Raw genomic sequence first — 50,241 nt, 5'->3', positions numbered from 1 at the left:
AGACCCCAGACTGAAGAGGGGATGCAGTACCACATAGCCTGCAAGCCGGGCGATGTTGCTCGCTACGTCCTCCTTCCAGGAGACCCTGAGAGAGTGCCCAAGATAAGCTCGCTCTGGGACGAAGCGAGGGAGATAGCCTTCCACAGGGAGTACAGGACGCACACCGGGAAGTACAGAGGCGTGCCGATAAGTGTGACCTCTACGGGGATAGGGGGTCCATCAACAGCCATCGCCGTCGAGGAATTGGCCGCGATTGGGGCGGATACATTCATCCGCGTTGGTTCTACGGGCGCAATACAGCCCGGAATTGAGATAGGAGACCTCATCATAGCAAAAGCTGCTGTGAGACTCGATGGTACTTCAAAGCAGTACGTCAGGGTCGAATATCCAGCCGTTGCAGACCTTGAGGTCACCCTCGCCCTTATAGAGGCCGCCGAGAGCCTCGATGTAAGATACCACGTAGGGATAACAGCCTCGACCGACAGCTTCTACCTTGGACAGGGGAGGCCTGGCCTGAACGGGTACTTCCCGAGCTTCGCGAGGAACATCGTTGACGACCTCAGACAGGCCCGCGTGACGAACTTCGAAATGGAAGCTGCAACTCTTTACACGCTTGCCAACATCTACGGGCTCAGAGCAGGGTGTGTATGCGCAGTCTTTGCCAACAGGGTGACCAACGAGTTTGGTAAGGCAGGAGAGAAGGAAGCGGCTTTGGTCGCGAGTGAGGCCGTCAAGATACTCGCAGAGTGGGACGAGGAGAAAGAAAAGGCCGGGAAGAAGGTGTGGCACCCAAGTCTGAGGGGTTGAAATGGACGAGAGGCTCTTCCTGATCAAAACCCTCCTGAGGGATGGAAAAAGGGAAGAGGCATTCAAAGAGGCCCAGAAAATTAGGGATTCCTACTGGCGCTCCTACGCGCTCCGGTGGGTTGCCGAGAGCTATGAACGTGAACCCGAGAAAGCCCTTGAGATAGCGAGTAAGATAGAAGAGCAGTCGATCAGGGACGAGACTCTCGCTTCCCTTTCTTACCTTTTTTCAAAAAATGGAGAGTTCAAGAAGGCAATCGAGGCAGCGAGGCTTATCAAAAACCAGTTCACAAGAAAAAAGGCCTTCAGGTCGGTAAGCAATCTTCTGGCAATAGCGGTTGCACGCGGAGGGACTGAGATAAGGCTCAGCGACCTGAAGCTGGACGAAAGGGATCTTAAAGAGCTGAAGCCGCTTCCGCATGGGATTGTCTACAAGGACGGAAAGCTCATGCCCGGCGCCACGCTACACAGGATAAAGGGGGAGGTTCAGACCGGAGTGATAGAACGCTTCGAAAAGGGGCCCAAATGGCGGCCTCTCGAGCCAGAGTTTGAAGGGAAAGGGCAGACCAATGAATATGTACTAAGCTACATAAACAGGCTCTTGGATGAGGGCAAACTCGAGGATGCCGAAAAACTTGCCAAAGGGCTTCCCGAGCCCATGAGGAGTGCATACCTTGAGAGAGTTGGTATCAAGTACCTAGAAAGAGGTCACACAGAAAGAGTCGAAAGAATATTCTCCCAGTTGGAAGTTGCCAACCTTCTGGGATATGCTCTTATACACCATTACGGTTATACTGCTGAAAAGGCTCTGAAGTACATCCAAAAGGTATTTGATCCCCTCCCAAGACTGCTGGTAGCATACGAACTTGCAAAGAAAAACGGTGTGAACGAAAGTGCCATTCTTGAAGTTCTTTCATGGAGAGGAACTCCCCCAAAGATAGCCAGAGTTCTCAAGTTCTTAGCCTTTGAGATGCTCAAAGAAGCCAAGAAGTCAAAGGATGAAGAGCTAAGAAAAACTTCTAAGGAGCTTTTTGAGCTGGGTAGGAAAATTGAAACTGGAGAACACGCTCTTTAGCCCCTTTTAGCCCCGTAGTTTTAAACTAGATGGAAACTAAATTAACTGAGTGTTCAAAAGGGCCACCCAAAATAAAATCGTCATGAGAAGAAGGCTTTGAGTGCTTGGAAAGCTCAGAAAATTGTGGTGCGGTGGCCGGGATTTGAACCCGGGCCAGCGGCGTGGCAGGCCGCTGTCCTAGCCAGGCTAGACTACCACCGCAGTTCCAGCCCGTAGGATACTCATTTGGGACTCGTTTATAAATCTTTCGGTCTGTTCCGAAGGTTAAATTTATAAAGAGTCTTCAAGAAGGGTTAGCGGGGTGCCCCGGTGGCCTAGTCTGGATAGGGCGCGAGGCTGCGGACCTCGAGGTCCGGGGTTCAAATCCCCGCCGGGGCGCCATAGAAACTTTGCTGGGCAAAGTTTCATCAAGGTTTGTAGCTCTTTTCCAGAATGCCAATTTCACGTGATTTTTCTCATCGAGTAGTTGTGCTTGAAAGTGAGAACTTCCAAACTCATCCTGCTAACACGTGTTTAACTCAAAATCAACGCCTTCGGGCGTCAAAGAGAAGAAAACACCTTTCTAAGAAGCCCCCTAAACATATTCTCACTACAAAAACAAGCACGCTAGCAGTGAAAAATCCCGAATAAAAGCCACCTCGAAGAAGAGCTACAAACTTTTGGTGAAGCTTTTTTCAAAAGCTTCAGCGCCGCTCTCACTAGCGTTCAAGCGTCCTCAAAGGATTGCTGAAAGTTAGTATACAATTCTAACAAGCTAGCTTTTGAGTAGGTTTATTTATCGAATTGCTAGACTTACAGGATTTTCCCACCAGTATAGCGCTCTTTGAGCAATAAAAAGAAAGCTGAAATCACAATTAACGAGATTTTGAGAGTAAACCCACGCAAAGTTGCTTTTTGAGTGTGCATAAGCCCACCAACGGACAAGTTCAAAAAAGAAGAGAACATTTTTGGTCAAGCTTTTTCAAAAGCTTGCTAGAAAATGGAAGGGGAATTCAGGCCCCCGCCCTCAGCTTCGCAAGGGCGTCCTCAGCCGCCTGGAGTATCTGGTATCCGACTGGCGAGGCGGTGAGGAGCGGGTGAGTCGCTATCTGGAGGGTGTAGAGCTCGCTGGCCGTAAGCCTCTTCTGTATTGCCAAGGCAAGAACATTGATCATCTCGCCAACGCTCTTTCCGCCGGCTAACTGAGCGCCCAGAATGGCACCCCTGTCCCTAGAGAATATCAGCTTGGCGGTTAGCATAGAGGTATCCTCGAACTTTGCTGGATGCCTGTCGGGGCCAGTAGCTCGTCCAACAATGACCTCAAAGCCCTCTTTTCTAGCGGCTTCCTCAGTCAATCCTGCCGCCGCAAGAGTTAAGCCGGCGACGTGGGTGGAGTAAGCGCCTATTGTCCTCCTGTTCTCCCTGACTATCTGGAGCTTGAAGAGGTTCGCTCCGGCTATCCTCGCTTCGAAGGTTGCCGTTGAGGCCAGCATCAGTGGGAAGGGTTTTCCGGTGAAGAAGTCCCTGTGCTCAACGCAGTCGCCGACGGCGAAGATGTCCAGACAGGAGGTTCTCATGTACTCGTCAGTCCAAATGCCGTATCTTGTAACTTTTAGACCGGCTTTTACTGCCAGCTCAACGTTTGGACGGTAGCCCGTTGAGAGAATTACTAGATCGGCAGGGATCTCCCTACCTTCGACGAGCTTGACACCTTCAACGCTCTCCCTGCCGACGAGCCCCTCCACGTGCCCATAAACAACGTTTATCCCGACTTCTCTGAGCCTGTTCTCGATCATCTCACTGAATTCGGGGTCGAAAGAGTTTCTCAACAGCCTGCTTCTGACAACGATCGTAACGTCCTTCCCGAGCTTCCTGATCTCATCCCCAACTTCGAGGGCTATGAAACCGCCGCCGATGATGACAACACTCTCGGCCTCTTCAACACTCTCACGGAGTTCTTTGAGGTAGTGGTAGTCCTTGGAGACGGTGTACACACCCTCAAGCTCAACGCCGGGGATGTCAGGAATCTGAGGTCTTGACCCCGTCGCCAGAACGAGCTTCTCCCAGCTTATTCCCCTTCCCGATTTTGTCAGGAGTGTCTTGGACTTGGGATTTATTTCCGTGACCTCATCGACCAGAACATCGATGCCTAGGGGTTTGAGAAACCTCTCCGTTGGAAGAACATCATCCTCAACGCTCCTCAGGGTACCGAAGATGTACGGAATCCCGCAGGGAATCATGGAAACGTCCTCTTTCTTGATCACGAGGACGCTTTTGTCGGGATAAAACCTCTTGGCCGAGATCGCGGCCGTTAGACCGCCGGCACTCCCACCTATAACAACCACATCGTACTTCATTCGGTTCACCTAATAGCAGTATTATGGTTAGGGTTTTTAAACACTTTCTTTAACTTGAAGTTCAAAACGTAAGCACATCTAAGAAGAAGGGAGAACGGAGAAGGACACTACTCGCCGGTCGCGCCCTTCAGTGCATCCTTACAGGGGCACCTTCTTTCCTTTGGAATGTACTTGATAGTGTTCATGAGCAGGAGCTTTATCTCGTTGGACTTCTGGGCCATAAGCTCGACCACTTCCGTGTGGGTGAGCTTGTTGGGGCTTATGCCAGCGGCGTAGTTGGTGACTATGGCAACGCTCGCGTAGCACATCTCAAGCTCCCTCGCAAGTGCTGCCTCCGGACACTGGGTCATGCCAACGACGTCGGCCCCGAGGATCTTTAGCGCCCTTATCTCAGCCCTCGTCTCAAAGCGGGGCCCTTCCATGCAGGCGTAAGTTCCCGTGGGGTGGTATGTAAAGCCCAGCTCCCTGGCGGCGTTCATCAGGGCTTTCCTCAGCTCGGGGCAGTAAGGCTCCGTAAAGTCCACGTGGGCCACGAACTTCCTGTCGTGCGGGCTTTCTTCACCGTCGTAGAAGGTGTAGTGTCTGGTCTTGGTAAAGTCCATGAGCTGGTCGAGGATAACGAAGTCCCCTGGCTTCATGTCGAGGTTGAGGGAGCCGACAGCGGAAGTTGAGAGTATCCTCTCGACGCCAAGCTCATAGAGCGCCCATATGTTTGCGCGGTAGTTTATCTTGTGCGGTGGAACGCTGTGTCCCTCACCGTGCCTCGCCAGAAAGGCTATCTCCTCACCGTTGTACTCGCCGATCTTAACCCTAACCGAGCCGTAGGGTGTCTTAACGGTTTCTTCCCTGATGTTGGTCAGAAGTGCCGGGTCGTAAACTCCAGAACCGCCTATTATCGCTATCCTTGGCATCCACATCACCCGGAAAGATAAAAGAAACGTGCCTTAAAACGTTATTCATCAGCCCACAGGCGCTTTTGTTTCTCTGCCCTCTCCTCGATGTCTTCAACTACCTGTCCGCTGGCCTGAAGTTCTGCTATTTTCGCTAAAATCTCGCTGAGCAACCATGAACCCCACCTCGGATCCTTGACCTCGAGGGCCGCATCTATGGCTCCATCTATGTCCCCCTCTTTTAGCTTCTCGATTGCTATACTCCCAAAGGCAAGGGAACGAAGGTGGGGGTCACTTATAGAGGAAGCAAGATTCCAAGCCCCCTCGTAGTCGTGGAGTTTTGAGAGATAACGAACTGCCTTGACCTTAATGCGCTCTGAAGAAGCAAAAGAGCCGATTTTTCTGACGAGTTCTAGGTACTCTGAACTTGGAGGCCTTTCAAGAAGGATGTCTAGTACATAACCTACTGCGAGTATTTTAGCGTCCTCGGGCAGCGAATCGAGGAACTCTGTAACAAGCTCACCCCTATCGATGATCGAGGACACAATTGCAGAGATTATTTCATCCCATTGCTCGCGGGGAATTCTCTTAAGGGACTCTGAAACAAACTTGATTTCACCCTGAACTGCCAGACCAACGAGGAAGGATTTAAGTACATCATTACTTACGTCCGACGAAAGGCTGGCCATAAACTGGAAAACCTTCTCATAAACCGCAGAATCCAAGTTGTCCGATTTTTTGAGATAAACGGCAACAGACTTCACTGCCTCACCAAGCCAGTAATCGCTTCTGAACTGGGAAAGCAGGCCCAGAGCCGTGCCAAGCTCTCCCCTCTTGAGATGCTCCTTGAGAATGCTGAAAAGAGCCAGAGAACGCCAAGGTTCATTTTGAATGTATTCCACAACCCTGTGGGCATTTCTGAGATTTCCCTCATTGACGTAGCTGTTCAGCACCAAGATTAGAGAGTCGTTTCGTTTAACCTCGTTTTCAAGCTCTAAAGAATACTCAAACGCCTTTTCTATAAGGTTTACCTGGACAAGCTTTTTCACCAAGCGCTGCAGGAAATCATCCTTAAGCGGCTGTGGCATTTCACTGATGGCCTCATGGGCACTTTCAAAAACGCGGCTGGCACTCTGTGGGTTTATACCGCTCAGAAGAGTTCCAACTTCGAGCAAGGCATTGACCATAAGGGGTGCGCTTTCAATTGAGGCTATCGCCCTGAGAGCCGAGGAAAACGCATCTTTATACTTAGGGTGTTTGGCTTGGCACATATAGTAGCCGATTCTAGCATAGGTAAGCGCCCTCAAGTAAGGATCGACAATGTTACGTGCGATTGATAGTAGCTCGGAATATATATCCCGCGACAGAACCCATCACCCACCATGGAGTTTTAGAATCAGGGAGTATTTATAGATTGCCAAAAGTAGTACTAAGGATAATCAAAAAGGACAGTCACAAATCAGCTGATGTCGTCGTACACAACTCCAACAACTTCCCCATCGTCGAGGGAGACAAAGCTGACCTTCGTCTTCTTTCCAGTCCGTGGGTCAACAACAACAAAATCAGGACTGGTCAAATACTGGCTTGATGGCATCTTCCAGACATCGCCGTAATGGATGCGAAGCTCCTTCAAAAACTTCTTGGGGTCACGCTTGATAACCGTTGGCATAGGTATCACCAATAATATGTACAACTTCAATGTATAAAAAGCTTTCCTAAAGACACTCGTTAAAAAATAGTTCGACAATCAACGAACAATTCGAACAACACACAATCCCTACAGACAAAACCCCAAACTGATAAGAACAGTCAAAAAGAAAAACAACCTATATCCGACTCAGTTGCGGAGCATCTCAACGTACTCAAGCTCCTCAGGAATTGGCCTTCTCTTTCTCCTCTCGTTCTCCTTGGTGAACATGTACTCGTAAACGAGCATCCACGGAAGCATTCTCTCACCCCCTATTTTTCTCTCCGTTAACTAATAGCATTTTCAGGTTTAAAAACTTTTGTAGATTGTTTTTTCGCAGAAATGAACCGAAAAGAACTCCGAACTCAATAAAAGAGACCATAGAATTGGATTTAGCTTTAATGTGCAAAAAATTACATCTCAAGCGGCCTTAAAACGGCGGATCAAATAAAATGGATACATTTTACAAGAACTCAAAGACCCAACCGTTTATAAGGCTATGATTCATCTCTAAACAAGGTGAGAAAAATGGCACTTGAGAAGCTCGGCCAAGCACTGAACAGCGCTCTCAAAAAACTCGCCCGTTCGAGCACCGTTGATGAAGCCACGATCAAAGAGATAGTGAGGGATATCCAGAGGGCACTACTCCAGGCAGACGTTAACGTTAAGCTCGTCCTTCAACTAACAAAGCAGATACAAAAGCGTGCGCTCGAAGAAGAACCTCCCGCAGGTGTCAGCAAGAAGGAGCACATAATAAAGATCGTGTACGAAGAACTAACCAAGTTTCTCGGAACCGAGGCAAAGCCCCTTGAGATAAAGCACAAGCCGACCGTTATCCTCACGGTTGGAATCCAGGGTTCCGGAAAGACGACGAGCGTCGCAAAGCTCGCCCGCTACCTTCAGAAGAGGGGGTACAAAGTCGGCGTTGTCTGTTCCGACACCTGGAGACCTGGAGCTTACTACCAGCTCAGACAGCTTCTCGACCCGTTTGGCATAGAGGTTTTTGGTGATCCCGAGGAGAAGGACGCAGTCAAGCTCGCGAGGGAAGGCGTTGAGCACTTCCGTGAGAAGGGTGTTGACGTCATAATAGTCGACTCCGCGGGAAGGCACAAGGAAGAGAAGGGCCTCATCGAGGAGATGAGGCAGATAAGCGAGGCCATTAAGCCCCATGAAGTTATACTTGTAATAGATGGTACCATAGGTCAGCAGGCGTACAACCAGGCAGTGGCCTTCAAGGAGGCAACCCCAATAGGATCAATAATCGTGACGAAGCTCGATGGAAGCGCCAAGGGTGGTGGAGCTCTCTCGGCAGTCGCGGCGACGGGTGCTCCGATAAAGTTCATCGGAACCGGCGAGAGGATAGACGACCTTGAGCCCTTTGATCCAAAGCGCTTCGTTTCAAGGTTGCTCGGTCTCGGCGACATACAGGGCCTCCTAGAGAAGATAGAGGAGCTCCAGAAGGAGCAGGAGTTTAAAGAAGAGGACATGGAGAAGTTCCTGCGCGGAAAGTTCAACCTCAAGGACATGTACGCCCAGCTTGAAGCGATGCAGAAGATGGGCCCACTGAAGCAGATACTCCAGATGATACCGGGACTTGGCTATTCCCTCCCAGAAGAAGCCGTTAGAGTGGGGGAAGAAAAGCTAAAGAGGTATAAAGTCATAATGGACTCAATGACAGAAGAAGAGCTTGAAAACCCAGAGATCATCAACTATTCGAGGATAAAGCGCATAGCCAGAGGATCCGGGGCAACCACTGCAGAAGTAAGGGAGCTTCTCAACCAGTACAATCAGATGAAGAAGATGTTCAAGAGCTTGAATAAGAGAAAGCTCGCGAAGATGGCCAAGAAGTTCAATTTCGGGGGGCTGGGAATATGATAGAGGCAATCGTTCTGATAGTTGTGAAACCCGGAAACGAAGAAAAGGTCTATCAGGAGATAATAAAAGACCCCCGTGTCAAAGAGGCCTACAGGGTATACGGGGAGTACGATATCATAGCCCGTGTCGAAGTCCCCAGCATTGAGAAGCTAGACAGGTTCCACGATGAAGTTCTCAGGAAAATAAAGGACATTGAACTAACAGAGACCCTCATAGCAAGCGCCTACAGGGGGTGAAGGAATTGAAAAAGTGGGTCGCGACCATCGACCTCGTCACCTTGAAGGTCGAGGCCGACCCAGCCTTCAAATTTAAGTGCCTCGAAAACTGCGGACTTTGCTGTGAGAGGCTTGAAATCCCGCTCAGGGATGAGGACATAGAGAGAATCGAAGAACTTGGCTACAATGCCTGGGAGTTCGTTGATTATGAAAAGCTCTTCTACAGGGGAGACAAGTTTCTCGGGTATGCGATAAAGAAAAACCCTGTTACCGATGCATGCGTCTTTCTTGATCCCGAAACAAAGAAGTGCAAAATTTACAACCACAGGCCGCTCGCATGCAGGCTTTATCCGTTCGTCTTTGTGAAACATGGAGAGAAAATGGAGATTTACGTGAAGGAAGACTCATTCTGCCCGGGCATTAATCATCCCGAAGGTAAACCCATAACCAAAGAGTTCCTCATGAAAGAATATGGAGACATCATCGAGGAATATCGACGAAGAGTGATTCACGAGACTCAGAAAACCCAAGTTAATGCGAGCGTTTAGACCGAAACATATTTATACATTTTCTTGTTAATTCATGGCCACCCGGAGGTGAGAGAGTGAGCCAGTTAAAGGCAGTCCAGGAAAAGCTGAGACTGATAAGAATCCTGAGGCTGTTAAAGAAGTCGTACACGTATGAAGAACTGTCCCGCATAACGGGATTGCCAATAACAGTCCTCAACCGGTACGTTAGGGGAAAAGTACTGCCAAGCTCAGAGAGGACTAAAGAGCTTATGGAACTGCTTGCACCTTACATTAACATCGAAGAAGAGGTGCGCAAGAGGATAAAGTTTGATGAAAGAGGATTCTTCGACAACATGCCCGTCCTAAGTGATACTGCACTGATGAGTTTGATAGCGGAGGAAGTTGCCAGCAAGTACATGGACAAAGACATTGACAAAGTCCTCACCGCTGAAACCGACGGCATTGTTCTGGGGACACACATAGCAAGGGAGCTGGGAGCAGACTTGATATACGCAAAGAAGAAGAAGGAAGTCGGCGTCGAGAAGTTCTACGAAGTAAACTACGTACCCAGTGCATCGGGAAGCGTTATGACGCTCTACCTTCCCCACTGGGCTCTGAAGAAGGGAGAGACTGTGCTCATTGTGGACGACGTCATAAGGAGCGGGGAGACGCAGAGGGCACTCGTGGAGCTGGTGCACCAAGCCGGCGCAAAGCCAGTGGGGATGTTCTTTCTGATAAGTGTTGGCGACGAAGTTGAAAAGCTCAAAGGGGAGCACCCATTCCCCGTTGAGAGCCTCATAAAGCTCTGAGGGATTTCCATGAAGGGATTCGTTTACAACGCCGCCGGGCTTAGCGTCCCAGTCGAGTTTACGCCCGGCGTTCCTTTTAGATTTGAATGCTCCGAAGAAGACTGCGGAAAGATCGTGGTTATAGAGGGTGTGATAGAAGAGGTCGACGAAGTTGAATTCACAAAGGTTCTCGAGGAAACAATAAAGGAAAATCCTTCCTTCAGCAAGCTTAGAGAGATAACCTCCAGAAGGTTTGTTTTCAGGGGGAAAGTCAATGAAAGAGAAGTGACTCTCCCCGTGGAAAGCTTCCAAGACTTTACCGAAAGATTTCTCAGGGAAGTTCTAATCCTCAAGGGATAATCTAGGTTCCTCTTTAACAACCTGCATGACCACGCTTGTGTTCGTTTTTTCAACGCCGTCCAGCGACAGCAGCCATTTTACAAACCTGTTCATATCTGCCCTGTCCTTGAACTTTGCGATTACGAATATATCGAACTCACCGGTGATGTCGTAGACCATCATAGCCCTACCGCTCTCTGCGATTTTCCGCTCAATCTCAATTATTTTCTTTCCCCGAGCCTTAACCCCTATTAAGGCCGTCAAACCAAAGCCGAGCTTTTCATAGTCAATAATCGGGGCGTATCCCTTGATAATCCCGCTCTCTTCAAGACGCTTAATGCGGTTGTATACGGTACCAACAGCCACCCCAAGCTCCTTCGCTATCTCCCTGTAGGAAAGCCTAGCGTTTTTCTGGAGCAATGACAGTATCTTCATGTCAAGCTCATCGACCACAATCACCACCGGAGAGAATACACCGTAAACTTTAAATACCCTTCTCTAAGAGGGATTAGCGGGCAGTGGACCGGTAGCCTAGCCAGGATAGGGCGGCGGCCTCCTAAGCCGCAGGTCCGGGGTTCGAAGCCCCGCCGGTCCGCCACAAAACTTCTCCAGTGATACCTCGAAAGATAATCCGCCGTTCTAGGCCCTTGATGTGTCTTCAGTCATCAGGACCATTAGTAAACGTTTAGTAGCGTCGTTTATACTCGTATACTTCGCACCCTCAGTTAGCGATTAAAAACTTCAGAGTGCCTATTCACTAGTTGCTCCCATGTGCATTTCCCAGTACTTCCCGAATCATTCCTCCACCGCGCGAGATAACCAATAACATGGAGGGGAGGTGAGAGAGATGATAGAGGACGCAGTGCTCACGTACCTCATTGCAATTGCCGGCGAGAAAAAGAGAAAGAAGAAACGAAAGGCTTAAATACTCTAACATTTTTATTTTCTTTAGGTAAGAAAAACGGAGGTGGTGGGCTATGGTGTATGTGGCTGTTCTCGCAAACATCAACGGCAACCTTCCAGCACTGGCAAAGGCCCTCGAAAAGATAGAAGCCTTAAAGGAAGAGGGATATGAGATAGAAAAATATTATGTTCTGGGCAACATCATTGGTCTGTTCCCGTATCCGAAGGAAGTCCTTGACGCTCTTGATGACCTCATCAGGAACAACACAGTCAAAGTCATTAGGGGTGAGTTAGACCAGGTAATAGCCGAGAGCGATCCCCACGCTGAAGGACCTGATTACATTGACAGAGTTGAATATCCAGACTACATAAAGAAGGCCCTCAAGTACACCTGGGAAGCCCTTGGTCACAAAGGGCGCGAGTTCATAAGGGACCTTCCAATATATCTTGTTGATAAGATTGGAAAGAACGATATATTCGGAGTATATGGAAGTCCGCTTAACCCGTTTGGAGGAGTTGTACTGCCAGACCAGCCAACCAGCTACTACGAGACCATCATGAGGCCGGTCAAGGACTACGAGATACTCTTCGTTGCATCACCCAAGTATCCAGTTAACGCCATGACCCGCTATGGTAGAGTCATCTGCCCCGGAAGCATTGGATATCCACCAGGCAAGAACCATAAAGCAACCTTTGCTCTCGTTGATGTGGACACGCTACACACCAAGTTCATAGAAGTGGATTACGAGGACGAGAAAAAGCTCATAGAGGAGAAAATCAAGAAAGAAGGCCTTCCGGAAGAGCTTATCAGGGTACTTTATCATGGAAAGGTCTGACTCCTTTAACCTTTTTTGAATCCCAAGTAGAAGCCTGCAACAAACGCACCGGTGCCTGGGAGTATCCCAAGGGCCTTCTGTCCGAGGCCGAGCACCTGCTGAGTCACGTTCTCACTCAGGTTGAAGAGCTTGTCAGTGTTTATTGTTATCACTCCCTTCTGCTGGAGCCAGAAGAGGCTCAAAAGATACGCGCCTATTAATGTCATCACTATTTTTACGAACTTCTTCAGAGCGTATCCAGTTATAAAGCCCACTATTGCACCGACACCAAGATCCCCAAACATCCCATTTATATCGAACTCCATGAGACCACCACTAATAAATCAGGAGAGAAGAAAGATAAACCTTTTGTTGGCAAAACCCTTAAATTATATGGCGCTGAAATATTTCACAAAGAACAAAAGGGTGAGAGCATGGTGACCCCCCTAGAGAGATTGCAGAACAAGATTACAAAGGAGGTTCTGTGGCTCTACATACTCCGGCTTTTGAAAGAAAGGCCCATGTACGCATACGAGCTAAAGGAGAAGATAAAAGAGGCATTCAGCTTTGAACCGGCCACTGTCAGCTCTTATGTGGTATTATATAAGCTAGAGAAAGAGGGGTACGTGACTTCAGAATGGCAGGAGACGACCGGGGGTAAACCTGCCAGAAAGTACTACAAGCTCACACCAAAAGGCGAGGAACTCCTAAAAGAGGGAATAAACTTCCTCGAAGAAACATTGAAAAAACTGAAGGAAGAGTGATCAGCGCCCTCCGCCGCGCGGTTCTCTGGCCTTCGGGCGAAGGCCCTTGTAGCCGCACTTTCTGCACTTCTTTGCGCCCCAAGGGTTAGTGGCACCGCAGCGCATGCACACGAGTTTCCTAAAGATCCTTGCCTCAGCCTCAGGGAATCTCGCCATTCTTATCACCTCGATAATCTTAAAGCCTGCGATCCCTTTGATCGGGAACTTTTAAACCTTTGGTGCGGGGGACGGGATTCGAACCCGCGCAGCCCTACGGCAGCGGATCTTAAGTCCGCCCCCTTTGGCCAGGCTCGGGCACCCCCGCGCGAGGGAAATTAAAGCTAGGGATGTTAAAAATTTTCCCCTCAGGTTCTTATGATCCTCATCTCGAAGTCCTCGACCGGTATCTTGAAGTCTTCCCTGCTCTCGATCTCCTTCCTGTTGTAGAGGACTTCTCTGGCGAGTATCCAGTATATGAGCGCGAGCGCCTTCCTGCCCTTGTTGTTGGTCGGAATTGCAAGGTCAACGTAGCTCAGGAAGTTTTCGGTGTCAACGAGGGCCACTATGGGTATTCCAATCTCAACGGCCTCCTTAAGGGCCTGGTGGTCAGCCCTCGGGTCGGTAACTATGAGGACATCAGGCTCGATGAAGTTCTTTACCTGCGGGTTGGTCATAGTTCCTGGGAGGAAACGTCCCGGAATTGCCCTAGCACCGGTGACCTCGCCGAACTTCTTAACTGGCCTCTGGCCATAGAGCCTGACACTCACGGCAAGTATGCTCTCGGGGTCGAACCTAGCAAGGAACTTGCCGGCAACCCTAAGCCTCTCGTCTGTCTTCCTGACGTCGAGGACGTAGAGTCCGTCCTGCCTTACCCTGTATATGAACTTCTTCATGTCCTTGGTCTTCTGCTGGGTGCCTATGTGGACACCGGCAGCAAGGTACTGATCGAGCGGAACGAGGTACTCCTCCATCTTTTCACACCTCCTCATCCTTCAAACGTTATCACCCTACCCCTTTCACCAAGGTCTTCGGCTATCCTTATCAGCTCGTTGAGCTTGGCGATGGAGTCCTTGCGGAGCACCACCGCCGGACACCTAAAGCCCACGGCCATGTGGGCGAGCGCCTCGTCGGAGGACTCAAAGCGAGCCTCCGCGAGGATTGGAACAATCCTCTCCGACTTTGCGTCGTTAATAAGATTGTATAAGTCGGTGAGCGTGCCCAGATTTATCGGCTTTATGGACAGGGCGTTGTAGTAGCGCCTGTCTAGTATATCCTTCTGGCGGAACAGGTACTCCCCATCTATAAAAACACCGTGAGTTCCGGCAATAAGCTCAAGGAAGAGCTCCTCATCACCCATTGGCTTTAGATAAGCCACGTTGTTGTCTTCAACGAGGGTCAGCAGTTTTTCCATGTCAATGGGAGCCTTCTGGGCGAGTCCCAGGGCAACATCGAGACCGAGCTCACTGCTGGCTTTTTCTGTCGCCTCTGAGTACCCTTCAACAGTCGCATCTTTGAGGTTGGATAGCACGCCGTTTACGGCATCAACAACATCGGTTATCTCCATCAGATCGCGCACCATTACGTAGTAGTCAAACTCACTGTCGCTCGCGAACTCAAGTATCGGAACTGGGAGTTCGGTGGTGAACGTCCCGCCAAGGTAAGTGTAGAGCGGAAGGTTCTTCTCGCTGGCTGCTGCCTTTGCCGTGGCAACCGATACGGCTAAGGCCGTGTTTGCACCGATGTGGCTGAAGTTCTCGGTGCCGTCTATCTCCCACAGATAGCTGTCTATAAGCTCCTGCTCCGTTGCGTCAAACCCGATAAGCTCTGGCCCTATTATCTCGTCAACCTCACTGACGGCCCTGTGGGCTTCCGCTATGTAGAGATCCGGATTCTCGTCTACCGGGGCGGCGAACCTGCCAAAACCCGAGCTAGTTATAACATCAACCTCAACCGAATACCTGCCGCCCCTGAGTACTGTTACCCTGCCGACTATGTTCTCTATCACCGTCATCTCTCATCAGCTCGGCCTTATTACGGTGATCGGTATCACACCTTTCTCGAACTCGAGGAGAGCCGCTTGAAGGGGAGTAATTCCCTCGGGTACATCGATTAGCACCGGGGCTCCCATCGCTATCTGTAGAGCCCTGGCTCCAATGATGCGGGCCTTTTCAAAGCGGGTGTACCTAAACACGACTACCACCCCACTTCCTGTGCACAGATCAAATTTTGGTGGGGCCGCCGGGATTTGAACCCGGGTCTCCGGCACCCCAAGCCGGGAGGATAGACCAAGCTACCCCACGGCCCCGCCCAGAAATGCGGTTTTTAGTAGACTTTATAAACCATTACCTGGTCGATCAGCTCTACGTGGCTCAGCAGGGTTCTCCTGCAGCAGTACCTCTCAACACCGAGGTCGTCGAGGACCTTACCCGGGTCTTCCCCGGCCTCAACCCTCTTCTTGAACTCGTAGTACTTATCGGCCAGCACCTTTCCGCAGGTGAAACACCTGACGGGGACTATCATTTTCCACACCTCAAATTGGTTAAAGGAAAGGCATCAGCGGTATGACTTCTGCCTCTTGGCCCTCGGACCCTTGGTCGAGCGGTTGGGCTTGTGGGGCTCGGTTCTCCTGCTGTCGCCGACGAGCATTGTCCTGTCGTACTTCATAAACTTTTCCTTCAGGTTCATGTCGTTGGTCCACTCAACGAGGGCCCTGGCTATGGCAACGCGGGCAGCCTCAGCCTGGCCCATGAAGCCTCCTCCCTCAACCTTGACGTCTATGTCAACCTTACTGACGATCTCTTCGCCGGCAAGGATGAGTGGCTCCATGATGGTGAAGCGCGCTATCTCCGGCTCGATGATCTCAACGGGCTTGTGGTTGATCCTGACGCGGCCCTTTCCTTCCCTTATGGTGGCCCTCGCAACGGCCGTCTTCCTCTTACCAGCAGTCTGGATGACCCTCATTTTTTCTCACCTCAGAACTTTCCACCGAGGAACTTCGCAACCTCTCCAACGGTAACGTACTTCGGAGTGGCAAGCCTCGACATGTGGGCCTCGCTTATGGTCTCGAACTCCTTGCCCTCGAACTCCTTAGGAACTCCGACGTAGACCTTGAGCCTCTTGAAGGCCTTTCTTCCGCGGTCGGTCTTCCAGGGGAGCATGCCCCTAACAGTCCTCCTGACGATCTCGTCGCTCCTCTTCGGGTAGAACGGGCCCCTCCTCGGGTTGGTCCTGGTTCTGAGCTCGATCCTCTGCTTGTACTTGGCGAAGATGTCCTCCCTGTTGCCGGTGATGATGGCCTTCTCGGCGTTGACTATGACTACCTCCTCGCCCTCAAGGAGCATCTTGGCGACCTTCGAGGCGAGCCTTCCGAGTATGAGTCCTTCAGCGTTAATTATCCTCATGGCCCATCACTCCATTATGATTACTCCACTACCCTTCGGGTTTCTCTCCATAAGCTCCTCAATGCTTATGGCCTCCCCACCGGCCTCGATTATCTTCCTCCTAGCTGTCTCGCTGAACTTCCAAGCTGCAACGACGACCTTGTGCTCAAGCCTTCCTGCACCGAGGACGCTTCCCGGGACGATAACAACGTCGCCGTCCTTAGTGTAGCGGTTGATCTTGCTGATGTTCACCTCAGCCCTCTGCCTCCTGGGCCTCTCAAGGCGCCAGGCGATGTCCTTCCATATCTTGACTCCTTCCTCGTTTGACTTTTTCCTGAGGGTGCGGATGAGCCTTCTCAGGTTAATATCGGTCGGTCCAGTTCTCTTAACCATGAACATACCTCCTCAAAGCTCTCGCAGGGAAACCGACAGTCGGACGGGGTGAGCGTAATTATGGTGCGGGGGCGGGGATTTGAACCCCGGAACCCCTACGGGACGGGACCCTGAATCCCGCGCCTTTGGCCAGGCTCGGCTACCCCCGCGTCAGTCGGCTAATTTATGGAGCTCGTTTATAAATCTATCGCTCTTCCTCATTAGTATTTTGAGCGCTATGCTCACGATTTCCTCAACGGGAAGTTCACCGTTCGTTTCGACGGTAAACACGAATGAACCGGGCACTATCTCCTCTCTGATTCCCTTACCTATGTGCTCCTCGAACTTCCTGGGCAAATAGAAGGCCTTTATCGTGGTTATGACTATCTCCTCATCACTCTCTTCCACGGGAAGTCCGCGCCTCTCAGCGAGCTCCTTGAGCTCCTCCCAGTCGGGAACGTCCTTGCTGACGTGTATTTTGGTCAGGTACTTGTAATAGACAAAGCCAGGCTGCCACTTAGCGTGATCCTTTCCGCGGCCAAGCCTTGCGTAAGCGTTGAACGTTAGTCTCTGACCTTCTGCGAGCTTTACTATGGGGATGTTCGGGTTGGCGGGCTTTACATCCTCGTCACTGCTCTTGAGGTCGCCCGAGTACACCATGCCAGGGCCTTCAGCCTCAAGCGAGAGGGTAACCGTGTAATCATCAAGCTCAAGGGCATCGAGCGAGAACCTCTCATGAGGAGTCATGAGCGGTATCATGGCAAGCCTGTGCGCTATTATCTCATCGAAAAGTGCAGAATCGTTCTCAAGGAACTCGACCTCATCCACGGCAAAGGTTGGGACTTCCGAAAGAATAGTCCTTCTAAGGGCGTTCGCGAACGGTACATCAACGCCGCTGACGATGAACTTTATTGAGTCGGGCCTCTTCTCAAGAATCTTAAACTCTACCATTGGCATCACCAAAAAAGAGGTTGTAAGGGGTCAGACACGCCTGCCCCTTCTCCCGCCCTTCGGCCTGGTGCCGTCGTGCGGGATTGGGGTAACGTCCTCAACCCTTCCGATCCTGAGACCGGCCCTAGAGAGGGCCCTAATGGCTGCCTGGGCACCCGGTCCCGGGCTCTTGCTCTTGCTTCCTCCAGGGGCGCGGACCTTGATGTGGACGCCGGTGATGCCCTTCTCCATGGCCTCTTCGGCGGCCCTTCTCGCGGCGATCATGGCCGCGTACGGTGAGGGCTCGTCCCTGTCGGCCTTGACGACCATACCACCGCTCCACCTGGAGATGGTCTCGGCCCCGGTGAGGTCGGTGATGTGGATGATGGTGTTGTTGTATGAGGAGTAGATGTGGGCGACACCCCACTTCTCCTTCTTCTTTATGTTAACCTGAGTGGTCTGCTCCTCGCTCATGCCTCACCACCCTGCCTAGCCTGTTCGATAACTATCCTCTCGGGGTGGCCCTCCTTGGCGAAGGGTGAGCCTTTGGCGTAGGTTATCGTGTCCTCTTCCTCGCGGAGGACAAGGTAGCCAGGAGAGCGGATGACCTGACCATTAACCTCGATGTGGCCGTGAACGATGAGCTGCCTAGCCTGCCTCATAGTCCTGGCGAGGCCCTTCCTGTAAACGATGGTCTGAAGCCTCCTCTCAAGGACGTCCTCAACGGTGAGCGAGAGAACGTCATCGAGGACTGCATCAGCCGGAAGGAGACCAAGCCTGTAGAGCCTCTGGAGGAGCTGCTGCCTCTCGATCTCGGCCTGCTTTCCACGGGCCGCGAGGAGCCTTCTCGCCCTACGCCTGAACTCCTTGAGCTGGGTCTCGTGGCGCCAGAGCTCCTTCTTGTTCTTGAGGGCGTAGTTCCTCTTCAGGACCCTCTCGCGGTCAAGCCTTTCCTTAATCCACGGGTGAGAGGGAGTCTCATACTTCTTCCTCTGCCTCTTCGGGTCTCCCATTTACACCACCTCACTTCTTCCTTCTGCTCACACCGACGGTCGTACCGTGTCTGAAGTTGGACCTAGTCCTCTGTCCCCTAACCGGGAGACCGAGCTCGTGCCTTATACCGCGGTAAGCCCTGATCCTCCTGAGCCTGTTGACATCCTCACGCCAGGCCATAACGAGCTTGGCGGTGATGAGGTGCATGTCCTTGCCAGTCTCGTAGTCCTTCGGCCTGTTCACGGCCCAGGCGGGTATTCCGTGGGCGACCGGGTCAGCGAGTATCTCTTCGATCTTCTTCACCTGCTCGTCGGTGAGGTTACCAGCCTTCATGAACGGGTCTATCCCTGCAACCCTGAGCACCATTGTGGCGAAGTTTATGCCGATGCCCTTTATGCCCGTAAGGGCCCACCTAACCTGCTTATGCCCGTCTATATCCACTCCCGCAACACGGACGATGTGCCTAAAGTTCTCGGTCATTACGAATACACCTCCACATCCCTTTGAAACGATAAGGGATTTTGGCGCCGGGACGGGGATTTGAACCCCGGTGGGCTAACGCCCACGGGCTCTCAAGGCCCGCGCCATCCCAGGCTAGGCGATCCCGGCATACACCCGATAGCCGCTCCCCTTAGCGAGCTCTCTCACTTCGGTGAAGGTCTCATCCATGAGGGACTTAATATACTTTGCCCCCTGCTTGGTCTTGATGACCAGCTGGAGGTATCCACCATCGTTCAGATGCCGTGGAGCGTTTATAACTATTTCCCTCAGGACTTCCTTCCCAGCGTGCACCGGGGGATTCGTGATTATGGAGTCGAACTTTTCTCCAGCGACGGGCTCGTAGAGATTCCCCCAGCGAACCTCTGCGTTCCTAACGCCGTTGATTTTTAAGTTTTTCTTCGCTATGCTGACTGCCCTGCGGTTCACATCCGTCATGACCACGTAATGCACAAGGCGAGAGGCAACGATGCCTATAGGACCATAACCACAGCCAAGGTCGAGAACCCTCCACCCGGGCTGAAGGATCATGCTCTCGATGAGGAGTTCCGTTCCCCTGTCGAGCTTTCCGAAGGAGAAAACCCCGCTCGCTGTGATGAACTTGAAGCAGTCCCCTCTGACGCAGACCTCGATAGTCTTCGTCTTAAGGGGAGTGCTTGGCTCTTCTGAGTAGTAGTGGCTCATGGTAGGAGATTGGGTGAGAGGTTTATAAAGATGAAGGAAGGCTGAACTCCCCGTAGCATGTCCCATGCAATAGCTGCACCGAAAGTTGCCACGACAAGAAGAAAAAGAAAGCCCAGCTTCCCCCGCTTCGGGAAGAGGTACGCCTCAACGGTACCGAAGGCGGCACTCTGAGCGGACAGCAGGAGAAGGTTTTTGATGATGTGATCGTTCCTGCCCAGCCTCAAAAGTTCATCGACCATCTCAAGGGAAGAGCCTTCTAACTTATGCCCCAGAAAGCAGACACTAACCAGCAAACCGGTACTGAACAGGGAGGCATTTATAATCCACAGGCCGACGTCCCTAGCCGATGTCACCGTCCATTCCTTTCCAGAGGCGAGAGCGTACAAAGTGAAAGGAATGTCTATTATCCACTGCCACATGAGGAGGAAGAGGGGAGTGAATGAAAAAATCTTGATGAATATGGCGACAACAGAAATTGCCGCTTCCACAACGTTTCCAGTCATGAAAAAGGCCATGCAGAGCAGATACCAAGCTATTATGTGGTAACCAATTATCTCCTGCACGTCCTTCACGAACCTGCCCCTGTCCCAGTTCTCCTCAAGGATTAGGTGGAGCCGCTTAACGTCTTCCCTCCGATAGCCGTGCTTCCCAAGATATCGGCCAATGAAAAAGACAGCAGAAACTCCGAAGAGCGGGAGAAGGGCGAACATCATCACGAGCAGTCCAGCATCTATGGCCTTTCCCTCACTGTGGGCTCCCAAAAATAGGAGGGCCATGAACACGGAAATCATACCAACAACGGTCTCAATTATCAGCTTGAGACCCATCTTCCCCTGCATGGGAAGCACCTAGAAGAAAGAAAAGAGGGGCTTAATCTTTATCCTTCCACATCTTTGGATACCAGTCCCTCGGCATAAAGACCTTGTCCACATCGACCGCTATGCCCTTGCTCCTCTGGAGCATCTCGCCTGTCGTCATCATAGCTTTGCCCAGTGCAACGAGCTCGTCCTTGAGGGTCATTATCGCGACAAGGTCTCCCTTCTTTATGCCCTTGTGAAGCTTGACTATGCCTGGAACGGCCAAATCAGCGCCGTGGGTAACAGCGGCAACTGCAGAGTCCCTTATCCACACCTTGGGCAGATGCTCAACGGCCTTCTCCATCGGCTGGATGGCTTTCCGGAAGTACTTCTCTATTCCGTCCTCCTTCCAGAAGTGGTAGTAGTCTACAAGGTCGTGGAGCGTCACGAGAGTCTCGTCCTCCTTGAAGGGGCCACTCCTCGTTCTCCTGAGCTCGGCCATATGGGCGCCGACACCGAGGGCAAGGCCAATATGGTGGATGAGCGAACGGATATAGGTTCCAGCCTCAACTCCAACCCTGAAGAGGACGTCCCTGCCGTCTATCTCAAGCACGTCTATGTAGTAGACCTTCCTCGTCCTGAGGCGTCTCTTTACTGCACTCCTCAGCGGCGGCCTCTGGATTATCTCCCCCTGGAACTCCCGCATAACGGCAAGTATCTTGTCCTCGGGAACGTCACCGTGGAGGTGCATTAAAGCTACGTACTCCTTTCCGGCTGGTAGAAGGGCCTGCACAACCCTTGTTGCTCTCTCTAGGGCAACTGGAAGGACTCCGCTGACCTTCGGATCGAGAGTTCCACCGTGTCCGGCCTTGTTAAGGTTCAGGATTCTCTTGACCCAGGCAACGACCTCGTGGCTCGTCGGCCCGGGGGGCTTGTCGAGGTTTATGATACCGAACTGGATGTGCATCTCGATTGGCCTCTTCTCCGGCGGAAAGCCCCACTTCGGGTTCGTCTCGGCCTTCTCGTCCTTAACAACCACTTCCCTCTTGATATCAGCGGGAAGGATTCTCCTCACTTCGTCCCTCGCCATGATCATCACCTACGGATCTTTAAGAGCCTCAACAAATTCATCCTTTGAAATTCCAGCAAGATTAAGCACCCGTTTTCATATTTAACTAAAACGACGTGACTGCCCCTCTGACGCGAGACTCTAAAGCCGAACTTCGACGTCAACACTTTGACTACTTCTTCACCCGAGAGCCTTGGCAATCTCGACATTGAAATCGCCCACGAACTTTATCTTCCCAAGTTCCTCTTTGAGCTCGGGGAACTCTTCCAGGTAAAGCTCCACTGCCTCCCTGAGGTTCTCAAGTGCCTCCTCTATCGTCTCGCCCTGAGTAGTTACCCCCGTGAACACTTCCTTGACGACGTAAACTCCCTCTTCCTCCCAGATAACGGCATGAAGGTTCATGCTCCCACCGTTTTCTCTACTGCAGCCCTCTTTATAAATCCACCTAATACTTGAAGCGGTACGTAAAGACGGGCCAGTTGGGCAGGTATTTAATAAGCTTCAGGTAGCCGGGCACAAAGACCTCACGCTTGTTCTTTTTAATGCCGTTGAGCACCGCATCGGCTACCTGCTCCGGTTCGATTGACCCCTTGGGAATCTTGCCCTTCCAGAACTCGCTTTTCACCTGCTTGGGATAGACCCTAATCGTGCTTATTCCCCGCTCCGCCAGCTCCTTCTCTAGGTTTATCGTGAGGTAGTGGAGTGCACCTTTGGTGGCGCAGTATGAGGGGATTTCAGGGACGTTGACAAAAGCAACACCGCTTATTACAAAAACGACCTTTGAGCCCTTCCCGAGGAATGGGAGGAGCTCCTTCGTAAGCCAGGTAGGAGCAAATGTGTTCACTCTGAATATTTTCTCAAGTTCTTCATTAGAGTGCTCTAGGAGAGGTTTTCTGAGGGCGTAACCAGCGTTGTTTATGAGCACGTCGAGCTTTGTTATCCCCATACTCGTTAAAGCCTCCCTGATTTTGGCTGGAGCTCCTGAGTCGGAAAGGTCGGCAGCTATGTAATCAAAGTTTTTCAGGGCCTTAGATAACTCCCTGAGCTTATCCTCTCTCCTCGCAACGCCAATTACATGGTAACCCTGCTCAGCGAGCCTCTCTGATAACGCCATACCAATGCCACCAGTGGCTCCAGTAACCAGGACAGTCTTCATGGACTCTCACCGAAGTTTTTGCTATAAAACAAGGCTATAAAATATTGGATACAAAGGCAAATCATCGGGGTTGAAGACAGAACAGAGACCAGAACGGAGAATGAGAATTGTGAGGGGAAAGCCCCCTCACTCGAGGCTGATTCCAGCCTGCTCAAGGGCGGCCTTAATCTCCTCGTCGGAAGCGCCGCGCTGGATGTTGACCTTCTCCGGAAGGGGCTCGAGGTGCTTGACGTTCATCCTCCTGCGCTTGACCTTGTTGAGGCCAGCACCGGTAACGAGGACGAAGTTCCTGTCGATTATGTCGGCAACGACGACCTTCTGTCCAGCCCTCCTTCCGGCAATAACAACAGCAATCCTCCCAACCTCAATAGCTGGCATTCATCCCACCTCCTTTTCTTTTTCTTTCTCCCCCGCGTCACCGACGGGGGAAAGGTGGTCGATGGCGGCCTTCACAATCGCGAAGACCCCATCGGGGCCCCAGTGGGCCGTGTTGATTATCAGGTCATAAATGGACTTGTCTTCGATGTCGATTCCGTAGAGGTTTAAATACCTTTTCCTGTTCTGCTTCTCCCTCTCGGCTATCTTAACGAAGGCCTCCTCTACGGAGATGCCCTCTCTCCGCGCAACCCTCTTGGCACGCTCCATTATCGGAGCGTCCAGCCAGATTTTCAGGTCGGCGTTCTCGACCATCCACCCGGCTAGACGGCCTTCAATAACGACGTTGCACTCCTTGGCTGCCTCGACCTGCCTCCTGTCGATTTCCCTGTCTATCTCAGGGTGGAGCTCCACGTACTTCTGGAACTCCTCGAGGGTCATACCCATTTCCTTGGCCATCTGCCGGAATATAAGGCCGGCATAGATGTGCTTGAACCCATAGTGCTTGGCGAGGTTCCTGCAGAGGGTCGTTGTGCCGGACCCTGCTAGGCCGCTGACGGTTATGACGAGGCAGCCCTTGGGCATGGGAACACCTTCAGGCTGTAATAGTTGCCCTAACCTGGGCCTTCATGACCTTCCTCATGCAGCTCGGGCAGAGGTTCGGGTATGGCCTCTCAGGCCTCTTCTTGGTCTTCGGAAGCTTCCTGAGCTCGCTCGGCCTGCCGCGCGGGATGCCGTTGAGCGGCCTGCCACACATGGCGCAGTGAGCTATCTTAGGCTTCTTCCTCTCAAAGTGGATGACGGTCCTTCCACCGGGAGTCCTGACGTACTTCCTCCTCCATGACCTTGACCTGTACATGGGCTTCATGCTCTCACCTCGCAACCTCATTTTGCAGAGCGTTTTTAAATTTATCCCATATTAAGGAACTTCCTCAGTATCATACCGACCGCGTAGCTGGTCAGGAAGTACCAGCCGACATATCCGAGCTGGTCGGGCGGCAGTGCCGAGTGCTGCCACTTATGGAACCAGTCAAAGAGGAAGAAGTTGAAGGGAGCTTTAACGATCCCCACCTCGACGTACCAGCGTCTGAGCCATCCGAAGAAGATCCAGAATATGGGAAGCGTCAGGAGCATTGGAACCATCTGCTGCTGCATGAGCTCACTCTGCATTTTCATAAGCTCCATCTGCTTCTTCTGAACCTTTTTAATCCTCTTTTCGTCCCCGCTCTTCTGGGCTTCACGCATCTCCTTTTGAAGCTCCTTGGCAAGCTTCTGCATGTGTCTCTGCTTCTCAATATCTGTGAAGAAGTAGTAAATCAACGTGTAAGTCCCACCGATTATTGCTCCAGCTACCGTAATGACCCACATGGGATGGTAGCCCGTTATGAACGGTCCAAACAGGCTGTCAAGGAAAGCGTATATCCCCTCAAGCATACTCACTCACCGCCAGGTCGAGTACTTTAACAAGCTCGTTTACGGCCTCTTCCAGGCCCTTATCCTCGTGGTTCTCAATGATTTTGATGAGCGCGTTTGAGTGCATCGCATAGGCTACGGCAGCGGCCCTGTTCAGGTCCTGATGCCTTGCTATCTGCTCCTCGGTCTCAACGTCTCTATCCCTCTTAAGGTCACGAAGACGCCTCCCGAGAATCTCGCTTGGGGCGGCCTCAATAATGACTATGAAGTTGGGATTGAGGATTTCTATAACCTCCCTCGGAAATCCAAGAAGGTATCCAGCCGGGGTCCGAATAGTTGCATGGGTGTCAAGCAGAACTGGCTCCGTCCGAGCGATCTCAACAATCCTCTGGGCGACTTTAAGCTGAAGCTCCTTCTGAGTTAGTGGATCAAGCTTTCTCATCTCGTCTCTGTGCTTTACAAGCCCCATATTGACTGCCTCTTCGAACATTAGGTCACCAAAATTGACGAGTCTAAACTTTGCCCTAGTCTTCTTGAGAGCAAGCTTCGTTATGGTGCTTTTACCCACACCCGGAATGCCCGTGATCACAACGACAAACGGCATGGCTCTCACCCAGAGGTCTCTCAAAGGATAATCAAAACCGGGCTTAAAAGGTTTTGCAAAAAGGAAAAGGTCACTTGGCGAAGAACTTCCTCAGGGCCGGGAACATTTCTGTTGCCTGCTCCCTAGCTATCTCCTCGTAGAACCTGTAGAGGATACCAACCGTCAGGAGGATTCCAGTTCCCGTACCGAGGGCACCGAGGAAGTCCGCCAGCACCGCCACGAGGGCTATGGTGAAGGAACCCCAGAAGGTGACGTACGGGATGTACCTCTGGAGAACCCTCTCGAGGATTCTTGGATCCCTCCTGAAACCAGGTATCTGGAGACCGGCGTTCTGGAGCTGTCTTGCAATGCTCCTGGCGTCAAGGCCGGTAAGCTCAACCCATAGGAATCCAAAGATCAGCGACCAGAATATAGTCATAAGCGCGTACACCAGCGCTCTCACTGGGTCGTTAATAACGTGGAAGATGTCCCTGGGTGGATAGAGGTATATGACAAAACCGCTCACTGGATAGCCGTTGCTGTCAAACTGACCAAGGATTGGGTGGCCGTAGTTGGCGAGGAGCCTGGCCCAGAGCTGTATGTTCGCGTAGAGGGCCATGGTGAGGATTATCGGAATGTTGCTTACGTACATGAACCTTATCGGATACCTGCCGCGGACGGTGACCCTTCCGTAGCTGAGGGGTATCTCGACGCGCATGCTTTCCAGATAGACGACCACGAGGAAGACCACTATCGTTCCAATCAGCTTTACGATGTCTGGAAGGGTTCCACCACGATATATTGCGCCGCTTATGTCCCCTTTGAGGATGTGCTGAATGAAAGCAGGAATCGCACCAACCAGGGCAGGTTCTCCGGTGAGCGGGTCTATGTACTGGTTGCTCTGAACGGGAGCCAGGGATTTGTAGATAACCGTCTGGGAGACACCCGCGGCAATGAAGAGGCTGATACCGCTTCCGATGCCCCACTTGCTCACCAGCTCGTCCAGGAGTATGAGCAGTGTCGAGGCTAGACCGAGCTGGAGCACGATGAGGAGTGCAAGGCCTATTCCAATGTAGATCGGCCCGTTAGGGATTGAAACGGTCTGGAACGCACCTATTCCGGTGTTCACCTTACCGAAGGCACCGGCGAATACATAGATGAACGCCTCGAAAAAGCTCATGAACACGGCGAATACCCTTTGGGTGGCCTGGTAAAAGCGTCTATCCTCAGGATTTGAGAGGTCGAGCCTGACTATCTCAGAACCAACGAGAAGCTGCATGATTATACTGGCGGTAACGATTGGACCGATACCGAGGGTCAGGAGCGAGCCGCTCCTACCGGCGAGCACGAAACGGAGTGTTGCGAAATAATCCTGAACCTGCTGGGGTATTCCATAGAGGGGTATCTCAGCCAGAATGAAGTACAGCAGAAGAACGATCCCAGTCCACATGAACTTTTCCTTTAGGGGAACGTGCCTCTTAGGCCTTTCAACTTCTGGAAACCAGCGCTCGATGGCGTAGACTACTTCCCGGACTCCCATTTTCAACACCCGTGGGATTGTTAAAAGTTAAAGAAATTAATCAGGCGAGGAGAACCTCGCCGCCAGCAGCCTTGATCTTCTCCTCGGCCTTGGGGGTAACGTAGTAGGCCTTCACAACGAGGGCCCTTGTGAGCTTACCTGTGCCGAGTATCTTGTCAACGCCGAGGGCAGTCGCGTCGAAGACGAGCTTTCCGTCCTCCTCGTATATTATGCCCGCATCCTTGAACAGTTCAAAGTTCTCGTCTATGTCGTTGAGGTTTATGACCTTCGGGATGTACTGAACTGCTTTCGGCCTGTGGAAGCCCCTCTTTCCGAGCCTGTCCGGGGCGTACTTGATGGTCCAAGTCCACTTCTGGTCTTTCCTCTTACCTGTCCCGGCCATACCGCGGCCACCCTTGCTTCCACCGCCGCGGTGCTTCTTCTTGCAGCCCCATCCGTGAGTGTGACTTCCGCGGAGCTTCCTAACCTTCTTCCTCCTCCTAATCATCTCTCGCCACCTCAGAGCATTCTCTCAATGAGCTCGTTTATCTTCTCGCCGCGGTAACCGAGTGCTCCGCCCTCCTTGAAGGAGCGCTTCTTGCTTCCCTTAAGGCCGCCCCTCGGCGGGTGAAGCCTGAAGACCGGCTTGATGTTCGGCAGGTCCCTGAGCTTCATCTCGCCGTTGACGACCTTCTCGGCGAACTCCTCAATAGTCACGCCGAGCTTCTCCTGGACGTAGTCGTCGGTTATCGGCCTGTTTCCTATGAGCCTGCCCCTCTTCCTGAGGAGCTTGACAAGGGTTTCCTTGTTGATCTCGCCCCAGGTTATGTAGTCCTTGACCTTCTGGATCATTCCGCGGTAGCTCGGGGTGTCGTCAACTATGACAAGGTGGTTGATCCTGTGGAGGCGGAGCATGGCGAGGGTGTCTCTCACTTCACCCCTCGCCCTAATCCCGCTCCTAAGCCTGATGAGCGCAAGCTTTGCCATCTTCTCTCACCTCACTCAACCTCGAAGGTTGTGGGCATCGCCCTACCCACGACGATACCGTAGCGCTCGATGTCCTCCGGCTTGATGGCAACGCGGTTGGTGTTGTAGAGGGCGTTGAAAACAGCCTTCGCGAAGTTGACGGTCGTCCTCGTCTCACCGAGGGTCTGCGACCAGACGTCCTGAACACCAGCCAGCGTGAGTATCTTCTTGCCCACGTCACCGATAACGAGGCCGAGACCACGCGGTCCGGGCATGAGCTTGACGCGGACGCTGCCTTCCTTACCCTCGACGGCGAACGGAATTGAGTGCGGCCTCCTGCACCTGCACTCCCAGCTTCCACAGCCGCGCTTGATCTCGATGATGTTCATCTTGGCATAGTTGATGGCCTTCCTGATGGCTATACCGACTTCTCTTCCGTGGCCGATTCCAAGGCCGACGTAGCCGTCCCTGTTGCCGACTGCCGCGAGAACCCTGAACCTGATCCTCCTGCCACTGTCGGTCATTCTCACAGTCAAAGATATGTCGAGGACTTCCTGGTTCTCCCTGAGGTTGACCTCCGGAAGGAGGACGTCAACTATCTCGGGCTCCTTTATCTGGTAGCCCTTCCTGAAGATCTCGTGAATGTCAGTGATCTGGCCTTCCTTAACGAGCCTGCCGAGCTTGGTCTTCGGCTCCCACTCCTCAAGAACCCTCTGGGCTATCTCTCTCGGGTCGCTCATTCTCTCGCCCCCTCAAACTTCTCGATTATCTTGGACTTAACCTCTTCAAAGTGCTCCGGGAGCTTCTCCGGCTCGAGGCCTTTAACAAGGTAGCCCCCAAACTGCTTCCTGTAGAGGGCCTCATCCTCTTCCTTGAGGGCCTTGGCGTAGTTGGCTATGTGCTCGCCGTTTATCCTGTAGTCCTCTGGATAGATCTCCTCACTGTGCGGGACGTTTAAACCAGCATCAACTGCACCCTTAAGGACCGCGAAGATGCTCGAACCCTTGGTCGGCGGGTGGAGACCTATGTCGAGGATGGCCGCCTCTATACCGGCCTGCTTGGCCTTGTAGCCGATGAGAAGACCGAGCAGGTAAGCTGAAGGTGTGTTTCCTCCGTGGCCCTTCCAGCCGAAGTCCCTCATGAGCTCCCTGGTGTGTGCTGAGACTATAGTTCTGTCTCCCTTAGGGTCGTAAACCACGATCTGAGCGATGTGGTGGTTGAGGGTCTTCCTCACGACGAGCCTCGGCTTCTTGCTCTTGAGGAGCTTGAGCCTCTTGTGATAGTTAGTCTTACCCTCTCTCCTCCTCCTGAACGGAACCCTATACCTCGGTCCGTGTGCCATCTCTCTCACCTCACTCCTTCAAAATACCGTGCTCCTGCATGAACATGTAGAGCTGCCTCTTGTTCTTGAACTGGCCGCCCTTGGCACGGATGTAGAGCCTCCTATAGGTGTGGGCATCGAGCTTGCCCTCGGCCTTGAGCTTCCTGAGCTCCTTCCTCAGGGCCCTTATGGTCATCATCCAGCGTTCCTTCTTGCCCATTCTGGCCGTCTTCTTGCCCTTCTTGCTTCCAGGACCACGGTGGCGGCCCTTCTTTCTGGCCTCCTGGAAGGCCCTAGCCCTGGCCCTGCTCTGGCCTTTGATAGGCTTCTTCTTGATGACGCCGTCGTGGATGAGCCTCTTTATGTCCTCCCTCGTTATAGCGGCGGCAACGTCGTCAATCCTCTCGGGGTCAATCCATATCCTGTTCTCGCCACACTTCAACAGCTCGGCGGCAATTCTCCTCTGAGTCTTAAGCATGATCATCACCTCACGGGTTGAGAACCTTCACTCCGAGCTCCTTAGCCCTGGCGAGTATCATCTCTCTCTTCCTGGCGCCGACTGTTCCCGCTATCCTTGCGGCCTGCCTGGCCGGATCTATTGCCTCAAGCTCCTTGACGTTGTGGACGAGGACCTCCTCGTAGCCGCTCGGGTGGAGCCCGCGGACAGCTTTAGGTGAGCTCCATCCGATGCTCGGTGAGCGCGGCTTGCCCTTCTTCTTGAGCCTCATCTTGCTGTCGATTCCCTTTGGCCTTCTCCACTTCGGGTCGTTCTTGAACTTCGGATACCTCCACCACTCCTGGCGGAGGAACCTCGGCTTCTTCCTCTTGAGCTTGGCCCTTATCCTCAGGAGTCTCGCCTTTTCGTTCATCTCTCACACCTCACCATCAGAACTTTATCGGCTTGCCAGCCTTCTCAACAATGTAGATACCGTCCTGGAAGACACGCCTGTCCCACTTGGTTATCCTCGTGGCCTGCTCGATGTTAGCAGCGGTCTGGCCTACGGCTTCTTTGTCAATACCCTCAACCTCGATCTCGCTTCCCTTGACCTTGACGGTAACGCCCGGAAGGATCCTGGCCCTCCTCGGGTTCTTCTCACCGAGGAAGTTCTCGATGACCACTTCATCGCCCTGAACCTTAACTGTCATCGGGAAGTGGCTGTAGACGACCTTGAGCCTGTACTTGAAGCCCTCGGTAACGCCCTTGATCATGTTGTTGACATGGGCCTTGAAAGTCCTCGCTATCGCCACGTCCTTCTTCCTTGGAAACTCCTTGTAGATGACAACCTTACCGTCCTCGGTGAAGATTTGAACGCCAGGGTACTTGAGCTCCCTCTGAAGCTCTCCCTTCGGCCCCTTGACCTTGACGGTGTTGCCCTCAACGGTGACCTCGACTCCCTCTGGTATCTCAATCTCCTCACGAATCCAAGCGTCCACCGGCATTTTTCTCACCTCAGTAGACGTAGGCTATCAGCCTGCCGCCGATTCCCTTTTCGAGCGCTTCCTTGTGGGTCATAACACCCTGGGACGTTGAGACAATGAGGATACCGAACTCGAAGGCTGGAAGGAACCTCTTCTCCCACTTCTCATAGTCCCTGGCCTTGACCGGGAAGCGCGGCTTTATTGCGCCAGCCTTGTTGATCTTGCCTATGAGCTGAACCCTATATATTCCCGCCCTTCCGTCGTCGATGAGCTCGAACTCGCCGATGTAGCCGTTCTCGAGCATAACCCTGAGGACCTCACCGATGAGCTTTGAGGCGGGCTTTATGTAGACCTCCTTCTTTCCAACTCTCTCGCTGTTCGTTATGTGTGAAAGCGCGTTTGCCAGGGGGTCAAGCAGAGTCATCTTCTCTCACCTCACTCATACTTCTTGAAGCCGAGCTTCGGGGCGACCTCGCGGAAGCAGTGCCTGCAGAGCATAAGGCCGTGTATTCTGATTATCGGCCCGTACTGGCCGCAGCGCACGCACCTTCTCGCACCCTTACCAAACTTCCTCGGCTTCCTCTTGTTGTAATCGGCCTTCGCCATCTCACAATCCCTCCACCTTAGCCTTAAGCTCCTCCATAGCGAAGACTATACCCTCCTCCTTGGTCAGCTTGTGCTTGGTCGGTATCTTCCTCCTCTGCCTCTTCCTCCTGGCGACCCTAAACCCGGGCCTCTCAAGGGTGACGCAGACGTCCATACCGAAGATACCGATCTCTGGGTCGTATTCAACGCCCGGTATGTTTATGTGCTCCTGGATTCCAAAGCAGAAGTTTCCGTGCTCGTCGAAGTTGCCAACGCTGAGCTTTCTGTCAACGGCCTCAAGAAGCCTGTCGAGCATCTGGTAGGCCTTCTCCCCACGGAGGGTGACCTTGACAGCTATCGGCTCTCCCCTTCTAATTCCGAAGTCCCTGTTGGTCTGCTTGGCTCTCCTCCTTATCGGCTTCTGACCGACGAGCTGCTCCAGCATGGTCTCGGCCTTAGTCAAGCGCTCACCGCTCTCACCAACACCTATGTTTATAGTGACCTTGGCTATCCTCGGCTTCCTCATCGGGTGAGCTTCCCAGTCAGCCAGGATTGCCTCTCTGTTGATCTGCATCTCATCTCACCTCTCACGGAAGGGAAATCTCAGGCTTGTCTTTACCAATGACGAAGGCGTACTCCTTCAGGGTGTCGAAGAGCTCACCGTTCTCGTCCTCGATGGTGACGACGTCGGGCCAGCCCATCGGGAACTGCCTGACCTCGACGATCTTACCCTTTCTGGCAACGTTCTTACCCTGGGTAACGAAGACGTAGGCACCGACCTCGAACGGGAGCACCTTGACTATCTGCCTCTCCGGAACCTGCATTATGACCGTGTATGAGGTCTTGTAGGCGTCCTTCTCGGCAAGGCTGACGAGGTGGTTGCTTCCGTCGTGGAGGTTCAGCTGAACCTTAGCGCCCTTGACCATCCTCTTGTTGTTGATCCTGAAGGGCTTGAGCTTGGCCTCTTCCTCGCTTATCGGGTGGAGTATGAGCTTGCCTATCCTGTTCGGGAGAACCCTGTAGTGCTCACCTGTCTCCGGGATTGAGACGACGTCCATGATTCCAACGGGGAACTTGTAGTCCTTCCTGACCCTGCCGTCAACGAGGATCTTGCCCTCGTTGAGGATCTTCCTGGCTTCCCTGGCGGTCTTGGCATAGCCGAGGTAGTCCCTGACTATGTAGATTAACGGTATTGAAGTCTTCATGCTGTGCGGACCCGGACTGGGCCTGACGGCCCACTTGTAAGCCTTCCTGTGAATATACCAGGAAGTCGGAGCGGCAAGCCTCTTAAGGTGTCTCTTTGGACCCTTCCTCGCCATCAAGCAGCCCTCCTCTCAATTATCTTCTCTCTCTTTTCGTCTTCGAGGTTGAGCTCAACAATCATGACATTCGAGGGGTGAAGTGGGTAGAAGACCTCGGTACCGTTGGTCTTCTTGTGAGTAACGCCCTCAACATGAATCCTGTACCTCTTAAGGTCGACCTCCACGACCTTGCCCTCGACGCCCTTGAAGTCACCGCGCATAACTTTGACCTTGTCGCCAACCCTAACGGGCAGGTTTCTCACTCCGTACTTCTCCCTAAGCTCCTTGCTGAGGGGGGCGCTCATTATCTTACCCCTCAGGTGAAGGGGAGCGTTGTAGAGGAACTTCCTCTGCTTCCTCGGCTGCTTCATATCAAGCTTCATCTCATCTCACCTCACAGCACTATGCTCGCTATACTACCGAGCCTGACCCACCTCTCGGCGGCCTCCCTCGCTATCGCACCCCTGATCTCGGTTCCCCTAGGGACACCTTCGGGGGTGACTATCGCAGCCGCGTTGTCCTCGAACTTAACGCGCATGCCGTCGAGCCTTCTGTACTCCTTCCTCTGCCTGACAACGACAGCCCTGACGACCTGGTGCCTCATGTCGGGTCTTCCTTTCTTAACGGTGGCGACTACCATGTCACCAACGCCCGCGGCCGCAAGCCTCCTCCTTGTACCCTTGTACCCAACGACGCCTATGATTTGGATAACCTTGGCACCGCTGTTGTCAGCAACCTTGAGGTAGGCACCTATCGGGAGGGCGCGCGTTGGCCTGACGGGGCTAATACCCCTGGTTGCACCTGCACCCTTCTTGGCCATGCATCACACCTCCTCAGCCCTCTCGGCCCTCTGAAGGACGGCCACGACAACCCAGCTCTTGGTCTTGCTTATCGGCCTGGTCTCGGCTATGAGCACTTTGTCACCAACCTTAGCGTTGATGCACTCGGGGTTGTGGGCGTGAACCTTGCTCTTCCTGAGCTCGTACCTCTCGTATTTCTTGAGGTAGTGGTAGTACTGCCTCTCAACGACGACAGTCTTCTTGCCCTTGTCGCTAACGACTATACCCTCAACGTATCTACCGTGTATCTTGAGGTTCCCATGCCAGGGGCACTTGGGATCGTTACAAACCTCAGCGGGAGGCTGAACCCTCAATCCAATCTCTCTCATTTCCGCCACCTCTTTTTGAGTCTCATCTCGGGTCTTCCCACCAGATCCTTTCCGTTGACACGGATCTTTTCATTGCCAAGGTCAAACTCGATCTCGACCACGTCCTTCGGGACTACCCAGGCCCTATCTCCCACCAGGACGAGAGTGTTCCTCGTCTCGTCAAGGACGTAGCCCTCGATGCCGACCAGCTCTGGATGAGATGCCCTTATAACCTTTGCTTTAAGGCCTATCAGCTCGTGCCAGATTATGTTTTTCCGGGTCACTCGACCTCTATGAGCTCCTCTGAAAATCCAAGCTCTGCCAGCAATTTCTTGACCCTGTCTCTGTGGTCTCCCTGCAGCTCTATCCTTCCGTTCTTTGCCGTTCCCCCGCATGCCAGCTTCGCCTTCAGTTTCTTTGCTATATCCTCAAGGTCGAACTCCTTCTCGTCTATGCCCTCGATTATGGTCTTGAGCTTGCCGTAGCGGGCCCTCTCAATGTAGACCCTTATCCTCTGCTGCTCCTTCAGGACCTCCTTAAAGAGCATCTCATCCAGAGGGTTCACAATCCTTGGCACTTAGCCTCACCTTTTCTCCCTAAGCTTCTCCCTCTTTATAGTAAGCAGGCGCGCAATGTCGCGCCTGAGGTTGCGGATGACCATGGGGTTCTCCATGGAGGCCCCCATGGTGAGCACGCCACGCTCCTTGGCCAGTTCAAGGCGGAGCTCCCTTATCTTCTTGTCGATCTCCTCGATGCTCATCTCCCTAATCTCACTGGGCTTCATTGGCGCTCACCTCTTCCTCAACGATCTCCTTAATCTCGATCTCGTCCGGAAGCTTGGCGTCGGGCGGCATGATTGAGACCTTAACACCGATGACACCGAGCTTGAGCTGGGCCTGGGCGTAGCCCCTGCTGACGAGGGTCTCGGCCGGGTTTCCGACCTTAGCGAGGTAGCCCTGGTAGAACCTGACGCTCTTGGCCCTCTCACCTGTAAGCTTTCCGCTGAGCCTTATCTCGACACCCCTAGCTCCGTTCCTCATGATGGCCCTTATGGCGGAGTAAGCTGCCCTCCTGAAGTGGATGCCCCTCTCAAGGGCCTGGGCAAGCCTCACAGCCTGAACCTTGGCGTTGAGGTAGGGGTTCTTAATCTCCTCGACCTCGATCTGAGGGTTCTCGAGGCCGAACTGCTTCTCAAGTATCCTGGTGAGCTCTCTTATCCTTCTACCGCCCCTTCCGATAACGTAACCTGGGTTGGCGGCGAAGATGGTGACCTTGGTTCCGAGGGGGGTCTTCTTTATGTCGAGGCCGCCGTAGCCGGCCCTCCTGAGCTCCTTCTCAAGGAACTCGTCGATGAGCATCTCCTTAACGCCTTCCTTGATGAAGTACCTCTCGATCGCCAAAGATCTCACCTCCTAATCTCCTCGACGACTATCTCTATATGGGTGGTCTGCTCGTTGAACGGTGTGGCCCTACCAAAGGCCCTCGGTATGTATCCCCTGAGGGCGGGGCCCCTGTGGGCAGCAGCGTGGATTATCTTGAGCCTGTCCACGTCGAGGCCCTTCTGCTCGGCGTTGTTCTTGGCGTTAAGGAGTATCTTCTTGACTGCCTTGGCAACCTTGACCGGGTACCTTCCGGGACCGAAGCCCTTACCCGGCTTGTGGCCCTGGCTGTCGTTAAAGCGCTTCATCGGAACGGGTCTCTTCTTGGCTATGACGTCGTCGAGGTAGCGGAGGGCGTCGTTGAGCATCATCCCCCTTATCTCCCTGAGGAGCTCGACGCTGTGCTTGGGCGAAATCCTGAGATCCCTTCCGCTTGCCCTCGCCATCCTCTCGGGGTCAAAATTTTGGAATGAGTAGGAAAACCTGCCCCTGCTCATCTAAACCACCTCACTTGACTGCAACGAACATCGATGACCTCGTAGCACCGACACCAGGTGAGCCGTGCTGGACAACCTTCCTAGTCATGGCGAACTCGCCGAGGTAGTGGCCGATCATCTCCTCCTTTATCTCAACCGGAACGAACTCCTTCCCGTTGTGAACGTGGATGGTCATGCCGACCATCTCGGGAAGGATGACCATGTCCCTGCTGTGGGTCCTTATCGGCTTGTTGTACTTGCCCTTCTTAGCGAGCCTTATCTTCCTAAGGAGCTTCTTCTGCTCTGGTGAAAGGCCCCTCTTGAGGCTCCTCCTCTGCCTGCTCGGGAGGAGCTTTGCGAATTCCTCAAGTGACATGTTGAGAAGCTCATCAAGGGTGTAGCCCCTATACCTAAACTCCTTCTTTCTCGCCATCTTCATCACTTCCTCCTACCAGTTCTTCTCGCGGCTATGTGACCAACCTTCCTTCCGGGCGGAGCGCGCCTTGAAACGGTCGAGGGCCTTCCGATGTGGTGCTCCTTACCACCGTGCGGGTGGTTGACGGCGTTCATCTTGACACCTCTCGGCTTCGGCCAGAACCTGTTCCTGGCCTTGGCTATGTAGTAGGCCTTACCTGCCTTGACAATTGGCTTCTCAAGCCTTCCACCGCCGGCGACGACACCGATGGTGGCCCTGCACATTGGGTTGAAGGCCTTGAGCTCACCGCTTGGGAGCTGGACTATAACCTTGTCCTTCTCCCTGCTGACGACGAGCGCGTAGGTTCCTCCAGCTCTGACGTACTTTCCACCGTCGCCCGGAACTCCCTCGATGTCGTAAACGTAAGTACCCTCCGGGATCTTTGCTAGCGGGAGGGTGTTGCCGATTGCTATCGGGGCCTCTGGACCGATGTAGACTTCCTGTCCCACGAGGATTCCCTCGGGGGCTATGATGAGTTTCTTCGTTCCGTCCTCAAACTTGACCCTCGCGACCGGGGCAGTCCTCCCAGGGTCGTGGAGGATCTCCTCAACAACGCCCCTGAGGGTCTTCTCCATCGTTATGTTGAGCGGGACGTACCTGACAGCGCCCCTGTACCTGTGTGAAGGGGCTCTAAAGGTGGTGGTTCCCTTACCTCTCCTCTGCTGGATCAGACTCTTTCCCATCTCACTCACCCCTTCAGAACAATCCCAACCTGGCAGCTATCTCACTTGCGTCGTACTCGGGCTTGAGCTTCACGTAGGCCTTCTTCTCTCCCTTCATCGTTATGAGGGTGTTGACCTTCGCGACCTTGACGTTGAACATCTCTTCCACAGCCCTCTTAATGTCCTGCTTGGTGGCCCTCTTGTCAACTATGAAGGTGAGCTTGTTCTCCCTCTCTATGAGGGAGACGGCCTTTTCGGTAACGAGCGGCCTTATGATGACCTTATACGGATCCATCTCTCATCACCCGTAAATCTCCCTAAGCCTCTCTATGGCACCCTTGGTCCAGATCGTAAGCCTTCCCGGGTGGGTACCCGGTGCGAGGTACTCAACGCCGAGGTTGTCAACGGTTACAACGTCAACGCCCGGGTGGTTCCTCGCCCCCTGGACAATGCCCTCGTTCTTGGCAACGACGATGAGCGGGCCCTTGGCCTTCTTGTACCTCCTTCCGCGCATCTTGCCCTTTCCAGCGCGAATCTTGGTGTTCTTTTTGGCCCTCTCGATGTCGTCCCAGACGCCGAGCTTCTTGAATATTTCCCTGGTCTGGGCGGTCTTGAAGACCTTCTGCAGGTCGTCGGTAACGACGAGCGGGATCTGCGGGATGTTGTCAACCACGTGACCCCTGGCCCTGACGAGGTCGTAGTTCGCTGTTGCAGCTATGGCACTCATTATGGCGAGCCTTCTCTCTTTCTTGTTGATGTCCTCCCAGATTATCTTCTCGACCTTGGGCGGGTGGGTTCTTCTACCGCCAACGGCGAACGGAACGAAGGCGGCGAACCTCGGTGAGGTCTTTATCCTCTCAACCCTTGCCATTCCGTGGCCCTTTCCAATGTTCTCGGTGACGCGCCTCTTACCTGCCTGCGGATCCCTACCCTGCGGCTGAAGCCTGTGAGTCCAGGAAGCGATGACAGCCCTCCTTATGAGATCCGGCCTGAAGGGAGTGCTGAACACCTTGGGAAGCTCGATCTCCTCAACGGGCTCGCCTTCGAGATTGAAAACCTTGACCTTCATCTATCTCACCTCACTGCTTGGACTCTCTACTGACGTAGGTTATCTGCGGCCTCTCAACAGGCGGCCTCTTCTTCGGCGGCCTTATAGCCGGCCTGACCCTTATTATCCTCTTGAACGAACCCGGAATCGTACCCTCGATCATGAGGAAGTCGCTCCTAACGATGCCGTAGTGCGGGAAGCCGCCCTTCGGGGTGATCTCGATCTCGTTTCCGTCGAGAACAAGCTTGCCGTTCTCGCCTATAGCGATGAGCCTCTTGTTGAACTCGGTCCTGTGGTGGAAGCCCATCTGACCGGCCTGCGGAACGGTCCACATGACCCTGGCCGGGTGCCACGGACCGAGGTTACCGATGTGCCTGCCCTTGCCAGCCCTCTGGGCCTTGTGGAACTGGACCTTGACGCCCCACCTCTTGACCGGGCCCTGGGTTCCCTTGCCCTTGGTGACCGCTATGACGTCGAGGAGCTCGCCCTCGTGGAGAACCTCTCCAGCGCGGAGCTCCTTGCCTATCTTCTCCTTGGCGTAGTCGAACTTGGCCTTGACGTCGTCGCCACCGATGGCGTACTCCATAACTTCCGGCTTCTTCTTGAGGCCGATGAGCCAGGGCTGGGTGTGAACGAGAAGCCTGATGTCGGCTATCTCGCCGTCGTTGACGAGGTCCTCAAGCTGGCCGAGCTTCGCCTGGAAAGCATCTTCGTTGTAGTTCTTCGGCAGGGTCTTTATCCTCCTGGCCACGTTCTTGTGGAGATCGTGGAACCAGACCTCGGTGGCCGTTTCAAGGCCGAGGTAGCCCTGTTTGTAGGCCCTTATGCCGTAGACGAAAAGCGGCGGAACCTCGACTATGGTTACCGGCACGAATATCTCCTTGCCCTTAGTGAGCCCTGGGCTGTCGTCGATCATGAGGATGTGGGTCATGCCAGCCTTGTAGCCAGCGAAACCGAGCATCCTGACTTCACTGTCCTTTGGCCAGCTCCTAATCCTGGGCACTATACTCTTCGCCCTCTTTCTCGGGGAATATGCCAGTGAACCTCTCCTTGGCCTGTGTATTTTTCCCATCTCAATCCCTCCTTATGAGATTAAATATCGCGAGGGTTGCAAGCAATGCCTCCTCGGTGCGGACCGTTTCAGTCCGCTGATTTGGAATGGTGTTGAGGATTAGATGGAACTCAAACTTCTCCTCGCCGAGGAGCTCCATCACGCCTTTCCTCGGTGAGCCGAACACGAAACCAACTTCCCCCTCGAGCGGGGGAACCTCAACCTCTCTTATGTCGCGACCCTTCCTCGAGGTCGCGATGACCAGATCAAGCCCGGCCTTTTTAAGTGTTTTCGCCAGCGACTTCCTCGTGAGGTGAACCCTGTAGCCCCAGTATTCCTCTGGTTTTGTCGGGACGACCCTCAGAGGTCTTGTCGAGACGATTTTGAACGTTGCGCGCCCTTCGACGTTCCCTTCAACGACCGCCAGCTCGTCGAGGCCTATGTCCGCGTAGATCCTTCTTCCCTTCCTGAAGGCAAAGCCCTCGCGGATTTCGCCGATCCTCGGTCTTCCCTTGAGCTTGTGGTGGGGAGTCCTCAGCGGCGGTATCACTCCCACGTACTTGAGCTCGGGCATCAGCGGGAACAGCCTCTTCCTGAGGTACTGGGGGGTTTCCGCGTACTCGAAGACAGTCTTGATGAACTTTCCGTCCCTACCGCCGGCCCTGTAAATCCAGATGTGCTCGACGCCGAAGATTGAGCAGGCCCTGGCTATCTGTCCGACCTTGTACGTTCTGATCTTTGGATCATCCGTCTCTTCAAGGAGCGAATCGGGAATAAAGACGTGCCAGGCCATTTTTCCGTCATCCTTTGATGTGATAGCTCCAATGCTGAAGTGGGGTCTATGGAGACTATTTAAAAGGCTTTCGAACCCTTCCACCCTCTTTTGGGCTGTGGAGTGTGAAATTTTTTTGCAAAGGAAACTTTGCAGAGCAAAGTTTCATCAAAAGCGCCAAACTGTTCAATAGGAAAGAGATTTAGAGTCGTGCACTTTAAAATCAGCGAGTTGGAAGCGGGTTTACACGAAAATCCAAGTTTTATAGTGTTTCAGCCCCCAAACGGCGTCCTTCGGACGCCAAAAATAATGTCGAAACATTCCAAACAGGAATATTCAAGAAGCAAACCCGCAGTCGGAGCCACAATTAAAGGAGTGCACGAAGCATTTCCGAACTTTTCAGTAGTAGTAAAAACCTTTTGATGAAACTTTTTGCCAGAAAAGTTTCTTTGGTCAAGCTTTGCGCAAGCAAAGGTTGCTGGGGAGCTTCGCCCCACGCCCCCAGAAGAATTGTCATTCCATCCGAGCAACGGAGAAAAATGGAAGCAACTACTTTACAACGCACCAAGCTGGTCTAGTTCTGAAGCTTTTTGAGCTCCTCGACCTTCTCAAACTCACCACGCCTTATCAGCTCCACCGCGTAGGCGTAGAGGCCGAGCTTCAGGAGGTTCTCCGGCGTTGGTTTGTCCTTTAGCAGACCTTCAATCATTGAGGAGAGCTTCTGGAGGGCCTTCTCCTTGGCCTTCTCGGAGTAGTCCGCGAACTCGAAGGCTTGAAGGATGGAGAGGACTTCAAGGAGGGCGTCGGAGGGGAGGTTTACTTTCTCCGCAGCAGGTTCTTTCTTTTTGCTCTTTGCCTTTGTTTTCTTCGATCTTGAAGTGGAGGACTTCTTACGCTCATCCTTTGGCTTTTTGCCCGTGATTTCTGCGATTGTGTTGCGCACCTCTTCTATTTCCTTTGTGACATCTATTCCTGCTGCCTTCAGCACACGAATGGGATCTTGAGCATCTGACGAGAATGCTTCACCCATTGCGTTAAGATGCTTGGGGTTGTGATCCTTTGGCCACATTTTGTCAATGAGTTTTATCATGGGGGGCAACACATCCTTTATTGCCTTTTTTGTGCTTCTTGCCATGGTGTCGTTTATTATCTCATATGATTTTAGCTTTTCTACTACTGTCTTTTCGAACTCGTCCGGATTCTTCTGTATGTCTTCTATGGTCTTGCCCCTGTTTACAAGGTACTCATATATTGCGTCTCCAACCGCCCATCCTATTTCCTCACTTGCCTTTCCGGTGTGGTTTGCTAACAGCACCGCAAGAACTCCGTGAAGTATGTGGTATCCCCTTGCTTTTGGATCCTTATTTCTAACAATATATTCGTGGTATTTGTGGTCTTCAACTGTAGTTGTTGATATGACACTTCCTATTTTTTGCACCTATAGCTTTTTTACCCTCTCTATGTTATTTTCCGGTCTATCTGCTTCAGAAATAATACATAATCCGTCTAAAGCGAGGTGGGCTTTCCCTATTGCTCGTATGACATCTTCTGGCAACCTATACTTCTCTGAAAGTTCCCTTATAATTTCCGCGTACGTCTTCTTTTTCCTCTCCTTCTTCCCGAAGATGGGCATCCAGTAAGCGGCAGGAGCGACAAGGACACCACCCTCTAAACTTGAGTCTTTGAGGAAATAAGCCTTTCGAAGTCCCATAAATCCCAAACCAGCCAGCCCTCTTCTCTAAGCTCTTCCTTTCCCTCGACGCTTTTAGCCACAAGCCCATAGCTCTTCTCCCATCCATCGAGACCTGTAAGCACAGCCTTCCTCTCCAAGTCCTTCAAAACCCCTCTCGCTTCCCTCTCGCTCAAATCCTTCCACTTGACTTCAACGAACAGCGCCTTCTTTTCACGCTCGTTCAAGGCAACAAGGTCAATCTCTTCCCCTTTGTGCCACCAACGGCCGAAGCGGTGGTACCTGCTGGGAAGGTGCCCCTTGGCTGAGAGCATTATCAGGAACTCCCTCGCGACCTTTTCGAAGGTAGTCCCCAGATAGGTGTTGAAGTTCTTCCTGAAGTCCTCTATGGCGGGCTCAGGATTGAGGGCCTCTATGTCCTCGTAGTGCGGGCTGACGAAGCGGTAGTAGAAGCGGAAGTACTCGTCCTCGATTGTGTAGATCCCCCTCTTCGAGACCTTTTTGGTGACCGGAACCTCGCGCTTGACTATTCCAAGCTCCTGGAGAACCCGAAGGTAGGCCGGGACGTCCTTCGCCTCCATCATCGCGTACTGGGCGATCTCAGTGAGCTTCGTCTTCCCCAGGGCTATGGCCTCGATGATCTGGGCGTAGGTCGTCGGATTTCTAAGCTCCTCCATCAGCAGAAGCCTCGCCTCGTTGAAGAGGAAAGCCGTTGGCTCGAAGAAGTTCGCGATTATCTCCTCGTCGCTCCCGTCCTTTAAAAGCTCCATGTACCTCGGAACTCCCCAGGTGACGCCGTAGAGACGAACGAGCCTCTCAAAATCGCTCCCGTACCACTCCACCATGTCAAAGAACCTGAAGGGCTTCAGCTTCATTATACCCCTAACCCTGCCGTAGAGGGGGGCCTTGTAGCCCAGAACCTCCCGCTCCATCATCCCCACACTTGAGCCCGAGAGGATGAGGGTGACCTGGGAGTCCTTGATTATGAGGTCTACTATCTCCTGGAACACTGAAACTATGGGCTTGTAGGCCTCTATGAGATAGGGGAACTCATCGATTACCACTACGAGCTTTTCCTGCTTTGCAAGGAATCTAAAAGCGTCCTCAAAGCTCCCGAACCTCACCGGCATGCCAAGGAACTCACTCACTTCCTCCGAGAACCGTTCGAGGTCTTTTTCATACCCCCTCTGAGAGCAGAGGAAGTAAATCCCCCTCTTGCCCTCAAGGAACTTTCTCAGGAGTGTTGTTTTACCAACTCTCCTCCGCCCATACACTACAATCATGTTCGCCCCTCTGCTGTAGAGCTCCTCCAGCACCTCAAGCTCCCGTTTTCTGTTCACGAATTTACGGATCATGATTATAATAATCATGATTCGAATATTTAAACCTTTCCCAGCTTGGAAATAAATGGAAATCCTTCAGTCTACGAACGCCAGCCCATTCCACAGCTCTCGGATTTCCCTCGTCGCGTCCGGATAGACCCGCTTGAATGTTATCCCCCAGTAGCCGTTGCCGAGGTCTTCAATGTCCTCGATATGTATCTCAACTCCGAGCCTCTCGAAGTGTGTTACCATTTTGTGTGCCGTTGTGATGTTCTTGACGCGGACGGTGAAGGTCTCGTCAACCTCGCCGCCGTTGGCAACTTCATGAATGCTCTCGACGAAGGGCCTCAGGAGGGCAATGCCAAGGGCTTTTGCATAATTCTCGAACTCCTCTCCCTTGACGTGGTTCTCAGCGAGATAGAAGGCGAGCCTCTTTATCCTCTGCATGAAGTAGCCGTGGGGCAGGTCAAAGAAGATGTGCGAGCCTATCTTTATGTCGTTGATGTTGGCGTAGGGAGTGACGTACTTTGCTATTCTCTTCATGTCCGGGCTCTTCATAACTATGCCCTCTCTTTTCTCCTCGCTGAGCCGCTCGATAAGCTCTTTCAGCTCCCCAACCTTGGAAGAGTCGTAGAGGCCGAAGCGCTCCACCTGCGGGATTCCGTACTCTTCAGCCAGCCTGTATCTTTCCTCAACTGGGAGGCTCCTCCCACTTCCCTTCTCCTGGATGTCGAAGAGAAAGAACTCTATGTCCTTCTTGACGTAGGGCGGCCCCTCAACTAGGTAGGGACTCTCAGGCCCGGCCATCTCACCGACCAAGACGAGGTTTGGATAGTCCTTGAAGAAATCGAAGTTTACAAAATCTTCAATTCTCTCAGTCGTGAAGGGACAGAGGAAGCCACCCCTCGTTATCGCAAGAATCTTATCATTTACCTTGACGACACGAACGTTGTAGCCGTCAACCTTCTCCTCCACGTAGAAGGGTTTGTTCTTGAAAACGCGCCTTATCCCGTTCTCGAGCTGAACAACGCGCTTTATGTGCGGAAACCCGAGAACAGCCTCCCCAGTTTCGAATACCACGGTTCCCCTCCGGAAGTTCCTCGCTGAATCCCTGAAGCGGACGTACCTGATTCCCTCGAACTCGTCCTCGGCTAAGGCTCCCTTTCCTTCAAGGATCTCTAGCCTCTCCTCTGGAAGACCCAGCTTGAGGAGCAGGTTCTTGAAGTACGAGCTTACCATTCTCTCACCAACAGAAGTTAGGGCAGCATCGTTAATAATTATTATGAATTCATGCCAAACTCAATCCAAAAACACAGTAGCTTAAAGTCATCCAAACTCCACCAGAAGAGAAAGGAAAATCAAGAAAGGCACTTCAGCGCTTCATCGTGGAGAGAACCTTTGTGGTGACGTCGTTACCTTCCTTGTCGTAGATTCTGTAGTAAGCGCTGTACGGAAGCTTCATCTTGGCCCTGTGCATGGCACCGAGGGCAAACTTGAGGTGCTGGCCGTTCACCCAGACGGTGAGTATCTTCTGGTCCTTCTTGACCCTGGCGGCGAGTCCTATCGGCTTTCCGAAGGGCCTGCGCATACCGTTTCCGTAACGGTCAGCCTTCCTTCCGGTGGCCATCGGATTTTCCCTGAGAACCTGAAACGGGTAAACCCTTATCTTGAAGTGATAGTTGCTCCTACCGACGTTCTTCTGGAGGTACCTGTTGACCTGGATACGGATGGCCTCAAGGGCGTTCTGCCTGATCTGCATGGCCTGCTCGGCGTGAAGGCTCACCTCGTACTCGAACTCGGCGGAGAGGTTGCCCATGTCGAAGATCGTTATCTTTGGACCGGGGGCACCGCGTATGTATTCCCTCCTCGTGTAAGCGGGCTTGTCAACGTCCCTATCAATCTTAGCTGGCCTAAGTCCCATACTCTCACCTCCAAATGAGCGTAAGTTAAAGCCTAAACTTAGCTGGCCATCGCTTTTATAAAAGTTTTGGATAGTGAAATCTCCAACAGAATTCTTACTCCCTCCCACCTTTAAGCTTAACGGCCTGAATTAGCAGGGCCAGCGAGACCGGCGTAAATGCCAAAAGCGCCCCGTTTAATGTAACCCCAATGTGGATTTCTCCTATTGAATACGCAAGGCCAAAGAAAACCCCTCCGATGAAAGTCGATAGGTTCTGGACACCGTTAACCCCGCCTATGGCCAGGGAAGAGCGGTGGTAGCTGGCGAGCACCTTTCTGGATATGGGCCTGAAGCTCTGAAAGGCGAAGAGCGCGAGGAATATCCCGAGGAAAACGGTGAACGATGTTTTAACAGCCGCAAGGATCGGCGAAATCCCGGCAAGTACGGCCGTCAGCTTTACCATCCCAACCTCGCTGACCTTGTCTGCGAACCAAGATGAGAAGTAGCTGAGAAGGGAAGCGAAGAAGCCAACCCACCCCAACAGGGTTGCGGTAGTTGCCTTTTCCAGCCCAAGGGCCTCGGAGACGTAGACGTACGTTATCTCTCCGGAGGTAAACGCCACTATGACCGCCATAAGGGAGGCTATAACGAGAACCTTCCTGGGATCAAGGGAAGGCCTTTGAGACCTCTTTTTCTCCCTTCTCGGTACTATCCAGTCAGTGAGAAGGATGTAGGCAATTATCATTATCAGCCCGGTCAGCACAAAGAAGAGAGAAGATATCCACATCTGGCCAGAAAGTCCCAAATCTATTGTGTAAGCATAAACGTAGTTGCCGAGGAGAGAAGCGATGCTGCCGAAAAAGAAGTAAACGGCCGTAACCCGGGCCCTTATCTCCCGTGGAGTCGCCACGGCAACGACGAACTGGGCCATGGGCCAGCTAAGGCCGTTGAGAAAGCCGTTGAGGAGCTTTATTCCAGCGACCTGAATCCAGTTCGAGGTGAGGGGATAGAGGTGAACGGCCAGGGCGTTCCCCATCATGGCGATTCCGCCGATGTAGAGGAGGGACTTCCTCTTCTCAAGGAGGAGACCGCCAAAGACAGAGGAAAATGCCCTGGCCAGAACAAAGGACATGGAAACTATTGAAACCGCCAGCATACTCGCGCTGAGCGTGTCCCTAGTGTAGAAGGCTACGGCGGGTGTGGCGAGACGAAAGGCGAGAGTACCGGTGAAAGCAGAGACCACGAGCAGGGCGATGCCAATGAGTCTTTGTCCTTCCATCAGACCACCGGCTGAACGTTAGTGCATCTGTTTAAAAGTCTTGAGCGAACTGAACGAAATTCTCATTTAAGATAAAATTTCCGATTAACTTTCGGAGAGCCTTTGACCGACCTAGAGCAAACCCTTTTTACCCCCACAGGCAACTAAAGGCGAGGTGATAAATATGGAGCTCCGCTTTGACATGACCTACGAGGACGCCTACAGGGAAGTTTACGAAATGGTGAAGCCGAAGTACAAGCTCTTCACCGCCGGCCCGGTTGCCTGCTTCCCCGAGGTTCTTGCTATTATGAGCGTCCAGATGTTCAGCCACCGCTCAGCCGAGGCGAAGGCCGTTCACGTTGACACGCTCAACAGGCTCAAGGCCTTCCTTGAGGCCGACAAAGGAGAGATAATACTCTTCCCGAGCTCCGGAACGGGCTTCATGGAGGCTGCCGTCAGGAATACGATTCCGCGCGGCGGGAAAGTCCTAGTAACGGTTATTGGAGCGTTTGGAAAGCGCTTTGCGGATGTCGTGAACGCCAACGGGAGAAAAGCAGTGGTCTTCGAGAAGGAACCCGGACAGGCGATAAAGCCGGAGGAGCTTGACGAAGTCCTAAAGAAGAACCCCGACGTCCACGCGGTGACCATAACCTACAACGAGACCTCAACCGGTGTCCTCAACCCGCTCCCAGAGCTGGCCAAGGTCGTTAAGGAGCACGACAAGCTCCTCTTCGTCGACGCTGTTTCGGCCATGGGCGGAGCGGAGATTAAGTTCGACAAGTGGGGAATCGACCTCGTCTTCGCGAGCAGCCAGAAGGCCTTCGGCGTCCCGCCGGGACTGGCTGTAGCGGCTGTCAGCGAGAGAGTTTTCGAGATAGCCGAGAAGATGCCGGAGCGCGGCTGGTACTTTGACTTGCCCCTCTACAAGAAGTTCAACGAGAAGAAACAGGGGACACCCTCAACCCCACCGCTCCCGCAGATATTCGGCCTCAACGTCGTTCTCAGGATAGTTGAGAAGATGGGCGGCAAGGAAGCCTGGCTTGACATGTACAGGAAGAGAAGCGAGATGATAAGGGAGGGCGTAAAGGAGATGGGCCTCGGAATTCTCGCCGAGCCGGGCTACGAGAGCCCGACTATTACAGCTGTCGTTGTCCCGGAGGGAATGAAGGGCGTTGACGTTTACAACGCGATGCGTGAGAGGGGCTTTGAACTGGCCAAGGGCTACGGAAGCGTCGCTGAAAAGACCTTCCGCATTGGAAACATGGGCTACATGACCTTCGACGACATAAGGGAGATGCTCGACAACCTCAGGGAAGCCATAGAGGAACTCAAGAAGAAGTGATTCTACTTTCCCCTCTTTTCTACTCCCATCATCTACCAGATGAATTTTGGCTGGAAATAATTAAGACAAAGACTAGAGTTAAAGAATCTGGATAAGCTCTCCGTCCTTGACCTTGTAAATCCTGTTTATCTTCCTGAGCCCGGTTCTCCAATCCCTCGCCAGCTCAACCACTACGTCGAACCTGTTGAAAGTGTCCTCGTCTATCCTGAGCCAGTGCATAACCTCACCTTTGATGTCATCAGTCAGCGCGAGTGACGTCACAATAAACGCATAGTCGTCTATTAGGATCTTGAGTATCGCAGCAACGTCAACTGTGTGAACCGTATCGATGACAACGTAATCCGGGTTGATGCGTCTTATTTTCTCTATGACTTCAGAAGTTCTAACATCCGTAGAGCGCCTGTCGAACTCCGTGTCAACGACCTCGATGTGGGGTCTGAAGGGCTTGAACTCGCCGTAGGCCGTGATGACGGCGATCTTCCATTCGTCGGGGACGTAGTGAAGCAGAGCCTCAACGAGCTTTGTTTTTCCGCTCCTGCTCGTTCCAACTATGAGGATGTCCTTTTTCTCAAGAATTGCCTCCCTGAGAATTTCCAGCTGTTCGGGCCTTGCGGAACCGTACCTGACGAGGTCTTCGGGGGTAAAGATGTAGACTCCCATAATACCACCAATTTAGTTTCCTTGCCAGTGGTTATAACGATATCGAGTCTCCAAAACCCGGAAACAATTTAGACATCCAGTGTCCTTATTGGTATCTTGCTTTGTCTTTATATCAAAAATCCAAGAAATAATCTGTTAAAATCTGTCCAAATGACACTAATTTTTGAATAAAAGACATAAAGAAGAAGTGCCAAACTACCTATCGGTGATGCTCATGAACGCAGTCCAGATGGTAAGCAGGAGCATAGAACCCGTTGTTAGAGTGCAGACCGAGGCCATAAGATACCTCACCGGGGAGCTGACTTCCCGGGGGTTTAGGTGGCTACTTCCAGTCATGCTCAGCTCTATAACCGACCCGCTCTGGCCCGACCCAGCGGCGAGCAAGATGATGGCGCCGGAGATTGAAGCCTATGGCAGTAAGCTGAAGCTCATGCATAGCATGATTCTCCATAAGCAGTTTGCGGTAGCGATGGGGCTGGAAAAGATATTCGTCCTTTCGCCAAACATCAGGCTTGAGGAGAGAGAAAGCGACGACGGAAGACACGCCTACGAGTTCACCCAGCTCGACTTTGAAATAGCCCACGCCAGCATGGACGACGTTATGAGGCTGATAGAAGAATTAATCGTGGGCCTGTTCAGGGAGCTCAGAGGGCCTGTATGGGAGACCTTTGAGAGAGAACTTCCGAGGGTAAAGCGGCCATTCAAACGCTTTACCCTTGAAGAGGTTATCGAGAAGTTTGGCAGTGAAGACAAAGCCAGCAGAGAGATGGACGAGCCCTTCTGGATAACTGACATACCGAGGGAGTTCTACGACAGGGAAGTCGATGGCCACTGGAGAAACTACGACCTTTACCTCCCGGAGGGCTACGGCGAGGTGTCCAGCGGCGGGGAGAGAGAGTGGGAGTACGAGAAGATACTGAGAAAGATCAAAGAGGCGGGGCTAAGCGAAGAGTCCTTCAGGCCCTACCTCGAAGTTGCCAGGGCAGGAATGCTCAAACCGAGTGCGGGGGCCGGGATTGGCATAGAGAGACTAGTCAGGTACATAGTCGGAGCGAAGCACATCGCTGAAGTCCAGCCGTTTCCAAGGGTTCCAGGAATTCCGGCGGTGATATGACCGCTACCGTTTAATTTTTCCTTCAAGGTTCAGCTTTTTCAGGACGATTTCCCACTGCTCCTCGGGGACTCTGGGTGGAGAGGTAAGCTTCTCAGCCCTCTCCCTGTCCATTAAGCCGTACCTCACGAGGGCCGCTATCCTTCTGTGCTCAAAGGAGTGCCCGTGAACCTTGTAGTAGCGCTCAAGAGCAGGGCCAAGGACGAGACAGTTGGTCGTGTAGCCTGGGAGCTCGGGGAACTCAAAGGGGAGCTTTTCAAGGATTTCAAACCTCTCGCACTCCGTCATCAAGGAGAGGAGCCTTATCTGGATAACACCGCCGCTCATGAGTCTGTATGGCTTGTGGCCAAAGGGGAGCTCATGGCCAGTGATGATGTAGCGGTAGCCGTTTTTCAGGGCGTACTTTCGGAGTTTCTCCATCGTCCTCTTCGAACAGGCCCTGCAGGGACTTTGGGCCTTCAGCAGGGCCTCCCTGAAGATGTCCGAGTAGTCATAGCGGAGGATTTTGAAGGGGACTCCAAGAGCCTCGGCCATCCTCCGGGCGTTCTCGATGGCTTCCTCTGCCATTAACCCGTGGTCTATCATCACCGCCTCAAGCTCCGGGACTTTGTAGACTTCCTTCGCAAGGTAGAGGGCAACGACGCTGTCCTTCCCCCCAGAGTAAGCCACGATGGCCCTATCAACTTTCTTCATCAGCTCATCAAGTTCTCTTCTAATTTTTTCCCGGTCGAAGGGGTGCTTCAGGTAGACCTGACACTCCCGACATATTGGCTTTCCGTCTATTATGTCTATCTTTGCAGTTCTCTCGTCGTGGATGCAGATTGAGCACTTCAGCACTACCAACCCCCAATCTGGATCACAGAAGGACTCTTAAAAACAATTCTATCTCTACTTGCCAGATTCTTTTATTACCGCCTTGATGCACGCCCCCAAGAGAACTCGAGCAGGACATAAGCAAGGACAACAGCCCATCCAATCGCAGAGTACACCCTCAGGCGCATAAACGGGTCGTGGAACTCGGCGTTTACTGTGGATGCCTTCGATACAGTAATTAGCGTAAGCCCCGTGCGGTCGTCTCTGATGGGTTCTACAAGCTCTCCGTTCACTCTAATTTCCCAGTGGGGATAGTAGCTCTCAGAGACCCTTATAAGCATTGGTTTTGAAGGTGAGACTATAAGTGAGTACTTCCCGTCCGATCGGGAAAGGAGTGTGTAGTTAAGGCTTCCATCAATTCTGGCAAGACCAAAGACCAACTCCGCCTCTTTCTTTGAGTCCCAGTAGATGCTGTGGTAGAGGATGTTGCCACCAACAAGGTAAAGGGTGCCTTTCCCAAGCTTCACAACGCCGATCATAGATTTATTCCCGACGGAAAGCAGAGAAGTAACGTTCTCAAAGACCGGGCCGTACCAGGGCATGCCATCATAATCAAAAGGTGCGAAGACAGAGACGTTGAAGACCTTAGAGCTGAGACTGGAACCGTCAATGCGCTCCATCACGCCACATACCCCGAACAAACACCCGCCCCTCTCGGGCACCCACACGACTGTACCGCCCCTCTGCAAGAAGTCCCAAAGAAGGCTCTCTTCTTCTTTTGAGGGGTTTCCAGCG

The 50,241-nt window shown here is 52.7% G+C and carries 75 protein-coding genes and 7 tRNA genes (2 of these 82 running past the window's edge); 13 read left to right on the top strand and 69 right to left on the bottom strand.

Features of this window, described 5'->3' with window-relative positions; translation table 11 throughout:
• Together udp and A0127_RS07815 are read left to right on the top strand one after the other, a co-directional pair.
• Window positions 1–807, top strand: the 3' portion of a protein-coding gene (gene udp / locus A0127_RS07820) for a uridine phosphorylase (RefSeq protein ID WP_197463571.1). The gene continues 27 nt to the left of window position 1, outside the view; the window shows 807 of its 834 coding nt (coding positions 28–834); its start codon lies off the left edge, out of view; the stop codon is at window positions 805–807.
• Between the two features lies 1 nt (window position 808).
• The gene (locus tag A0127_RS07815) at window positions 809–1,879 is read left to right on the top strand and encodes a hypothetical protein (RefSeq protein ID WP_062390072.1); all 1,071 of its coding nucleotides are present in this window, start codon (window positions 809–811) and stop codon (window positions 1,877–1,879) included.
• Window positions 1,880–2,003: 124 nt separating this feature from the next.
• Here the strand turns inward: A0127_RS07815 and A0127_RS07810 are convergent.
• A tRNA-Gly gene (locus tag A0127_RS07810) sits at window positions 2,004–2,080 on the bottom strand.
• A 102-nt stretch (window positions 2,081–2,182) separates the two neighbouring features.
• Between A0127_RS07810 and A0127_RS07805 the strand changes: the two genes are divergently transcribed.
• Window positions 2,183–2,260 (top strand) — tRNA-Arg (locus tag A0127_RS07805).
• A gap of 611 nt (window positions 2,261–2,871) precedes the next feature.
• Here A0127_RS07805 and A0127_RS07800 read toward each other — a convergent pair.
• From A0127_RS07800 to A0127_RS07785, 4 genes are all read right to left on the bottom strand, one after another.
• A complete protein-coding gene (locus A0127_RS07800) occupies window positions 2,872–4,215 on the bottom strand; it encodes an FAD-dependent oxidoreductase (RefSeq protein ID WP_062390068.1) in 1,344 nt (447 codons plus the stop codon).
• A 107-nt stretch (window positions 4,216–4,322) separates the two neighbouring features.
• Entirely contained in the window at window positions 4,323–5,126 is an 804-nt protein-coding gene (gene mtnP, locus A0127_RS07795; protein ID WP_062390064.1) for an S-methyl-5'-thioadenosine phosphorylase, read from the bottom strand.
• A gap of 41 nt (window positions 5,127–5,167) precedes the next feature.
• Entirely contained in the window at window positions 5,168–6,280 is a 1,113-nt protein-coding gene (locus tag A0127_RS07790) for a hypothetical protein (RefSeq protein WP_231855749.1), read from the bottom strand.
• A 284-nt stretch (window positions 6,281–6,564) separates the two neighbouring features.
• A complete protein-coding gene (locus tag A0127_RS07785; protein WP_062390057.1) occupies window positions 6,565–6,774 on the bottom strand; it encodes a hypothetical protein in 210 nt (69 codons plus the stop codon).
• Between the two features lie 546 nt (window positions 6,775–7,320).
• Between A0127_RS07785 and A0127_RS07780 the strand changes: the two genes are divergently transcribed.
• Genes A0127_RS07780 through A0127_RS07760 form a run of 5 tightly spaced genes read left to right on the top strand, consistent with a single transcriptional unit; the run spans window position 7,321 to window position 10,539 of the window.
• Window positions 7,321–8,667: a signal recognition particle protein Srp54 gene (locus A0127_RS07780; RefSeq protein ID WP_062390054.1), complete on the top strand. Its 1,347-nt coding sequence runs from the start codon at window positions 7,321–7,323 to the stop codon at window positions 8,665–8,667.
• Complete coding sequence (locus A0127_RS07775) at window positions 8,664–8,903, top strand: Lrp/AsnC family transcriptional regulator (protein ID WP_062390051.1); 240 nt, start codon at window positions 8,664–8,666, stop codon at window positions 8,901–8,903. The genes A0127_RS07780 and A0127_RS07775 overlap by 4 nt, the downstream gene beginning before the upstream one ends.
• A 5-nt stretch (window positions 8,904–8,908) precedes the next feature.
• A complete protein-coding gene (locus A0127_RS07770; protein WP_054841263.1) occupies window positions 8,909–9,430 on the top strand; it encodes a YkgJ family cysteine cluster protein in 522 nt (173 codons plus the stop codon).
• Window positions 9,431–9,486: 56 nt separating this feature from the next.
• A complete protein-coding gene (locus A0127_RS07765) occupies window positions 9,487–10,200 on the top strand; it encodes a phosphoribosyltransferase family protein (RefSeq protein WP_062390048.1) in 714 nt (237 codons plus the stop codon).
• A gap of 9 nt (window positions 10,201–10,209) precedes the next feature.
• Window positions 10,210–10,539 (top strand): hypothetical protein, encoded by a 330-nt coding sequence (locus tag A0127_RS07760; RefSeq protein WP_062390045.1) that lies wholly within the window; start codon window positions 10,210–10,212, stop codon window positions 10,537–10,539.
• Here A0127_RS07760 and A0127_RS07755 read toward each other — a convergent pair.
• The gene (locus A0127_RS07755) at window positions 10,522–10,971 is read right to left on the bottom strand and encodes an Lrp/AsnC family transcriptional regulator (protein ID WP_197463606.1); all 450 of its coding nucleotides are present in this window, start codon (window positions 10,969–10,971) and stop codon (window positions 10,522–10,524) included. The two genes, A0127_RS07760 and A0127_RS07755, sit on opposite strands and share 18 nt — an antisense overlap.
• Before the next feature lie 67 nt (window positions 10,972–11,038).
• Between A0127_RS07755 and A0127_RS07750 the strand changes: the two genes are divergently transcribed.
• Together A0127_RS07750 and A0127_RS07745 are read left to right on the top strand one after the other, a co-directional pair.
• A tRNA-Arg gene (locus tag A0127_RS07750) sits at window positions 11,039–11,116 on the top strand.
• 379 nt (window positions 11,117–11,495) lie between these two features.
• Window positions 11,496–12,257: a metallophosphoesterase family protein gene (locus A0127_RS07745; protein ID WP_062390041.1), complete on the top strand. Its 762-nt coding sequence runs from the start codon at window positions 11,496–11,498 to the stop codon at window positions 12,255–12,257.
• Between the two features lie 5 nt (window positions 12,258–12,262).
• Here the strand turns inward: A0127_RS07745 and A0127_RS07740 are convergent, their stop codons facing one another.
• The gene (locus A0127_RS07740; protein ID WP_062390038.1) at window positions 12,263–12,562 is read right to left on the bottom strand and encodes an FUN14 domain-containing protein; all 300 of its coding nucleotides are present in this window, start codon (window positions 12,560–12,562) and stop codon (window positions 12,263–12,265) included.
• Between the two features lie 108 nt (window positions 12,563–12,670).
• Between A0127_RS07740 and A0127_RS07735 the strand changes: the two genes are divergently transcribed.
• Window positions 12,671–13,000, top strand: coding sequence for a PadR family transcriptional regulator (locus A0127_RS07735; protein ID WP_062390035.1), 330 nt, complete (start codon window positions 12,671–12,673; stop codon window positions 12,998–13,000).
• Here the strand turns inward: A0127_RS07735 and A0127_RS07730 are convergent, their stop codons facing one another.
• From A0127_RS07730 to A0127_RS07445, 59 genes are all read right to left on the bottom strand, one after another.
• Window positions 13,001–13,156 (bottom strand): 50S ribosomal protein L40e, encoded by a 156-nt coding sequence (locus tag A0127_RS07730; RefSeq protein ID WP_011250446.1) that lies wholly within the window; start codon window positions 13,154–13,156, stop codon window positions 13,001–13,003.
• Window positions 13,157–13,216: 60 nt separating this feature from the next.
• A tRNA-Leu gene (locus A0127_RS07725) sits at window positions 13,217–13,304 on the bottom strand.
• 40 nt (window positions 13,305–13,344) lie between these two features.
• Complete coding sequence (gene rpsB, locus A0127_RS07720) at window positions 13,345–13,950, bottom strand: 30S ribosomal protein S2 (protein WP_062390891.1); 606 nt, start codon at window positions 13,948–13,950, stop codon at window positions 13,345–13,347.
• Between the two features lie 14 nt (window positions 13,951–13,964).
• Entirely contained in the window at window positions 13,965–14,990 is a 1,026-nt protein-coding gene (locus A0127_RS07715) for a hypothetical protein (RefSeq protein ID WP_062390032.1), read from the bottom strand.
• Between the two features lie 6 nt (window positions 14,991–14,996).
• Window positions 14,997–15,170 (bottom strand): DNA-directed RNA polymerase subunit K, encoded by a 174-nt coding sequence (locus A0127_RS07710; protein WP_011250449.1) that lies wholly within the window; start codon window positions 15,168–15,170, stop codon window positions 14,997–14,999.
• Between the two features lie 36 nt (window positions 15,171–15,206).
• A tRNA-Pro gene (locus A0127_RS07705) sits at window positions 15,207–15,284 on the bottom strand.
• 17 nt (window positions 15,285–15,301) lie between these two features.
• Entirely contained in the window at window positions 15,302–15,499 is a 198-nt protein-coding gene (locus A0127_RS07700; protein ID WP_011250450.1) for a DNA-directed RNA polymerase subunit N, read from the bottom strand.
• Window positions 15,500–15,532: 33 nt separating this feature from the next.
• On the bottom strand, window positions 15,533–15,940 hold the full coding sequence (locus A0127_RS07695; RefSeq protein ID WP_062390029.1) for a 30S ribosomal protein S9: 408 nt from the start codon (window positions 15,938–15,940) through the stop codon (window positions 15,533–15,535).
• Between the two features lie 11 nt (window positions 15,941–15,951).
• Window positions 15,952–16,380, bottom strand: coding sequence for a 50S ribosomal protein L13 (gene rplM / locus A0127_RS07690; protein ID WP_062390026.1), 429 nt, complete (start codon window positions 16,378–16,380; stop codon window positions 15,952–15,954).
• A 6-nt stretch (window positions 16,381–16,386) separates the two neighbouring features.
• A complete protein-coding gene (locus A0127_RS07685) occupies window positions 16,387–16,752 on the bottom strand; it encodes a 50S ribosomal protein L18e (protein WP_062390023.1) in 366 nt (121 codons plus the stop codon).
• Window positions 16,753–16,813: 61 nt separating this feature from the next.
• Window positions 16,814–16,901: transfer RNA gene (locus A0127_RS07680), tRNA-Leu, on the bottom strand.
• Between the two features lies 1 nt (window position 16,902).
• Complete coding sequence (locus tag A0127_RS07675; RefSeq protein WP_394347101.1) at window positions 16,903–17,682, bottom strand: DNA-directed RNA polymerase subunit D; 780 nt, start codon at window positions 17,680–17,682, stop codon at window positions 16,903–16,905.
• 30 nt (window positions 17,683–17,712) lie between these two features.
• Window positions 17,713–18,135 (bottom strand): 30S ribosomal protein S11, encoded by a 423-nt coding sequence (locus tag A0127_RS07670; RefSeq protein ID WP_011250455.1) that lies wholly within the window; start codon window positions 18,133–18,135, stop codon window positions 17,713–17,715.
• Window positions 18,132–18,674, bottom strand: a complete 543-nt coding sequence (locus A0127_RS07665; RefSeq protein ID WP_062390017.1) for a 30S ribosomal protein S4 — start codon at window positions 18,672–18,674, stop codon at window positions 18,132–18,134. Before A0127_RS07665 ends, A0127_RS07670 begins: the two co-directional genes overlap by 4 nt.
• Window positions 18,675–18,684: 10 nt before the next feature.
• Window positions 18,685–19,134, bottom strand: a complete 450-nt coding sequence (locus tag A0127_RS07660) for a 30S ribosomal protein S13 (RefSeq protein ID WP_062390013.1) — start codon at window positions 19,132–19,134, stop codon at window positions 18,685–18,687.
• Between the two features lie 42 nt (window positions 19,135–19,176).
• A tRNA-Ser gene (locus tag A0127_RS07655) sits at window positions 19,177–19,263 on the bottom strand.
• Complete coding sequence (locus tag A0127_RS07650; protein ID WP_062390010.1) at window positions 19,249–19,836, bottom strand: class I SAM-dependent methyltransferase; 588 nt, start codon at window positions 19,834–19,836, stop codon at window positions 19,249–19,251. Before A0127_RS07650 ends, A0127_RS07655 begins: the two co-directional genes overlap by 15 nt.
• On the bottom strand, window positions 19,833–20,675 hold the full coding sequence (locus A0127_RS07645; protein ID WP_062390007.1) for a hypothetical protein: 843 nt from the start codon (window positions 20,673–20,675) through the stop codon (window positions 19,833–19,835). The genes A0127_RS07650 and A0127_RS07645 overlap by 4 nt, the downstream gene beginning before the upstream one ends.
• Before the next feature lie 31 nt (window positions 20,676–20,706).
• The gene (locus tag A0127_RS07640) at window positions 20,707–21,723 is read right to left on the bottom strand and encodes an RNA-guided pseudouridylation complex pseudouridine synthase subunit Cbf5 (protein ID WP_062390004.1); all 1,017 of its coding nucleotides are present in this window, start codon (window positions 21,721–21,723) and stop codon (window positions 20,707–20,709) included.
• A 5-nt stretch (window positions 21,724–21,728) separates the two neighbouring features.
• Window positions 21,729–21,911: a type II toxin-antitoxin system HicA family toxin gene (locus tag A0127_RS10510; protein ID WP_231855748.1), complete on the bottom strand. Its 183-nt coding sequence runs from the start codon at window positions 21,909–21,911 to the stop codon at window positions 21,729–21,731.
• Complete coding sequence (locus A0127_RS07635; RefSeq protein WP_011250462.1) at window positions 21,883–22,104, bottom strand: type II toxin-antitoxin system HicB family antitoxin; 222 nt, start codon at window positions 22,102–22,104, stop codon at window positions 21,883–21,885. Before A0127_RS07635 ends, A0127_RS10510 begins: the two co-directional genes overlap by 29 nt.
• Before the next feature lie 43 nt (window positions 22,105–22,147).
• A complete protein-coding gene (locus tag A0127_RS07630; RefSeq protein ID WP_062390000.1) occupies window positions 22,148–22,858 on the bottom strand; it encodes an SDR family NAD(P)-dependent oxidoreductase in 711 nt (236 codons plus the stop codon).
• Window positions 22,859–22,984: 126 nt separating this feature from the next.
• Window positions 22,985–23,236: a 50S ribosomal protein L14e gene (locus A0127_RS07625; protein WP_054841372.1), complete on the bottom strand. Its 252-nt coding sequence runs from the start codon at window positions 23,234–23,236 to the stop codon at window positions 22,985–22,987.
• Window positions 23,237–23,818 (bottom strand): (d)CMP kinase, encoded by a 582-nt coding sequence (cmk, locus tag A0127_RS07620; RefSeq protein ID WP_062389997.1) that lies wholly within the window; start codon window positions 23,816–23,818, stop codon window positions 23,237–23,239.
• A gap of 10 nt (window positions 23,819–23,828) precedes the next feature.
• A complete protein-coding gene (locus tag A0127_RS07615) occupies window positions 23,829–24,101 on the bottom strand; it encodes a 50S ribosomal protein L34e (RefSeq protein WP_054841371.1) in 273 nt (90 codons plus the stop codon).
• Between the two features lie 41 nt (window positions 24,102–24,142).
• Complete coding sequence (locus A0127_RS07610; RefSeq protein ID WP_062389994.1) at window positions 24,143–24,667, bottom strand: DUF106 domain-containing protein; 525 nt, start codon at window positions 24,665–24,667, stop codon at window positions 24,143–24,145.
• Window positions 24,660–25,250, bottom strand: a complete 591-nt coding sequence (locus A0127_RS07605; RefSeq protein ID WP_062389991.1) for an adenylate kinase — start codon at window positions 25,248–25,250, stop codon at window positions 24,660–24,662. The genes A0127_RS07610 and A0127_RS07605 overlap by 8 nt, the downstream gene beginning before the upstream one ends.
• Before the next feature lie 70 nt (window positions 25,251–25,320).
• The gene (gene secY, locus A0127_RS07600) at window positions 25,321–26,769 is read right to left on the bottom strand and encodes a preprotein translocase subunit SecY (protein ID WP_062389988.1); all 1,449 of its coding nucleotides are present in this window, start codon (window positions 26,767–26,769) and stop codon (window positions 25,321–25,323) included.
• Between the two features lie 40 nt (window positions 26,770–26,809).
• Window positions 26,810–27,256 carry a large ribosomal subunit protein uL15 gene (locus A0127_RS07595; protein WP_011250470.1) on the bottom strand — a complete coding sequence of 149 codons (447 nt, stop codon included), beginning with the start codon at window positions 27,254–27,256 and terminating at the stop codon, window positions 26,810–26,812.
• Between the two features lie 11 nt (window positions 27,257–27,267).
• Window positions 27,268–27,735 carry a 50S ribosomal protein L30 gene (locus A0127_RS07590; protein WP_062389986.1) on the bottom strand — a complete coding sequence of 156 codons (468 nt, stop codon included), beginning with the start codon at window positions 27,733–27,735 and terminating at the stop codon, window positions 27,268–27,270.
• Between the two features lie 11 nt (window positions 27,736–27,746).
• On the bottom strand, window positions 27,747–28,454 hold the full coding sequence (gene rpsE / locus A0127_RS07585; RefSeq protein WP_062389984.1) for a 30S ribosomal protein S5: 708 nt from the start codon (window positions 28,452–28,454) through the stop codon (window positions 27,747–27,749).
• Window positions 28,451–29,056 (bottom strand): 50S ribosomal protein L18, encoded by a 606-nt coding sequence (locus tag A0127_RS07580; RefSeq protein WP_062389981.1) that lies wholly within the window; start codon window positions 29,054–29,056, stop codon window positions 28,451–28,453. Before A0127_RS07580 ends, rpsE begins: the two co-directional genes overlap by 4 nt.
• Window positions 29,057–29,066: 10 nt before the next feature.
• Window positions 29,067–29,519, bottom strand: coding sequence for a 50S ribosomal protein L19e (locus tag A0127_RS07575; protein WP_197463570.1), 453 nt, complete (start codon window positions 29,517–29,519; stop codon window positions 29,067–29,069).
• Window positions 29,520–29,523: 4 nt separating this feature from the next.
• The gene (locus tag A0127_RS07570; protein ID WP_054841364.1) at window positions 29,524–29,904 is read right to left on the bottom strand and encodes a 50S ribosomal protein L32e; all 381 of its coding nucleotides are present in this window, start codon (window positions 29,902–29,904) and stop codon (window positions 29,524–29,526) included.
• A 16-nt stretch (window positions 29,905–29,920) separates the two neighbouring features.
• Window positions 29,921–30,475, bottom strand: a complete 555-nt coding sequence (locus tag A0127_RS07565; protein WP_062389978.1) for a 50S ribosomal protein L6 — start codon at window positions 30,473–30,475, stop codon at window positions 29,921–29,923.
• A gap of 10 nt (window positions 30,476–30,485) precedes the next feature.
• The gene (locus A0127_RS07560) at window positions 30,486–30,878 is read right to left on the bottom strand and encodes a 30S ribosomal protein S8 (protein ID WP_011250477.1); all 393 of its coding nucleotides are present in this window, start codon (window positions 30,876–30,878) and stop codon (window positions 30,486–30,488) included.
• 11 nt (window positions 30,879–30,889) lie between these two features.
• Window positions 30,890–31,060: a 30S ribosomal protein S14 gene (locus A0127_RS07555; protein ID WP_062389976.1), complete on the bottom strand. Its 171-nt coding sequence runs from the start codon at window positions 31,058–31,060 to the stop codon at window positions 30,890–30,892.
• Window position 31,061: 1 nt separating this feature from the next.
• Window positions 31,062–31,613 carry a 50S ribosomal protein L5 gene (locus A0127_RS07550; RefSeq protein WP_054841361.1) on the bottom strand — a complete coding sequence of 184 codons (552 nt, stop codon included), beginning with the start codon at window positions 31,611–31,613 and terminating at the stop codon, window positions 31,062–31,064.
• A gap of 13 nt (window positions 31,614–31,626) precedes the next feature.
• Window positions 31,627–32,358 (bottom strand): 30S ribosomal protein S4e, encoded by a 732-nt coding sequence (locus A0127_RS07545; protein ID WP_011250480.1) that lies wholly within the window; start codon window positions 32,356–32,358, stop codon window positions 31,627–31,629.
• Window positions 32,358–32,723 carry a 50S ribosomal protein L24 gene (rplX, locus tag A0127_RS07540; RefSeq protein WP_062389973.1) on the bottom strand — a complete coding sequence of 122 codons (366 nt, stop codon included), beginning with the start codon at window positions 32,721–32,723 and terminating at the stop codon, window positions 32,358–32,360. Before rplX ends, A0127_RS07545 begins: the two co-directional genes overlap by 1 nt.
• An 11-nt stretch (window positions 32,724–32,734) precedes the next feature.
• Entirely contained in the window at window positions 32,735–33,160 is a 426-nt protein-coding gene (locus A0127_RS07535) for a 50S ribosomal protein L14 (protein ID WP_011250482.1), read from the bottom strand.
• Window positions 33,161–33,163: 3 nt separating this feature from the next.
• On the bottom strand, window positions 33,164–33,508 hold the full coding sequence (locus A0127_RS07530; protein WP_011250483.1) for a 30S ribosomal protein S17: 345 nt from the start codon (window positions 33,506–33,508) through the stop codon (window positions 33,164–33,166).
• Window positions 33,505–33,882, bottom strand: a complete 378-nt coding sequence (locus A0127_RS07525) for a ribonuclease P protein component 1 (RefSeq protein ID WP_082781411.1) — start codon at window positions 33,880–33,882, stop codon at window positions 33,505–33,507. Before A0127_RS07525 ends, A0127_RS07530 begins: the two co-directional genes overlap by 4 nt.
• On the bottom strand, window positions 33,768–34,034 hold the full coding sequence (gene yciH / locus A0127_RS07520) for a stress response translation initiation inhibitor YciH (protein ID WP_231855824.1): 267 nt from the start codon (window positions 34,032–34,034) through the stop codon (window positions 33,768–33,770). The genes A0127_RS07525 and yciH overlap by 115 nt, the downstream gene beginning before the upstream one ends.
• Window positions 34,035–34,070: 36 nt before the next feature.
• A complete protein-coding gene (gene rpmC / locus A0127_RS07515) occupies window positions 34,071–34,271 on the bottom strand; it encodes a 50S ribosomal protein L29 (protein WP_011250486.1) in 201 nt (66 codons plus the stop codon).
• Window positions 34,258–34,887: a 30S ribosomal protein S3 gene (locus A0127_RS07510; RefSeq protein WP_011250487.1), complete on the bottom strand. Its 630-nt coding sequence runs from the start codon at window positions 34,885–34,887 to the stop codon at window positions 34,258–34,260. The genes rpmC and A0127_RS07510 overlap by 14 nt, the downstream gene beginning before the upstream one ends.
• Before the next feature lie 5 nt (window positions 34,888–34,892).
• Window positions 34,893–35,363 (bottom strand): 50S ribosomal protein L22, encoded by a 471-nt coding sequence (gene rplV, locus A0127_RS07505; protein ID WP_062389970.1) that lies wholly within the window; start codon window positions 35,361–35,363, stop codon window positions 34,893–34,895.
• A gap of 10 nt (window positions 35,364–35,373) precedes the next feature.
• A complete protein-coding gene (locus tag A0127_RS07500) occupies window positions 35,374–35,775 on the bottom strand; it encodes a 30S ribosomal protein S19 (RefSeq protein ID WP_062390889.1) in 402 nt (133 codons plus the stop codon).
• A gap of 5 nt (window positions 35,776–35,780) precedes the next feature.
• Complete coding sequence (locus tag A0127_RS07495; protein ID WP_062389967.1) at window positions 35,781–36,500, bottom strand: 50S ribosomal protein L2; 720 nt, start codon at window positions 36,498–36,500, stop codon at window positions 35,781–35,783.
• A 13-nt stretch (window positions 36,501–36,513) separates the two neighbouring features.
• Window positions 36,514–36,774, bottom strand: a complete 261-nt coding sequence (locus A0127_RS07490; RefSeq protein WP_054841354.1) for a 50S ribosomal protein L23 — start codon at window positions 36,772–36,774, stop codon at window positions 36,514–36,516.
• Window positions 36,775–36,780: 6 nt separating this feature from the next.
• Window positions 36,781–37,548, bottom strand: coding sequence for a 50S ribosomal protein L4 (gene rpl4p, locus A0127_RS07485; RefSeq protein WP_062389965.1), 768 nt, complete (start codon window positions 37,546–37,548; stop codon window positions 36,781–36,783).
• A gap of 10 nt (window positions 37,549–37,558) precedes the next feature.
• On the bottom strand, window positions 37,559–38,599 hold the full coding sequence (locus A0127_RS07480) for a 50S ribosomal protein L3 (protein ID WP_062389962.1): 1,041 nt from the start codon (window positions 38,597–38,599) through the stop codon (window positions 37,559–37,561).
• Between the two features lies 1 nt (window position 38,600).
• Window positions 38,601–39,371, bottom strand: coding sequence for a putative RNA uridine N3 methyltransferase (locus A0127_RS07475; protein ID WP_062389960.1), 771 nt, complete (start codon window positions 39,369–39,371; stop codon window positions 38,601–38,603).
• A 553-nt stretch (window positions 39,372–39,924) separates the two neighbouring features.
• Window positions 39,925–40,788 (bottom strand): hypothetical protein, encoded by an 864-nt coding sequence (locus tag A0127_RS07470; protein ID WP_062389956.1) that lies wholly within the window; start codon window positions 40,786–40,788, stop codon window positions 39,925–39,927.
• Entirely contained in the window at window positions 40,789–41,070 is a 282-nt protein-coding gene (locus A0127_RS07465) for an alpha-crystallin domain-containing protein (RefSeq protein WP_156471180.1), read from the bottom strand.
• A complete protein-coding gene (locus A0127_RS07460; RefSeq protein WP_062390888.1) occupies window positions 41,019–42,395 on the bottom strand; it encodes an ATP-binding protein in 1,377 nt (458 codons plus the stop codon). The genes A0127_RS07465 and A0127_RS07460 overlap by 52 nt, the downstream gene beginning before the upstream one ends.
• A 63-nt stretch (window positions 42,396–42,458) precedes the next feature.
• Window positions 42,459–43,601, bottom strand: coding sequence for an RNA ligase (locus A0127_RS07455; RefSeq protein WP_062389954.1), 1,143 nt, complete (start codon window positions 43,599–43,601; stop codon window positions 42,459–42,461).
• A gap of 133 nt (window positions 43,602–43,734) precedes the next feature.
• A complete protein-coding gene (locus tag A0127_RS07450; RefSeq protein ID WP_062389951.1) occupies window positions 43,735–44,283 on the bottom strand; it encodes a 50S ribosomal protein L16 in 549 nt (182 codons plus the stop codon).
• 94 nt (window positions 44,284–44,377) lie between these two features.
• Window positions 44,378–45,541, bottom strand: a complete 1,164-nt coding sequence (locus A0127_RS07445) for an MFS transporter (RefSeq protein ID WP_062389948.1) — start codon at window positions 45,539–45,541, stop codon at window positions 44,378–44,380.
• 163 nt (window positions 45,542–45,704) lie between these two features.
• On the opposite strand from A0127_RS07445, the gene A0127_RS07440 reads away from it, so the two are divergent.
• Complete coding sequence (locus tag A0127_RS07440; RefSeq protein WP_062389945.1) at window positions 45,705–46,862, top strand: pyridoxal-phosphate-dependent aminotransferase family protein; 1,158 nt, start codon at window positions 45,705–45,707, stop codon at window positions 46,860–46,862.
• A 78-nt stretch (window positions 46,863–46,940) separates the two neighbouring features.
• Here the strand turns inward: A0127_RS07440 and A0127_RS07435 are convergent, their stop codons facing one another.
• A complete protein-coding gene (locus A0127_RS07435) occupies window positions 46,941–47,522 on the bottom strand; it encodes a P-loop NTPase family protein (protein ID WP_062389943.1) in 582 nt (193 codons plus the stop codon).
• A gap of 214 nt (window positions 47,523–47,736) precedes the next feature.
• Here A0127_RS07435 and A0127_RS07430 point away from each other — a divergent pair, with 214 nt between their 5' ends.
• Complete coding sequence (locus A0127_RS07430; RefSeq protein WP_062389940.1) at window positions 47,737–48,636, top strand: asparagine synthetase A; 900 nt, start codon at window positions 47,737–47,739, stop codon at window positions 48,634–48,636.
• 3 nt (window positions 48,637–48,639) lie between these two features.
• Here the strand turns inward: A0127_RS07430 and A0127_RS07425 are convergent, their stop codons facing one another.
• Window positions 48,640–49,470 carry a Dph6-related ATP pyrophosphatase gene (locus A0127_RS07425; RefSeq protein WP_062389937.1) on the bottom strand — a complete coding sequence of 277 codons (831 nt, stop codon included), beginning with the start codon at window positions 49,468–49,470 and terminating at the stop codon, window positions 48,640–48,642.
• A 71-nt stretch (window positions 49,471–49,541) separates the two neighbouring features.
• Window positions 49,542–50,241: the final stretch of a 6-pyruvoyl-tetrahydropterin synthase-related protein gene (locus A0127_RS07420; protein WP_231855747.1), read on the bottom strand. It continues 1,415 nt past the right edge of the window; the window shows 700 of its 2,115 coding nt (coding positions 1,416–2,115); its start codon lies off the right edge, out of view; it ends in the stop codon at window positions 49,542–49,544.

The sequence above is a fragment of the Thermococcus peptonophilus genome (assembly GCF_001592435.1).
Classification (GTDB): domain Archaea; phylum Methanobacteriota_B; class Thermococci; order Thermococcales; family Thermococcaceae; genus Thermococcus; species Thermococcus peptonophilus.
This window is presented reverse-complemented; position numbering and strand designations above follow the sequence as displayed.

What these genes read in the sequence shown, in the direction of transcription:
- A0127_RS07815 (WP_062390072.1), top strand. Translation starts at nt 809, where the DNA reads ATGGACGAGAGGCTCTTCCTGATCAAAACCCTCCTGAGGGATGGAAAA.
- A0127_RS07800 (WP_062390068.1), bottom strand. Translation starts at nt 4,215, where the DNA reads ATGAAGTACGATGTGGTTGTTATAGGTGGGAGTGCCGGCGGTCTAACG.
- mtnP (WP_062390064.1), bottom strand. Translation starts at nt 5,126, where the DNA reads ATGCCAAGGATAGCGATAATAGGCGGTTCTGGAGTTTACGACCCGGCA.
- A0127_RS07785 (WP_062390057.1), bottom strand. Translation starts at nt 6,774, where the DNA reads ATGCCAACGGTTATCAAGCGTGACCCCAAGAAGTTTTTGAAGGAGCTT.
- A0127_RS07780 (WP_062390054.1), top strand. Translation starts at nt 7,321, where the DNA reads ATGGCACTTGAGAAGCTCGGCCAAGCACTGAACAGCGCTCTCAAAAAA.
- A0127_RS07775 (WP_062390051.1), top strand. Translation starts at nt 8,664, where the DNA reads ATGATAGAGGCAATCGTTCTGATAGTTGTGAAACCCGGAAACGAAGAA.
- A0127_RS07760 (WP_062390045.1), top strand. Translation starts at nt 10,210, where the DNA reads ATGAAGGGATTCGTTTACAACGCCGCCGGGCTTAGCGTCCCAGTCGAG.
- A0127_RS07745 (WP_062390041.1), top strand. Translation starts at nt 11,496, where the DNA reads ATGGTGTATGTGGCTGTTCTCGCAAACATCAACGGCAACCTTCCAGCA.
- A0127_RS07740 (WP_062390038.1), bottom strand. Translation starts at nt 12,562, where the DNA reads ATGGAGTTCGATATAAATGGGATGTTTGGGGATCTTGGTGTCGGTGCA.
- A0127_RS07735 (WP_062390035.1), top strand. Translation starts at nt 12,671, where the DNA reads ATGGTGACCCCCCTAGAGAGATTGCAGAACAAGATTACAAAGGAGGTT.
- A0127_RS07730 (WP_011250446.1), bottom strand. Translation starts at nt 13,156, where the DNA reads ATGGCGAGATTCCCTGAGGCTGAGGCAAGGATCTTTAGGAAACTCGTG.
- rpsB (WP_062390891.1), bottom strand. Translation starts at nt 13,950, where the DNA reads ATGGAGGAGTACCTCGTTCCGCTCGATCAGTACCTTGCTGCCGGTGTC.
- A0127_RS07715 (WP_062390032.1), bottom strand. Translation starts at nt 14,990, where the DNA reads ATGACGGTGATAGAGAACATAGTCGGCAGGGTAACAGTACTCAGGGGC.
- A0127_RS07700 (WP_011250450.1), bottom strand. Translation starts at nt 15,499, where the DNA reads ATGATAGTCCCCGTCAGGTGTTTCACCTGCGGAAAGGTGCTGGCCGAT.
- A0127_RS07695 (WP_062390029.1), bottom strand. Translation starts at nt 15,940, where the DNA reads ATGAGGGTCATCCAGACTGCTGGTAAGAGGAAGACGGCCGTTGCGAGG.
- rplM (WP_062390026.1), bottom strand. Translation starts at nt 16,380, where the DNA reads ATGAGGATAATTAACGCTGAAGGACTCATACTCGGAAGGCTCGCCTCG.
- A0127_RS07685 (WP_062390023.1), bottom strand. Translation starts at nt 16,752, where the DNA reads ATGGTTAAGAGAACTGGACCGACCGATATTAACCTGAGAAGGCTCATC.
- A0127_RS07675 (WP_394347101.1), bottom strand. Translation starts at nt 17,682, where the DNA reads ATGGTAGAGTTTAAGATTCTTGAGAAGAGGCCCGACTCAATAAAGTTC.
- A0127_RS07670 (WP_011250455.1), bottom strand. Translation starts at nt 18,135, where the DNA reads ATGAGCGAGGAGCAGACCACTCAGGTTAACATAAAGAAGAAGGAGAAG.
- A0127_RS07665 (WP_062390017.1), bottom strand. Translation starts at nt 18,674, where the DNA reads ATGGGAGACCCGAAGAGGCAGAGGAAGAAGTATGAGACTCCCTCTCAC.
- A0127_RS07660 (WP_062390013.1), bottom strand. Translation starts at nt 19,134, where the DNA reads ATGACCGAGAACTTTAGGCACATCGTCCGTGTTGCGGGAGTGGATATA.
- A0127_RS07650 (WP_062390010.1), bottom strand. Translation starts at nt 19,836, where the DNA reads ATGAGCCACTACTACTCAGAAGAGCCAAGCACTCCCCTTAAGACGAAG.
- A0127_RS07645 (WP_062390007.1), bottom strand. Translation starts at nt 20,675, where the DNA reads ATGCAGGGGAAGATGGGTCTCAAGCTGATAATTGAGACCGTTGTTGGT.
- A0127_RS07640 (WP_062390004.1), bottom strand. Translation starts at nt 21,723, where the DNA reads ATGGCGAGGGACGAAGTGAGGAGAATCCTTCCCGCTGATATCAAGAGG.
- A0127_RS10510 (WP_231855748.1), bottom strand. Translation starts at nt 21,911, where the DNA reads ATGTCGAGATTGCCAAGGCTCTCGGGTGAAGAAGTAGTCAAAGTGTTG.
- A0127_RS07635 (WP_011250462.1), bottom strand. Translation starts at nt 22,104, where the DNA reads ATGAACCTTCATGCCGTTATCTGGGAGGAAGAGGGAGTTTACGTCGTC.
- A0127_RS07630 (WP_062390000.1), bottom strand. Translation starts at nt 22,858, where the DNA reads ATGAAGACTGTCCTGGTTACTGGAGCCACTGGTGGCATTGGTATGGCG.
- A0127_RS07625 (WP_054841372.1), bottom strand. Translation starts at nt 23,236, where the DNA reads ATGCCAGCTATTGAGGTTGGGAGGATTGCTGTTGTTATTGCCGGAAGG.
- cmk (WP_062389997.1), bottom strand. Translation starts at nt 23,818, where the DNA reads ATGCCCAAGGGCTGCCTCGTCATAACCGTCAGCGGCCTAGCAGGGTCC.
- A0127_RS07615 (WP_054841371.1), bottom strand. Translation starts at nt 24,101, where the DNA reads ATGAAGCCCATGTACAGGTCAAGGTCATGGAGGAGGAAGTACGTCAGG.
- A0127_RS07610 (WP_062389994.1), bottom strand. Translation starts at nt 24,667, where the DNA reads ATGCTTGAGGGGATATACGCTTTCCTTGACAGCCTGTTTGGACCGTTC.
- A0127_RS07605 (WP_062389991.1), bottom strand. Translation starts at nt 25,250, where the DNA reads ATGCCGTTTGTCGTTGTGATCACGGGCATTCCGGGTGTGGGTAAAAGC.
- secY (WP_062389988.1), bottom strand. Translation starts at nt 26,769, where the DNA reads ATGGGAGTCCGGGAAGTAGTCTACGCCATCGAGCGCTGGTTTCCAGAA.
- A0127_RS07595 (WP_011250470.1), bottom strand. Translation starts at nt 27,256, where the DNA reads ATGATTAGGAGGAGGAAGAAGGTTAGGAAGCTCCGCGGAAGTCACACT.
- A0127_RS07590 (WP_062389986.1), bottom strand. Translation starts at nt 27,735, where the DNA reads ATGGCAAAGCTTGCGCTCATCAGGCTTAGGAGCGGGATTAGGGCGAGG.
- rpsE (WP_062389984.1), bottom strand. Translation starts at nt 28,454, where the DNA reads ATGAGCGACCCGAGAGAGATAGCCCAGAGGGTTCTTGAGGAGTGGGAG.
- A0127_RS07580 (WP_062389981.1), bottom strand. Translation starts at nt 29,056, where the DNA reads ATGGCACACGGACCGAGGTATAGGGTTCCGTTCAGGAGGAGGAGAGAG.
- A0127_RS07575 (WP_197463570.1), bottom strand. Translation starts at nt 29,519, where the DNA reads ATGATCATGCTTAAGACTCAGAGGAGAATTGCCGCCGAGCTGTTGAAG.
- A0127_RS07570 (WP_054841364.1), bottom strand. Translation starts at nt 29,904, where the DNA reads ATGAACGAAAAGGCGAGACTCCTGAGGATAAGGGCCAAGCTCAAGAGG.
- A0127_RS07565 (WP_062389978.1), bottom strand. Translation starts at nt 30,475, where the DNA reads ATGCCGGTGGACGCTTGGATTCGTGAGGAGATTGAGATACCAGAGGGA.
- A0127_RS07560 (WP_011250477.1), bottom strand. Translation starts at nt 30,878, where the DNA reads ATGACTCTGCTTGACCCCCTGGCAAACGCGCTTTCACACATAACGAAC.
- A0127_RS07555 (WP_062389976.1), bottom strand. Translation starts at nt 31,060, where the DNA reads ATGGCGAAGGCCGATTACAACAAGAGGAAGCCGAGGAAGTTTGGTAAG.
- A0127_RS07550 (WP_054841361.1), bottom strand. Translation starts at nt 31,613, where the DNA reads ATGCAGATCAACAGAGAGGCAATCCTGGCTGACTGGGAAGCTCACCCG.
- A0127_RS07545 (WP_011250480.1), bottom strand. Translation starts at nt 32,358, where the DNA reads ATGGCGAGGAAGGGTCCAAAGAGACACCTTAAGAGGCTTGCCGCTCCG.
- rplX (WP_062389973.1), bottom strand. Translation starts at nt 32,723, where the DNA reads ATGAAGCTTGATATGAAGCAGCCGAGGAAGCAGAGGAAGTTCCTCTAC.
- A0127_RS07535 (WP_011250482.1), bottom strand. Translation starts at nt 33,160, where the DNA reads ATGGCCAAGAAGGGTGCAGGTGCAACCAGGGGTATTAGCCCCGTCAGG.
- A0127_RS07530 (WP_011250483.1), bottom strand. Translation starts at nt 33,508, where the DNA reads ATGAGAGAGATTGGATTGAGGGTTCAGCCTCCCGCTGAGGTTTGTAAC.
- A0127_RS07525 (WP_082781411.1), bottom strand. Translation starts at nt 33,882, where the DNA reads ATGCGGGGGAACGGCAAAGAACGGAAGGATAGAGCTGCAGGGAGACCA.
- yciH (WP_231855824.1), bottom strand. Translation starts at nt 34,034, where the DNA reads ATGCTCTTTAAGGAGGTCCTGAAGGAGCAGCAGAGGATAAGGGTCTAC.
- rpmC (WP_011250486.1), bottom strand. Translation starts at nt 34,271, where the DNA reads ATGAAGCCCAGTGAGATTAGGGAGATGAGCATCGAGGAGATCGACAAG.
- rplV (WP_062389970.1), bottom strand. Translation starts at nt 35,363, where the DNA reads ATGAGCAGGGGCAGGTTTTCCTACTCATTCCAAAATTTTGACCCCGAG.
- A0127_RS07500 (WP_062390889.1), bottom strand. Translation starts at nt 35,775, where the DNA reads ATGGCGAGAAAGAAGGAGTTTAGGTATAGGGGCTACACCCTTGATGAG.
- A0127_RS07495 (WP_062389967.1), bottom strand. Translation starts at nt 36,500, where the DNA reads ATGGGAAAGAGTCTGATCCAGCAGAGGAGAGGTAAGGGAACCACCACC.
- A0127_RS07490 (WP_054841354.1), bottom strand. Translation starts at nt 36,774, where the DNA reads ATGGATCCGTATAAGGTCATCATAAGGCCGCTCGTTACCGAAAAGGCC.
- rpl4p (WP_062389965.1), bottom strand. Translation starts at nt 37,548, where the DNA reads ATGAAGGTCAAGGTTTTCAATCTCGAAGGCGAGCCCGTTGAGGAGATC.
- A0127_RS07480 (WP_062389962.1), bottom strand. Translation starts at nt 38,599, where the DNA reads ATGGGAAAAATACACAGGCCAAGGAGAGGTTCACTGGCATATTCCCCG.
- A0127_RS07475 (WP_062389960.1), bottom strand. Translation starts at nt 39,371, where the DNA reads ATGGCCTGGCACGTCTTTATTCCCGATTCGCTCCTTGAAGAGACGGAT.
- A0127_RS07460 (WP_062390888.1), bottom strand. Translation starts at nt 42,395, where the DNA reads ATGATCCGTAAATTCGTGAACAGAAAACGGGAGCTTGAGGTGCTGGAG.
- A0127_RS07455 (WP_062389954.1), bottom strand. Translation starts at nt 43,601, where the DNA reads ATGGTAAGCTCGTACTTCAAGAACCTGCTCCTCAAGCTGGGTCTTCCA.
- A0127_RS07450 (WP_062389951.1), bottom strand. Translation starts at nt 44,283, where the DNA reads ATGGGACTTAGGCCAGCTAAGATTGATAGGGACGTTGACAAGCCCGCT.
- A0127_RS07445 (WP_062389948.1), bottom strand. Translation starts at nt 45,541, where the DNA reads ATGGAAGGACAAAGACTCATTGGCATCGCCCTGCTCGTGGTCTCTGCT.
- A0127_RS07440 (WP_062389945.1), top strand. Translation starts at nt 45,705, where the DNA reads ATGGAGCTCCGCTTTGACATGACCTACGAGGACGCCTACAGGGAAGTT.
- A0127_RS07435 (WP_062389943.1), bottom strand. Translation starts at nt 47,522, where the DNA reads ATGGGAGTCTACATCTTTACCCCCGAAGACCTCGTCAGGTACGGTTCC.
- A0127_RS07430 (WP_062389940.1), top strand. Translation starts at nt 47,737, where the DNA reads ATGAACGCAGTCCAGATGGTAAGCAGGAGCATAGAACCCGTTGTTAGA.